Genomic DNA, 57671 nt, shown 5'->3' on the forward strand with positions numbered 1-57671 from the left:
GTCCACGGCGGCGGCGCTCATGAGACCGGGGCCGTGTCGAGGAGCAGCAGCTCGCGGGTCAGGGCGGCCACGGCGCGGGTCGCGCGGCGGCGGGAACGAGCGGGGGCGGCGGCCGGAGCGGCCTCTTCGGCGGCGGCCGGGGCGGCCTCGGTCACCGGGGTCGTCTCGGCGACGACGCCACCGGGCGGGCCCGCGGGCCGGGAGGCGGCACGGCGGCGACGGCGCGGCGGCAGGTTGTCGCTGGGGCTGCCGCTGTCGGCGCTACCAGCAGGATTGGTGTCGTTTTCGTTGTTGAGCATTGCGGGCGGTTCTCCCGTCACGCTCCCGGGCGCCGCGGCTGACTTCCGGTCCGGCACGGCTCCGCGTAATGAGTGCGGAGCCGGCCTCCGGGGCGCGTTCGCCACACGGGAGCTGTAGTCCATGGCCGCCGGTTCCGTACGTGTTGTCCGTACGGCCTGGCGGAAGTCTTCAGGTCAGTGCGCGGCCCGACCCAGGTGGCTCCCGAGTACCAGGGCTGCGCGACGACGGCGTTCCTTACGCGGCGGGACCTTCCGGCGCCTTCGCGTCGGCTGCTACGGCGGCCGTGGGTGGAGCGGCCGTGTCAGCCTCGCGGTCGGGCGCGAGCGGGTCGGTCACCGTGCCGGACTCCTCGTCGAAGAGCCCCTGCGCCAGCCTGGTCACCGCTGAGGGGACCGGCGGCGCCAGGTCGGCCACAGCTCGGAGACCGGACAGGACGTCGTCGGGTCGCACGGCAGGTGTCAGATGCCGAACAACCAGCCGCAGTATCGCACAGGCACTGTCCAGCGGCCTATCAGCCGGGGCGGGAAGCGCTTCGAGGCTCACGACCGCACCACGCGTGTCGAAGGTCCGCATTCCGTTCTTGGTCCGACGCTGCACCTCCACGTTCTCGGCGGCGAGGAAGGCCGTCACGGCCCGCTCGGCCTCCGCGAGCTCCACGCCGTCCAGGCGCAGCTCCCACACGGAGGCGGTCAGCCGGTCCGCGAGGCCCGAGGTGCGGGCCTCGACGGCGTCGATGATGTCGAGTCCGGTCGGCATCGACTCGTCGAGCAGCTCACGGAGCTTCTCGGGGTCGCGGGACTCGGCGAGGCCGATCTCCAGGTACTCGGCCTCGCTGCCGGTGCCGGTCGGTGCGGCGTTCGCGTACGAGACGCGCGGGTGCGGGGTGAAACCGGCCGAGTACGCCATCGGCACCTCGGCGCGGCGCAGGGCCCGCTCGAAGGCGCGCTGGAAGTCACGGTGACTGGTGAACCGGAGGCGGCCGCGCTTGGTGTAGCGCAGTCGGATGCGCTGCACCACCGGTGCGGGAGGCGGGCCTTCGGGCTGTCGCTTGCCCAGTGGTTCTTCTCCTTGTGCGGGGCTCCGCGGCTCGCGCGTCGCCCTGAGCGTCTGGGGGCCGGCGGGCGTCGCCCTGCCTCCGGCTCACCCCTGCCGTTCGTGGAGGGAGATCTCGGGAGCGGGCGTGTTGCCTGCGGCTGTCGTACTACCCAGAGTACGCGCCCGTGACCTCGTCGGTTCCACGGGAGGAGTACCGAACAGCGCACGGCGTACTGTGGCCCGCGCCTCGCGGACCGCGGCGCGGCCGGTCCGCCAGACCTCGCGGACGGCGTGCCCGGCGGGGGTCAGCACGTACCGGTACACCCGGGACGCGGGCCACCCGACCAGCACCCGGCCGACCCACTTGAGGCCGCGCCACAGGGCGGCGACGATCCGCCCGGCCACGTTCCAGGCCCATGCGAGGACCTGCCCGATCGGCCGCAGCACGTACCGGTACAGGGCGGTGGCCAGCCACGCGACGCCGAGCCCGACGGGCCGGAGCAGGTACCGGTACAGCGCGACCACCAGCCATACGAGGCCCAGCCCCACCGGCCGCAGCAGGTAGCGGAACACACCGGCCGCGAGCCACAGCAGGCCGTGCCCGACCGGGGTGAGCACGTACCGGTGAACCGCCGCGGCCAGCCATGCGATGCCGCGACCGACGGGCGCGAGCACGTAGCGCCACAGCGCGACCCACGGCCACACGCACAGCGTCATGGCCAGGGCCCACAGGATCCAGGTGACGCCCTTGGCGAGCGGGGCGAGCAGGTACCGCAGCCCTCCTCGGCCGATCCAGGCCAGTGCCGTGCCGAGGGGACGCAGGACGTAGGTCATCAGGATCCGCCCGGCCGGCGCGAGCAGTTGCTCGTACGCGCCGCGGCCGAGCCAGGCCAGGCCCCGGCCGACCGGGGTGATCAGGTACCGCCACAGCCCGACCCACGGCCAGACGAAGACCAGCTTGAGCAGGGTGGCCAGGAGCCATCCCAGTGCACGGAGCAGCGGCTCGACGACGTGGGCGTACAGCGGCGCGAGGGCGTGCCGGTGCGTGGCCCGGCCTCCGGCGACGAGCAGTTCCCAGACCACTCGTACGGGCAGTACGACGAGTACCGCGACGATCTTCACGGGGAGCCTGATGACGCCCACCAGGCACCCGTCGCCGCCACCGTCGCCCTCGCCGGGAGGCCGCTTGTCCGTTTCCATGCAGTGAAGGACACGGCAGAGGCCCCCACCCGTTGCGGGCGGGGGCCTCTCGTGACCCAAGGGTTACTTCACGACGGAGAGCGGGAGCAGCTTCTTGCCGGTCGGGCCGATCTGGATCTCCGTCTGCATCTGAGGACAGACGCCGCAGTCGAAGCACGGGGTCCAGCGGCAGTCGTCGACCTCGGTCTCGTCGAGGGCGTCCTGCCAGTCCTCCCAGAGCCAGTCCTTGTCGAGACCGGAGTCCAGGTGGTCCCAGGGCAGGACCTCTTCGTAGGTGCGCTCGCGGGTCGTGTACCAGGCCACGTCCACGCCGTAGGCGGGCAGGGTCTTCTCGGCCGCCTCCATCCAGCGGTCGTAGCTGAAGTGCTCGCGCCAGCCGTCGAAGCGGCCGCCCGACTCGTACACGGCGCGGATGACGTCGCCGATGCGGCGGTCGCCGCGCGAGAGCAGGCCCTCGACGATGCCCGGCTTGCCGTCGTGGTAGCGGAAGCCGATGGAGCGGCCGTACTTCTTGTCGCCGCGGATCTTGTCGCGGAGCTTGCCCAGGCGGGCGTCCGTCTCCTCGGCCGACAGCTGCGGCGCCCACTGGAACGGGGTGTGCGGCTTGGGGACGAATCCGCCGATGGACACCGTGCAGCGGATGTCGTTCTGGCCGGAGACCTCGCGGCCCTTGGCGATGACGTTGACCGCCATGTCGCCGATCTGGAGGACGTCCTCGTCGGTCTCGGTGGGCAGGCCGCACATGAAGTACAGCTTCACCTGGCGCCAGCCGTTGCCGTACGCGGTGGAGACGGTCCGGATCAGGTCCTCTTCCGAGACCATCTTGTTGATGACCTTGCGCATGCGCTCGGAGCCGCCCTCGGGGGCGAAGGTCAGGCCGGAGCGGCGACCGTTGCGGGTCAGCTCGTTGGCCAGGTCCACGTTGAACGCGTCCACGCGGGTCGACGGCAGGGACAGGCCCACCTTGTCGTCCGTGTAGCGGTCGGCGAGGCCCTTGGCGATGTCGGCGATCTCCGTGTGGTCCGCGGAGGACAGCGACAGGAGACCGACCTCCTCGAAGCCCGTGGCCTTCAGCCCGCGCTCCACCATCTCGCCGATGCCGGTGATGCTTCGCTCCCGCACGGGGCGCGTGATCATGCCGGCCTGGCAGAAACGGCAGCCGCGGGTGCAGCCGCGGAAGATCTCCACGGACATGCGCTCGTGGACGGTCTCGGCGAGCGGGACCAGGGGCTGCTTGGGGTAGGGCCACTCGTCGAGGTCCATGACCGTGTGCTTGGACACGCGCCACGGCACGCCGGAGCGGTTGGGCACGACACGGCCGATGCGGCCGTCCGGCAGGTACTCGACGTCGTAGAAGCCCGGCACGTAGACGTTGCCGGTCTTCGCCAGGCGCAGCAGTACTTCCTCGCGCCCGCCCGGCCGCCCCTCGGCCTTCCAGGTGCGGATGATCTCGGTCATGTCGAGGACGGCCTGCTCGCCGTCGCCGATGACCGCGCAGTCGATGAACTCCGCGATCGGCTCGGGGTTGAAGGCCGCGTGGCCGCCCGCGAGGACGATCGGGTGGTCGACGGTACGGTTGCGGGCCTCCAGCGGGATGCCCGCGAGGTCCAGCGCCGTGAGCATGTTGGTGTAGCCCAGCTCCGTGGAGAAGGACAGGCCGAACACGTCGAAGGCGGAGACCGGGCGGTGGCTGTCCACGGTGAACTGCGGCACCTTGTGCTCGCGCATCAGTTCTTCGAGGTCGGGCCACACGCTGTAGGTGCGCTCGGCGAGGACGCCCTCGCGTTCGTTGAGCACCTCGTAAAGGATCATGACGCCCTGGTTGGGCAGCCCGACTTCGTACGCGTCCGGGTACATGAGCGCCCAGCGGACGTCGCAGCTCTCCCACTCCTTGACCGTGGAGTTGAGTTCACCGCCGACGTACTGGATGGGCTTCTGCACATGCGGAAGCAGGGCCTCAAGCTGAGGGAAGACCGACTCGGTCATCACGCGACTTTCGTGAAGCGGGCAGGGGGCAGCTCTCAAGCGTACCCCGAGGCTCGGCCGCCCCCACCCACATGATCATTCCAATGCGGCCCGCAGCGCGGGGTCGGAGGCCTTGGCCCAGACGTCGGGAAGTTCCCGTTCGCGCCGCTCGGCCAGGGCCTCCTCGCGGGCGTAGAGCACGCCCCAGGTGAAGGCGGACTCCCCCGCGCCCGTCGCCTGGACGGCGAGGCCGCGCAGGGCCTCGCGGGCCACCACGCTGTCCTGGTGGTCGCCGAGCAGGGACTGCACCGACTTCCCGGCCTTGGCCAGCTCCTTCGCCGGTCCGCCGAGGACGGGCACGGCCGACTCGGCCGCGTACCGGAAGCGCTTGGCCGCCTTGCGGGCCTCGTGCAGGGCCAGGTCCCGCTCGTGGCCCTCGTCGAGGGAGAGCGCGCCGTCGACCCGGGCGGCGAGGCGCGCGTAGTCACGGAGGACCGCCTTGGGCAGGACCGCCTCCGGGTGCCGGGCCGCGGCCTTCAGCAGTGGGGGCGACTCCAGCAGGGCGTCGAGGGAGTCGAGCAGGGCCACGTAGCGCGCGCTGTCGAGCACGGCGACCGCCCGGCGCCGCGACGCGGAGCGCCGGGCGGTGTTCCATACGCGCAGCCGGCTGCGGACCGGGCCGATCAGCAGGGTGCGTGGCAGCTCGCCGAGGCGGTCCTGGATCCGCTCCAGCAGCACCTCCTGGTCGCGGTCGACGCCGAGTTCGCCGGCGAGCCGGCGCAGTTCCTCGCCGATCGGGTCGGTGGCCGCCCGGTCGATCACCTTGCGGTAGGTCTTGAGGGCGCTGCGCAGTCGACGGCTCGCGACCCGCATCTGGTGGACGGAGTCCGGCAGGCCGCGCCGCACCGCCGGGTCCTGGGCGACGAGCGCGTCGCGCTGTTCGCGCAGGTACGCGAGTACGTGCGCGCCCGCGGTGCCCTCGGGGCCGCCGCCCTCGGGCCGGGCCGGGGGCTCGGAGGCGGTCTCGGTGAGGGCGCGGGCGAGCTTCGAGGGGGCGTCGGAGACCCGGAGCCCGGCCTTGCGGAAGGTCTTCTCCACGGCGTCGAGCAGTTCGGGGTCGACGCCGTCGGCGAGTTCCACCTCGACCTCGGTCCAGGCGGCGGTGGCCTCGCCGCGCTCGGCCAGGACGGCGTCGGTGCTCAGTTCCGCGAGCAGCGCCCCGTCGGCGTCGAGCAGGTGGCTGACGCGGCGTGAGGAGACGAGCCGGACCTGCGGCTGGAGCCCGGCGCCGCGGACGCGGGAGCGGACCAGGGCGGCCAGGGCGGGCGGGACCGTGTCGCTGAGCGCGGCCCCGATCTCGTCGCGCACTCCCGGGGAGACGGGCAGTTTGAGGTGCCAGCCCTCGTCCGCGCCGCCCGTTCTGCGCCTGAGGGTGAGACCGTCGGCGGCGAGCCGCTGGTCAGGGGTGTCGTAGTAGACGGCGTCGAGGTCGACGGTGCCCTGGTCGGATACGGCCGCGATGGCGGCCGTGCCCGTCAGGTCCGGCACCCCGCGCCGGGCAGATTTGGCCTTGGAGAACTCGAATTTTCGCTCGATTTCGCGCTTGGTGTCCGCCATAGACCGAACTTAGTCCTGAACGGATCACGTCGGCAGGGTGAACGGAACATCAGGCCGACAATGGCCGTTGGACCTTGATCGACTGCAGTAGTCCGATCGCCACCCACACGGCGAACATCGACGATCCTCCGTACGAGACGAACGGCAGGGGGAGGCCGGCCACCGGCATGATGCCGAGGGTCATGCCGATGTTCTCGAAGGACTGGAAGGCGAACCAGGCGATGATCCCGGCACACACGATCGTCCCGTAGAGCTCGGTGGTCTCCCGGGCGATCATGCAGGACCGCCACAGGATGATGCCGAGCAGCAGCAGGATCAGCCCGGCCCCGACGAAGCCCAGCTCCTCCCCCGCCACCGTGAAGACGAAGTCGGTCTGCTGCTCGGGCACGAACTGGCCGGTGGTCTGCGAGCCCTTGAAGAGCCCGGAGCCGGTCAGCCCGCCGGAGCCGATCGCGATGCGCGCCTGGTTGGTGTTGTAGCCGACGCCCGCCGGGTCGAGCTCGGGGTTGGCGAAGGCCGCGAAGCGGTTGATCTGGTACTCGTCGAGGACGCCCAACTGCCATATCAGGATGGCACCGCTCGCGCCCGCGCCGAGCAGGCCCACCACCCAGCGGTTGGAGGCGCCGGAGGCCAGCAGCACGCCGAGCACGATCACGATCATGACCATGACGGAGCCGAGGTCGGGCATCAGCATGACGATGCCCATCGGGGCCGCCGCCAGGCACAGCGCCTTGACGACCGTGCGGTGGTCCGGGTGCGCGAGGTCGCCCGCGTCCACCCGGGTGGCCAGCAGCATCGCCATCACCAGGATGATCGTGATCTTCACGAACTCGGACGGCTGGAGGGAGAATCCGCCGCCGATGACGATCCACGCGTGGGCGCCGTTGATGGTGGCGCCGAGCGGGGTGAGCACGGCGAGGATCAGCACGAGGGAGAGCCCGTAGAGGATCGGGACGGCGCCCCGCAGGGTGCGGTGGCCGAGCCAGATCGTGCCGATCATCAGCACGAGGCCGATGCCGGTGTTCAGGGCGTGCCGGGCCAGGAAGTAGTACGGGTCCCCCTGGTTCAGCGAGGTCCTGTTGCGGGTCGCCGACCACACCAGCAGGGCGCCGATGAAGGAGAGGGCGAGCGCGGAGAGGAGGATCGGCCAGTCGAGCCGGCGCACCACGGAGTCGCGGGCGGTGAGCTTGGCCATCGCCCCGCGCTCGGGCGCGTACCGGGAGACGGAGAACTTGTTGGCGGTGGGCATGTCGTTTTCGGTCCTCAGTCCTGCCGTGTCGGGGGTGGCCCGGCGAGCGCCGGCGGCTCCAGTTCCTCAGGGGACCGCCGTACGTACGGGCGGATCTCCGGGGAGTCGATGGAACCGTCGGGATTGACCCTGGGCAGTTTGACCTCCGGGCCCGACAGCAGGGCCCCCTTCGGGTCCGGCTTCCCGTCCATGGTCAGACCGTAGATGGCGTTGTAGAGGTTGCGCACGGCGGGGCCCGCGGCTCCGGAGCCGGTGCCGCCCTGGGAGATCGTCATGACGATCGTGAAGTCCTTGGTGTAGGTCGCCAGCCAGGACGTGGTCTGCTTGCCGTAGACCTGTGCGGTACCGGTCTTGGCGTGCATCGTGATCTTGTCCATCGGCCAGCCGCCGAACCGCCAGGCGGCGGTGCCCCCGGGCTCGACGACCGAGCGCAGCCCCTTGTCGAGGTCGCCGATGGTCTTGGCGTTGATCGGCAGCCTGCCGTGCGACTGAGGCTTGATCATCTCGACGTGCTTGCCGTCGGGGCTGATCACGGCCTTGCCGACGGTGGGGTTGTAGAGGGTGCCGCCGTTGCTGATGGCGGAGTACGCGGTGGCCATCTGGATGGGGGTGACGAGGACGTCGCCCTGGCCGATGGCGAAGTTGATGCTGTCGTAGGCCTTCAGCTGGTTGCCTTCGAGGCAGCTCTCGTAGGCGATCTGCTCGACGTAGGTGCCGCCCCGCTTGCCCTGCTTGCACCAGGCGTTCTTGTTGGCCTTCCAGAAGTTCTGCTTCCACTTCCGGTCGGGGATGCGGCCGGTGACCTCGTTCGGCAGGTCGATCCCGGTCTCGGAGCCGAGTCCGAACTCCCGGGCGGTCCGGTAGAACCAGTCGTGCGCGTCCTTCTTGGGGCTGAGGCCGCCGTCGCGCTGCCACTCCTTGTGACCCAGGGCGTAGAAGACGGTGTTGCAGGAGAACTTGAGGGCGTCTCCGAGGGTGATGGGGCCGTGTCCCTTGGACTCGAAGTTCGCGAAGCTCCGGCCGCCGAGGCTGTAGGAGCTGCTGCAGTTGTACTTGTCGTCGAACTTGTAGCCGGCCCGGACGGCCGCGCTCGCGGAGACCACCTTGAAGATGGAGCCCGCGGGGGCCATGCCCTGGATGCCCCGGTTGAGCAGCGGGTAGTTCGAGCTCTTGCTGGTGAGGCCGGCGTAGTCCTTGCCGGAGATGCCGCCGACCCAGGCGTTGGGGTCGTAGTCGGGCTGGGAGGCCATCGCGACGATGCGGCCGGTCTTGGCCTCCATGACGACGACGGCGCCCGAGTCGGCCTCGTACTTGCGGCCGGTGATGTTGTCGGTCTCGTTGCGGACGACCTTCATCGCGTCCTGGAGCTCGTACTCCGCGACGGCCTGGACCCGGGCGTCGATGCTCGTGACGAGGGTGGATCCGGCCACGCCCGGGTCGGACTTGGTCTGGCCCATGACCCGGCCGAGGTTGTCGACCTCGTACGAGGTGACTTCCGCCTTGCCGCGCAACTGCCTGTCGTAGGTGCGCTCGATTCCGGAGCGGCCGACCTGGTCGGACCTCAGGTGCGGCGAGTCGGTGTCCTTGGCCTTCTGGATCTCGTCGTCGGTGACCGGCGAGAGGTAGCCGAGCACCTGCGCGGTGCGGGCCCCGCCGGGGGCCGGGTAGCGGCGGACGGCGGTGGGCTCCGCCGTGATGCCGGGGAACTCCTCCGGGCGTTCGCGCAGCTGCAGCGCTTGCTGCGTGGTGGCCTCGAGGGTGACCGGGATCGGCTGGTACGGGGAACCGTTCCAGCAGGGCGCGGGGGTCTGGGAGTCGCAGAGCCGAACCTTCTCCATGACCTCCTTGGGGGTCATGTCCAGGACGTCTGCGAGGCGGGTCATGACGCCCTTGCCCTTGTCCTTCATCTTCATCAGCGCGGTGCGGCTGGCGGAGACGACGAGGCGCGTCTCGTTGTCGGCGAGCGGGACCCCACGGGCGTCGAGGATCGAGCCGCGCACGGCGGGCTGGACGACCCGCTGGACGTGGTTGCTCTTCGCCTCGTGGTAGTACTCGTCGCCGTTGCGGATCTGGAGGTACCAGAGCCGGCCGCCGAGGGTGAGGAGCATCGAGAAGACGAGCACCTGGATCATGACGAGCCTGATCTGCACCCGGGAGGTGCGTCCGGTCTCAGGAACGTTGGTCACGACTGCTCCTCCCTCACAGCTTTTTGACGCTCTTCACACCCTTTACCGGCTTGACCCCCTTTATGCGGATGGCTTTGTTGGCCCGCGAGCGCGCGGTCTTCAGCCGCAGGCCGCCGCGCTGGCTGCCGATGCGCAGGCCCGTACCGCCGGCCAGCCAGCCGGCGGAGACGTCGGCGGCCTTGTTGGCGGGGCCGCCGCCGGCCTCGACGGCCATCGGGTCGTTCTCGGCGCGCCGGGCCAGGGCCATGATGAACGGCACGGTGAACGGCGCGAGCAGCAGGTCGTAGAGGGTCGCCGTGAACAGCAGCCCGGTCAGACCCACGTGGCGGGCGGCGGTGTCGCCGACGAGGGCGCCCACACCCGCGTAGAGCAGGGTGGAGCCGATCGCGGCGGCGACGACGGTGAGCATCGGGCCCCAGGCGGAGCGGAACCGGCCGCCGTCGGGGCGGGTCAGGCCGGCGACGTAGCCGATGACGCACAGCACGAGCGCGTACCGCCCGGCGGCGTGGTCGGCGGGCGGGGCCAGGTCGGCGAGGAGGCCGGCGGCGAAGCCGATGAGCGCGCCGCTGACGTGCCCGTAGACCAGAGCCAGCGAGACGACGGTGAGGAGCAGCAGGTCGGGCACGGCGCCGGGCAGTTGGAGCCGGCCCAGGACGGTGACCTGGATGACGAGGGCGACCACGACGAGGGTGGCCGAGAGCAGGATCCTGTTGAAACGCATGGAGGTCTGTCCCTACTCGTCGGCGGGCTTGCCGGCCACCGCGGACCCGGACGGGGTGACCGTGACGGTGACCGTCGGGGTGGGCTTGGGGGCCTCGGGCTTGGGCGGCAGGACCGCGTCGCGGGGGTCCTCGCGCGGCGGCATCACCACGACGCCGACGATGTCCAGGCGCGAGAAGCCGACGAACGGACGCACCCATACGGTGCGGGTCAGGTCGCCGCGCGAGGGGTCGACCTTGACCACCTCGCCGATCGGCACACCGGGCACGAAGGGCTTGTTGCCGCGCGAGCCGAAGGTGACGAGCCGGTCGCCGGGGCTGACCTTGGCCTTGCCGTTGAGCATCTGGACGGACAGGGCACGGTCGCCCTGGCCCGTGGCGAAGCCCAGTTCACCGGTCTTCTCCAGACGGGTGCCGACGGTGAAGTCGGGGTCGTTGGCGAGGACGACGGTGGCGGTGTCGGGGCCGACGGTGCTGACCCGGCCGACGAGGCCGTCCCCGTTGAGGACGGTCATGTCGCGTTCGATGCCGTCCTTGCTGCCGGCGTCGATGGTGACGGTCCAGGAGAAGCCCTGGGCCGCCCCTATGGCGATGACCTCGGCGCCCTTGATGCCGTACTGGCCGGCGCCGGCCCGCTTGAGCATCTCGTCGAGCTCGTGGATGCGGCTGCGGGTCTGGTCCTCGCTGCCCAGCTTGGCCTTCAGTGCCGCGTTCTCGCGCTCCAGCGTGGCGATGCGGTTGTGGCGCTCGCCGGAGTCCCTTACCGCCCCTATGGCGTTGGCGACCGGATCGACCGCGGTCGCCACACCTTCCTCGACCGGGCCGAAGACCGCTGCGGCGGCCTGTCGGGCACCGTCGACCGGCGACTCCTCGCCTGCCCTGATGTCCACCGTGATCAATGCGAACGCGATGGCGATCAGAAGCACCAGGAGCAGCCGGCTTTCTCGTGTGTCCCTCACGTGCGGCGGCCGTGCCTTCCTCGTCGGATTTGTCTTTGCCTGTATATCAACGATCCGCCGCACGGGCCCGGTAGCACCCGTACGGCGGATCCTTGTGTTCCGCATGGCCCCTCCGGCAGGGAGGGGCATCTGTCAGCGACGGGGCTGGGCGTCCAGGACCTGCTGGAGGGCCTCGAACTCCTCGACGCACTTGCCGGAGCCGAGCGCGACGGAGTCGAGGGGGTCCTCCGCGATGTGGATCGGCATGCCGGTCTCCCGGCGCAGCCGCTCGTCGAGGCCGCGCAGCAGGGCGCCGCCACCGGTCAGGACGATGCCGCGGTCCATGATGTCGCCGGAGAGCTCCGGCGGGCACTTGTCGAGCGTGGTCTTGACCGCGTCGACGATGGCGTTGACCGGCTCCTCGATGGCCTTGCGCACCTCGGCGGCCGAGATGACGACCGTCTTGGGCAGGCCGGAGACCAGGTCGCGACCGCGGATCTCGGTGTGCTCGTCCTTGTCGAGGTCGTAGGCCGACCCGATGGTGATCTTGATCTGCTCGGCCGTGCGCTCACCGAGGAGGAGGGAGTACTCCTTCTTGATGTGCTGGATGATCGCGTTGTCGAGCTCGTCGCCGGCCACCCGGATGGACTGTGCCGTGACGATTCCGCCGAGGGAGATGACGGCGACCTCGGTGGTGCCGCCGCCGATGTCCACGACCATGTTGCCGGTGGCCTCGTGGACGGGCAGGCCCGAGCCGATGGCGGCGGCCATGGGCTCTTCGATGATGTGCACCTGGCGGGCGCCGGCCTGCGTGGACGCCTCGATGACGGCGCGTCGCTCCACTCCCGTGATGCCGGAGGGAACGCAGACCACCACGCGCGGGCGAGCCAGGTAGCGGCGCTTGTGGATCTTGAGGATGAAGTACCGGAGCATGCGCTCGGTGATCTCGAAGTCGGCGATCACGCCGTCCTTGAGGGGCCGTACGGCGACGATGTTGCCGGGCGTGCGCCCGATCATCTTCTTCGCCTCCGAGCCGACCGCCAGGATGCCGCCGGTGTTCGTGTTGATGGCGACCACGGACGGCTCGTTCAGGACGATCCCCCGGCCCCTCACGTACACCAGCGTGTTGGCGGTCCCGAGGTCGATCGCCATGTCACGGCCGATGAACGACATTTTGTTCCCCTTGTTCCCCATGAGGAGCGTCTGGCCTTCCAGTTGATAGCGGCTGCTGTCAGGTCGGCGAGGTGGGTGTGTGGGTGGAGGCCCCATCGTAGTGCCGCAAGTACGAAGACCGCGCGACGGGACTCCGGCAATCCCGCCGGAATGGATACCCGCCCCCTCAGTGGTGACGACGTGTCCTGCCCAGGCGTTCCCGCTTCGGCCCGGAAATACCGGGGGGCGACCGAAATTACTTCGGTCGCCCCAGGTCATGAGCGCTATTCGGCTGATGTTGCGTCAGGAAAGAGTGCTCAGAGCGCCGGGAAGAACAGCTTCAGCTCACGTTCGGCGGACTCCTCCGAGTCCGAGGCGTGGATCAGGTTCTCACGCGTGATCGTGCCGAAGTCACCCCGGATGGAGCCCGGAGCCGCGGCGATCGGGTCAGTGGGTCCGGCCAACTGGCGGACACCCTCGATCACGCGCTCCCCTTCGACCACCAGGGCGACGATCGGACCGCTCGCCATGAAGCCCATGAGCGGCTCGTAGAACGGCTTGCCCTTGTGCTCGCCGTAGTGCGCCTCCAGGGTCTCCTGGTCCAGCGTACGCAGCTCCAGTGCGGGGATGGTCCAGCCGGCCTTCCGCTCGATGCGGCCGATGATCTCGCCGACCAGACCACGACGGACGGCGTCGGGCTTGAGCAGGACGAGGGTGCGCTGGGTCATGTTGCGGCTCCTTGCGGCAAACGGGTGCGGTAGGGCGAATCTACAGGGCCGATCCGGGGACCCGTCACGCAGCGTCAGGCGCCCCGGGTGCCCCCGGCGCCTCCTGAGCGGCCGCCCAGCGCGCCTTGATCGTGTCGATCTTGCGGCCGTAGTGGACGGAGCACCACCACAGGCCGGCGAAGACCGCGCCGAGGAAGAACATCGTCGGCACGACGAACCCGCTCAGGATCAGACCGATCTGCAGGGCCCAGCCCAGCTGGACCGCCCCGGGACGCGACAGCATCCCGCACAGCAGCACCGACAGCAGCATGGTGACCCCGCACACCGTCCAGACCGACGCCTGGGTCAGGTCGGGGTCCTTCATCGCCACCAGCCCCGCGAAGCCGATCACGAAGAACTCGCCGATCAGCGTGCTCGCACACAGCGTGCGCATCCCTCAGCCCCTCTTCAGCAGCAGGCGGGCCTCGCCCACCGTGATCACGGAACCGGTCACCAGGACCCCGGCCCCTCCGTATTCGGCCTCTTCCTCCGCCAGGGTGATCGCCGCCTCCAGGGCGTCGTCCAGCCGCGGCTCCACCTGCACCCGATCCGCGCCGAAGACCTCGACCGCGACGGCCGCCAGCTCGTCCGCGCCCATCGCCCGGTGGCTGGAGTTCTCCGTCAGCACCACCTCCGCGAAGATCGGCTCGAAGGCCTCCAGCACCCCGCGGACGTCCTTGCCCTCGCTCGCGGCGACGACCCCGATCAGCCGGCTGAAGCCGAAGGACTCGGTGACCGCCTCGGCGGTGGCCGCGGCGCCCGCCGGGTTGTGGGCGGCGTCCAGGACCACGGTCGGGCTGCGCCGCACGACCTCCATACGGCCCGGCGAGGACACCGAGGCGAAGGCCTTGCGCACGGTGTCCACGTCCAGGATCCGGGCGTGCTCGCCGCCGACGCCGAAGAACGCCTCCACGGCCGCCAGGGCGACCGCCGCGTTGTGCGCCATGTGCGCGCCGTACATCGGCAGGAAGATGCCGTCGTACTCGCCGCCCACACCGCGCAGCGTCAGCTGCTGGCCGCCGACCGCGACCTCGCGCGAGACGACGCCGAACTCCATGCCCTCGCGGGCCACCGTGGCGTCCACCTCGACGGCCTTCTTCAGCAGCACCTGCGCCGCGTCCACCGGCTGCTGGGCCAGGATCACGGTCGCGTCCTGCTTGACGATGCCGCCCTTCTCCACGGCGATCTCACCGGGCGTGGAGCCGAGCCGGTCGGTGTGGTCCAGGCTGATCGGGGTGACCACCGCGACGGACGCGTCGATCACGTTGGTCGCGTCCCAGCTGCCGCCCATGCCGACCTCGACCACGGCCACGTCCACCGGGGCGTCCGCGAAGGCCGCGTAGGCCATTCCGGTGAGCACCTCGAAGAAGGACAGCCGGTACTCCTCGGAGGCGTCGACCATCTCCACGTACGGCTTGATGTCGTGGTACGTCTCGACGAAGCGCTCGGCGGTGATCGGGGCCCCGTCGAGGCTGATCCGCTCGGTGATCGACTGCACGTGCGGGCTGGTGTAGCGCCCGGTGCGCAGCTCGAAGGCGTTCAGCAGGGACTCGATCATCCGGGCCGTGCTCGTCTTGCCGTTGGTGCCGGTGACGTGGATGGACGGGTACGCGCGCTGCGGCTCGCCCAGCACGTCCATCAGCGCCGCGATCCGCGACACCGAGGGCTCCAGCTTGGTCTCGCCCCAGCGGGTGGCGAGCTCCTGCTCCACCTCCAGCAGCGCCTTGGCGACCTCCGGGTCGACGGGCCGGGCGGGTACCGGATCGTCCTGGGGCGGTCCGGCCTGGGCGCGCAGGGTGCGGCTACCGGCCTCGATCACCGCCAGGTCGGGGTCGCGGTCGGACTCTTCCGCCACGATCTGGTCGAACTCGTCGAAGGTGCCGGCGAGGTCGTCGTTGTCGTCGCGGTCGTGGCTCTCGGGCTGCTGGTCACTCACAGGGCCAGTCTACGGACGGGGACCCCAAGGACTTTCGGCCCGGCCGTTTCGGGACCTACGGCACCCGGAGCGACCGGATCGTTATGCAAGCCTTGCGGCAGGAGATAGGGGAATAAATGCCGCAGGCCAGCAGCAACAAGACAGCATCCAGCCGCGACATAGGGATGGACCTGGGCACCGCCAACACCCTCGTCTACGCACGGGGGCACGGGATCGTCCTCGATGAGCCGTCCGTGGTCGCCGTGAAGGCGGGCACCACCACCGCCCTGGCCGTCGGCACGGACGCCAAGGAGACCATCGGCCGCACCCCCGGCTCCATCACCGCGATCCGCCCGCTACGGGGCGGTGTGATCTGCGACTACGAGGCCGCGGAGGAGATGATCCGGCACTTCGTCCGCAAGGCCGTCCCGGGCCGGCGGCCCCGCACCCGGATGGTGATCTGCGTGCCCTCCGGTGTCACCCCCGTCGAGCGGCGGGCCATCGTCCAGGCGGCCACCCGGGCCGGAGCCAGGGCCGTGCACCTCATCGAGGAGCCGATGGCCGCGGCGATCGGCGCCGGACTGCCCGTGGCCGAACCCCGCGGCTCCATGGTCGTGGACATCGGCGGCGGCACCTCCGAGGTCGCCGTCATCTCCCTGGGCGGCATCGTCACGTCCCGGTCGCTGCGCGTCGGCGGGGACCGGCTCGACACGGCGGTCATGGACCACGTACGCAAGGAACACGGGCTGCTCATCGGGGAGCGCACCGCCGAGGACGTCAAGCTGGGCCTCGGCTCCGCCTGGCCGGTCCCCGACCGGCCGGAGCTGGAGACGCGCACCTTCACCGTGCGCGGCCGCGAGCGGGTCGGCGGCATGCCCAAGACCCTCACGCTGACCGCGCGGGACGTCCGGGCCGCGCTCGACGAGCCGGTCGAGGCGATCATCACCGCCGTGCGCACCACCCTGGAGGAGTGCCCGCCGGAGCTGTCCGGTGACGTGATGGAGCACGGCATCGTGCTGACCGGCGGCGGCGCCCTGCTGCCCGGCCTGGACCTGCGGATGGCTTCCGCCACGGGCATCCCGGTCTTCGTCGCGGACAACCCGTTGGACTGCGTGGTGCTGGGCTCCGGCCGGTGCGTGGAGGACCTGGACACCCTGGGCGGCCTGTCGGCCCCGGCGAAGGTCTGAGAAGGACTCAGCCGCGCGGGAGGACGGCGACGACCTCGTACGCGTCCCGCCTGCGGGTCGCCGTCAGGGTCCCGCCGAGGCTGCGTACGCGCTCGGACATGCTCGCCGTGCCCGAGCCCGCCGAGACGGGGGCCCGGCCCGGGGTCCGGGCCGGCAGCCCGTTGCGGACCGCTATCCGCAGCCGCTGGCCGTCCGCCGTGATCGACACGTCGATGGTCTCCCCGTGGGCGTGCTTGGCGGCATTGGTCAGGCACTCCTGCACCACCCGGTAGACCGCCGCCTGCCGCAGCGGGGAGAGCTCGTGCACGTCCTCGTCCATGGCGAGCCGGACGGGCGAACCGGCCCGCCCGCTCTCCTCGGCGAGCGCCGGCAGCCCGTCCACGCCCGGGGTCGAGGCCCGCTCCCCGCGCTGCACGATGATCTCGTTGAGCACCAGATGGGCCCGGCGCGCGGTGTCGGCCAGCTCCTCGAAGTCCGGCCCGTACGCCGTCTCCCGCGCCCGCATCGACAGCACCTCGGAGCGGACCGTGAGCAGGGTCAGCTCGCGCCCGACGAAGTCATGGACGTCGCGGGCCACGGAGGTGCGCTCCTGCTGGACGGCGTGGAGCACGGCGGACTCGGCCCGCCGGGCGGTCAGCTCCCCCACCAGGTCGTGCCGGTAGGCGGCGATGCCCACCGCGGAGGCGAGCACCCCGATGGGTACGACCACGCTGAGGAACCCGCTGAGGGTCTGCCCCGCGGGCTCGGGCCAGCCCGGCAGGACGAACATGCCCAGCGCGAAGGCCACGTAGGCGAGGGTGGCGAGGACCCCGGCCCGGCGCCCGCGGTGGCGACCGACCGAGTAGAGGGCGAACTGAATCAGGGTGAGCTCGTGCAGCCATCCGATGAAGAGCAGCGCGGCCAGGTACGAGATCCAGGGCTGCCGGCGGCGCACCAGCAGGGTGGCGCAGCCCAGGGCGAGGACGACGGCGGCGGCGGGCCCGGTCAGGGAGTTGTCGGCGGCGGCAAGGCCCGGGAGGTCGAGGGCCATCAGGCCGAGGCAGCCGAGCGCGGTGAGCACGTCCACGGCCCGCGGCGACCCGGCCCAGTCCTCGGTGAGCCGGCGGCCGGAAGCCACCAGCCGGTCGAAGGCCGGGACGACGGGCTTGACGCGCATGCCCTCCATCATCCGTGGTCGGTGCTTCGGTTCGGATCGCCCCGGAATCGAAATCAGAGTGATTTAGGGCACTTCGGACAGGCGTCCGCTGTGACACGAACCCCCGCACGGGGAAGGGCTACGGCGAAGGCCCCCGCGTCGACCGACGGTGCGGGGGCCTTCACCTGTACGTACGTACCGGATGTGACGGGGACTAGGCGGCGGGCAGGCCGTCCAGCTGCGCCTGGAGCCGGGCGATGTCCGCCTCGGCCTTGGCGAGCCGGCCCTTGATCTTGTCCACGACGTTGTCCGGGGCCTTGGCGATGAACGCCTCGTTCCCGAGCTTCGCCTCGGCCTGCTGCTTCTCCTTCTCCGCGGCGCCCAGGTCCTTCGTCAGACGCTTGCGCTCGGCCGCCACGTCGATGGTGCCCGACAGGTCGAGCGCGACGGTGCCGCCGGCGACCGGGAGGGTCGCGGTGGCGCTGAAGGAGTCACCCTCCGGCTGGAGGCGCAGCAGCTGCCGGATGGCCGCCTCGTGCGCGCCCAGGGCGGTGGCGCCCAGGTCCAGACGGGCCGGAACCTTCTGGCCGTCCTGCAGGCCCTGCTCCTTGCGGAAGCGGCGGACCTCGGTGATCACCGACTGGACGGAGGCGATCTCCGCCTCGGCGGCCTCGTCGCGGAAGCCGCTGTCCTTCGGCCAGTCGGCGATGACGAGGGACTCGCCGCCGGTCAGCGTGGTCCACAGCGTCTCGGTGACGAAGGGGACGATCGGGTGCAGCAGCCGCAGCATGACGTCGACGACCTCGCCGAGGACGCGGCCGGAGACCTGCGCCTGCTCGCCGCCCGCGAAGAAGGTCGTCTTCGACAGCTCGACGTACCAGTCGAAGACCTCGTCCCACGCGAAGTGGTAGAGCGCCTCGCTGAGCTTCGAGAACTGGTAGTCCTCGTAGTACGCGTCGACCTGCGCGACCGTCTTGTTCAGCCGGGACAGGATCCAGCGGTCGGTGGCCGACAGCCGCTCGACCGGCGGCAGCTCGCCCTCGATCGTGGCGCCGTTCATCATCGCGAAACGGGTGGCGTTCCAGATCTTGTTGGCGAACTTGCTGGACGCCTGGACCCAGTCCTCGCCGATCGGGACGTCGATACCCGGGTTGGCGCCGCGGGCCAGGGTGAAGCGGACCGCGTCGGAACCGTACTTGTCCATCCAGTCCAGCGGGTTGACCACGTTGCCGAAGGACTTCGACATCTTCTTGCCGCGCTCGTCACGGACCATGCCGTGCAGGGCGATGGTGTGGAACGGCGGGGTGCCGTCCATCGCGTACAGACCGAACATCATCATCCGGGCGACCCAGAAGAAGAGGATGTCGTAGCCGGTGACCAGGACGGCGTTCGGGTAGAACTTCGCCAGGCTGTCGGTCTGCTGCGGCCAGCCGAGCGTGGAGAACGGCCACAGGCCCGAGGAGAACCAGGTGTCCAGGACGTCGGTGTCCTGGGTCCAGCCCTCGCCGGCGGGCGGCTGCTCGTCCGGTCCGACGCAGACGACCTCGCCGTTCGGGCCGTACCAGACCGGGATGCGGTGACCCCACCACAGCTGGCGCGAGATGCACCAGTCGTGGAGGTTGTCGACCCAGTCGAAGTACCGCTTCTCCATCTCCTGCGGGTGGATCTTGACCTCGCCGTTGCGGACCGCGTCACCAGCGGCCTTGGCGAGCGGGCCGACCTTGACCCACCACTGCATCGACAGACGCGGCTCGATGGTGGTCTTGCAGCGCGAGCAGTGGCCGACGGAGTGCGTGTACGGGCGCTTCTCGGCGACGATCCGGCCCTCGGCGCGCAGCGCGCCGACGATGGCGGAGCGGGCCTCCAGCCGGTCCAGGCCCTGGAAGGGGCCGTGGGCGGTGATGATCGCGTGCTCGTCCATGACCGCGAGGTTCGGCAGGTTGTGGCGCTGGCCGATCTCGAAGTCGTTCGGGTCGTGCGCCGGGGTCACCTTGACGGCGCCGGTGCCGAACTCGGGGTCGACGTGCTCGTCCGCGACGACCGGGATGCGGCGGCCGGTGAGCGGCAGCTCGATCTCGGTGCCGACGAGGTGCTTGTAGCGCTCGTCCTCGGGGTGGACGGCGACGGCCGTGTCACCCAGCATCGTCTCGGCGCGGGTGGTCGCGACGACGATGGACGCGTCGCCCTCGCCGTAGCGGATCGAGACGAGCTCGCCCTCGTCGTCCTGGTATTCGACCTCGATGTCGGAGATCGCGGTCAGGCAACGGGGGCACCAGTTGATGATGCGCTCGGCGCGGTAGATCAGCTCGTCGTCGTAGAGCTTCTTGAAGATGGTCTGAACGGCCTCGGAGAGGCCCTCGTCCATGGTGAAGCGCTCACGGGACCAGTCGACGCCGTCGCCGAGGCGGCGCATCTGGCCGGAGATCTGACCGCCGGACTCGTCCTTCCACTGCCAGACGCGCTCGACGAAGGCCTCCCGGCCGAGGTCGTGGCGGGACTTGCCCTCCTTGGCGAGCTCACGCTCGACGACGTTCTGGGTGGCGATGCCGGCGTGGTCCATGCCGGGCTGCCACAGCGTCTCGTAGCCCTGCATGCGCTTGCGGCGGGTGAGGGCGTCGATCAGCGTGTGCTCGAAGGCGTGGCCCAGGTGCAGGCTGCCGGTGACGTTGGGCGGCGGGATGACGATCGCGTACGGAGGCTTCTCGCTCTTGGCGTCCGCCTCGAAGTAACCGCGCTCTACCCAGCGCTCGTAGAGCTTCCCTTCTACCTCGGCCGGCGCGTACGTGGTCGGCAGTTCGGAGTTGGGGCTGCTGGGTGTCTGCGTGTTCTCGGTCACGGGGCACAGTTTAGAGCGGTAACAGTCCAGTCATGAAACCGGTAATCGCGGGGCCCGGCGCCCTGCCCGCGCCTGGCTTCCGTCAGGATGTGTGAAACGGATAAGCAACCTCATTGGGGGACGCGGGATGAGCTACAACCAGCCAGGGCCCTACGGACAGCAGCCTCAGCAGCCGGGACCGTACGGGCAGCAGCCCCCGCCGCCGCCGGGCCCGTACGGCCAGCCCGCCCCCCAGCCCAACCCGTACGGCCAGCCGGCCCCGCAGCCGGGCTACGGCTACCCGCAGCAGCCGGGCGTCCCCCCGCAGGGCTACCCCCAGCAGCCCCCCACGCCTGCGTACGGCTACCCGCAGCAGCAGGCCCCGTACGGCGGCCAACCCCCGAAGAAGTCCAAGGCGGGCCTGATCATCGGCGTGGTCGTCGCGGTAGCGGTGATCGCGGGCGGCGGCTGGTACCTCGTGGGCGGCGGCGGGGGGTCGGTCGCTTCCGACACCAAGGGATACAAGCTGGCCTACCCCGCTGCCGTCGACAGCTATCAGAAGGCGCCTGACGCCTCCGGCGCCCCCTCGGCGGACGCCCCGGTCACCGGTGAGGGGAAGGCGAGGGCCGAGGCGCTCGGCGTGCGGAACCCGCACAACGCGACCGCGAAGTACCAGGTCGGTACGGACGGGAAGGGTAAGCAGCTCGCGGCCAACGGCCTGTGGGGCGACGTCGCCGACCCGGAGAAGGCGGTCGACGGCTACTACGCCGGCATCGGCCAGAACAACAAGGAAACCGAGAAGCTCGGCTTCAAGTACGAGCTGGTCGGCACTCCGAAGGAGTTCACTCCGGCCGGCTTCAAGGGCGCGGTGATGAAGTGCGCCAATATCAAGATGGTCAGCACCAAGCCGGGTACGGCCAAGACGCCCAAGGACATCGAGGTGCCCTCCTGCGCCTGGGGCGACCACTCGACCCTGGTCGGCGTCAGCGCCGCCGATCCGGCCGCGGTCATGCTCGGCGGGAGCAGCGGCACGCTCGACGAGGTGGCCGCGCTGGCGGCGAAGCTCTACAACACCAGCCGCACGAAGGCCTGATCACACCGGCGGCCGACGCAAGCACTGACCTCCGTGCCCGCCGGCCGCCGCGAGTTCGGCATCACGCCGAGTTGCATGCCCCTGCCGCGTCCACTTCCCTGACACCGGCGGCGGTCAGGCCCCAGTAACACTGGATCCAGCGCCCCGGGTTGCTGTAGTTGGCACCGGTCTTACAGGCAGACTCCACCTTCGGGCCGACGATGTAGCCCCTGTCGTACAGGTAGAGCTGGCAATCGCCCTGATCGGCCGAGGCGGGTGACGCCACGACTATCGGCAGCACGACAGCCGCGAGCGCGGCGGCCATGACTCCCCCTGCGAGCTTCATCTTCTTCATACTCGATTCCCCTCCGGGTCGACGGTCCGAAGGAACAGATGATCAAGAGGGAGTACGTCGCACCAGAGCCGCATGAACAATTGTCCGATTACCGGTCGCATTCGTCCTGAACGCAGAAGGTGCGCCCCCGACCGGGGGCGCTCCTTCTGCGTACTGCTTGTCCGCCTGTCGGCTACGCCGACTTCTCGTGCGGGCCCTGGTCCTTCGGGACGATCCGGGGGACCAGCGTCGGGTTGACGTTGGAACGGACCACGTCCGCGGTGATGACCACGCGGGCCACGTCCTTGCGGGACGGGACCTCGTACATCACCGACATCAGGACCTCTTCCATGATGGCGCGCAGGCCGCGCGCGCCCGTCTGGCGGAGGATCGCCTGGTCCGCGATGGCCTCCAGCGACTCGCGCTCGAAGTCCAGCTCCACGCCGTCGAGTTCGAACAGCCGCTGATACTGCTTCACCAGCGCGTTGCGCGGCTCGATCAGGATCTGGAGCAGGGCCTCACGGTCCAGGTTGTGGACGGAGGTCAGCACGGGGAGGCGGCCGATGAACTCGGGGATCATCCCGAACTTCACCAGGTCCTCCGGCATGACCTCCTGGAACTGGTCGCTGGCCTCGATCTCGCGCTTCGAGCGGATCGTCGCCCCGAAGCCGATGCCCTTGGCGCCCGCACGCGACTCGATGATCTTCTCGAGGCCGGCGAAGGCGCCGCCCACGATGAAGAGCACGTTCGTCGTGTCGATCTGGATGAACTCCTGGTGCGGGTGCTTGCGCCCGCCCTGCGGCGGCACCGAGGCCGTCGTGCCTTCCAGGATCTTCAGGAGGGCCTGCTGCACGCCCTCGCCGCTCACGTCGCGCGTGATCGACGGGTTCTCGCTCTTGCGGGCCACCTTGTCGATCTCGTCGATGTAGATGATCCCGGTCTCGGCCTTCTTGACGTCGTAGTCGGCGGCCTGGATCAGCTTCAGCAGGATGTTCTCGACGTCCTCGCCGACGTACCCGGCCTCCGTCAGCGCCGTCGCGTCGGCGATGGCGAAGGGGACGTTCAGCATGCGGGCGAGGGTCTGCGCCAGCAGCGTCTTGCCCGAGCCCGTGGGGCCCAGGAGCAGGATGTTGGACTTGGCGAGCTCGATCGCGTCGTCCCGGCCCTGCGCGCCGCCGTTCTCGCCGGCCTGTACCCGCTTGTAGTGGTTGTAGACCGCTACCGAGAGCGCCTTCTTCGCCGGCTCCTGGCCGACGACGTAGCTCTCCAGGAACTCGTAGATCTCACGGGGCTTGGGGAGTTCCTCCCACCGGACCTCGGAGGTCTCCGCGAGTTCCTCTTCGATGATCTCGTTGCAGAGGTCGATGCACTCGTCGCAGATGTACACACCGGGTCCTGCGATGAGCTTCTTCACCTGCTTCTGGCTCTTTCCGCAGAACGAGCACTTGAGCAGGTCGCCGCCGTCACCGATGCGTGCCACGAGGTGCTTCCCCTTCGCCTGGGAGACGCCTGGTTCAGCGCTCCTGGTGCCTCATATCCGACGGTACCTTGCCGGGGGCCCCGTGCGGGGCCCCCTTGACGTGGTTCACATCTCCGAGTCCGAAGACGTGCTCACGCCAACTGGTGGCAAGGATCAGGCCTTGCTGCTCTTACGGGTGGAGACGATCTGGTCGATCAGCCCGTACGCGAGAGCGTCCTCGGCCGTGAGGATCTTGTCGCGCTCGATGTCGTCGCGGATCTTCTCGATCGGCGTCGTCGAGTGCTTGGCCAGCATGGTCTCCAGCTGGTCACGCATGCGCAGGATCTCGTTGGCCGCGATCTCCAGGTCGGAGAGCTGCTCGCGGCCGGTGCCACCGGAGGGCTGGTGGATCAGCACACGGGCGTTCGGCAGGGCCATGCGCTTGCCGGGGGTACCGGCGGCCAGCAGGACGGCGGCGGCGGAGGCCGCCTGGCCCATGCAGACCGTCTGGATGTCCGGCTTCACGAACTGCATCGTGTCGTAGATCGCCGTCAGCGCGGTGAAGGAGCCACCGGGGCTGTTGATGTAGATGGAGATGTCGCGGTCCGGGTCCATCGACTCCAGGCACAGCAGCTGCGCCATGACGTCGTTGGCGGACGCGTCGTCGATCTGCACGCCGAGGAAGATCACGCGCTCCTCGAAGAGCTTCGCGTACGGGTCGTACTCGCGCACGCCCTGCGAGGTGCGCTCGACGAAGCGCGGGATGACGTAGCGGTTGTCCACCTGCGGGCCGGTGTAGAGGCCGTTGGCGCTGGCGGAGAAGTTGTTCTGCATCTGGGTGTTCACCATCCTGGTGGCGTTCTGCGGGCTGTCGGCTGCTGCGTACTGACGGTGGGACCCTGGATCAGGCCCCGGTGCCGCCGCCGCCCGGCGCGCTGGACGCGGCCGAGATGATCTCGTCGATGAGACCGTAGTCCTTGGCCTCCTCGGCGGTGAACCAACGGTCACGGTCACCGTCGCGGATGATCGCCTCGACGGTCTGGCCCGAGTGGAACGCGGTGATCTCGGCCATCCGCTGCTTGGTGCGCAGCAGGTACTGGGCCTGGATCTTGATGTCCGACGCGGTGCCACCGATACCGGCGGAGCCCTGGTGCATCAGGATGTCGGTGTTCGGCAGCGCGAAGCGCTTGCCCTTGGCGCCACCGGTGAGCAGGAACTGCCCCATCGAGGCCGCCATGCCCATGCCGATGGTCACGACGTCGTTCGGGATGAACTGCATGGTGTCGTAGACGGCCATACCGGCCGTCACGGAGCCACCGGGGCTGTTGATGTAGAGGTAGATGTCCTTCTCCGGCTCGGCGGCCAGGAGCAGGAGCTGTGCGGTGATCTTGTTCGCGATGTCGTCGTCAACCTGCTGGCCGAGGAAGATGATGCGCTCGCCGAGCAGTCGGTTGTAGACATGGTCGCCGAGGCCGCCACCGATGGACGGCTCACCCGCGGCGTAAGGCTTCAGATTCGTCACGTATCCACCTGCTCGTCTCCGACGGCCATGTGCCGTCTCAGCGTCTCGTTCTGGGGCGCGGTCCGACCGTGCGGACGAGTCCGCCGGCGCCCGGGTACTCACGTGCCCTCGTATTCATGGACCCTAACGCGCAGGTAGGACAACGCCATCCCGCTTCCCGAACTGTTCGCTCGGAGCGCAAGCTCCGGGGGCCTTACGGGGCCTGTGCCGAAGGGCCCGGACACGACGGTGTCCGGGCCCTTCGGGGCACTGCTCAGTGGGCTTCGCCCGGGGTGTTACTTGGCCTCGTCGGCCTTGACCTCGTCGTCACCGTCGACGGCGGCCTCGACGGTCTCGACGGCCTGCTCCTCGTCCTCGTCGGACAGGTCCACGACCTCACCGTTGGTGTCGACGACCTTGGCGGCCTCGACGACGACCGCGAGGGCCTTGCCGCGGGCGACCTCGCCGACCAGCATCGGAACCTGGCCACCCTCGACCACGGCCTGGGCGAACTGGTCGGGGGACATGCCGGAGGAAGCGGCGCGGCGCATGAGGTGCTCGGTGAGCTCCTCCTGGTCGACGCCCAGCTTCTCCTTGTTGACCAGCGCGTCGAGGACGAACTGGGTCTTGATGCCCTTGATCGCCTGCTCGGAGGTCTCGGCGTCGAACTCCTCGACCGTCTTGCCCTGGAACTCCAGGTACTTCTCGATGGTCAGACCCATCTGGCCGAGCTGGTGGTGCTCCAGGTTGTGCTTGCGGGTCTGGACCTCGTCCGCGAGGAGCTTCTCGGGGATCGGGACCTCGACGAGCTCCAGCAGCTTCTCCAGGACGCGCTCCTGGGCCTGCGTGGCCTGGTCGTACTGCTTCATGTTCTCGAGGCGCTTGCGGCTGTCCGCCTTGAGGTCCTCGAGGGTGTCGAACTCGCTCGCCATCTGCGCGAACTCGTCGTCCAGCTCCGGGAGCTCCTTGGCGGAGACCTTGGTGACCTTGACGGTGACCTCGGCGTCCTTGCCCTCGGCGGAGCCGCCCTTCAGCTGCGAGGTGAAGGTGGCCTCGCCGCCGGCCTCCAGGCCGGTCACGGCCTCGTCGATGCCCTCGAGGAGCTCGCCGGAGCCGATGGTGTAGGAGACGTCGGAGGCGACGCCGTCGGGCAGCACCTCGCCGTCGACCTTGGCCTCGAGGTCGATGGTGACGACGTCACCCTCGGCGGCGGCGCGCTCGACGTCGTTGGTGGACGCGAAGCGGCCGCGCAGCTGCTCGACGGACTTCTCGACGTCCTCGTCGGAGACCTCGATGGCGTCGACCTCGACCTCGATGCCGGAGAAGTCCGGGATCTCGATCTCGGGACGGACGTCGACCTCGGCGGTGAAGGCGAGGACCTCACCGTCCTTGAGCTCGGTGATGTCCACGTCCGGCTGGCCCAGCGGGTTCAGGTCGGCCTCGTTGACGGCCTCGGTGTAGAACTTCGGGAGGGCGTCGTTGACGGCCTCCTCCAGCACCGCACCGCGGCCGAAGCGCTGGTCGATGACGCGGGCCGGGATCTTGCCCTTGCGGAAGCCCTTCACCGTGACCTGCTGGTTGATCTTCTTGTACGCCGCGTCGAGGCTGTCCTTGAGCTCCTCGAAGGGCACCTCAACAGTGAGCCGAACCCGAGTCGGGTTCAGGGTCTCCACGGCGCTCTTCACGGTTCGGTCTCCTTGTGGCTGACTGCTGGGGATTCTGCCGTCACGCTGTGATTCAGCGGTTCGGCGGACTTCGGCCCGGTACATCAGACACACGGGCACGCAGCTTGCATAGTAACCGCAAGCGGCAATCAGCCCACAACGCGATCTTGTGGAGAACACTGCTGCTGGTCGGGGTGGCCGGATTCGAACCGACGACCTTCCGCTCCCAAAGCGGACGCGCTACCAAGCTGCGCCACACCCCGTCGGTGCGACACGTAGGGTACATGCCTGGAGACACTCTGATGCGCGGGGATTCCCGAGGTATTTCGGGTGGACCTCCGCCACGGCGTCGAATGTGGTGTGCACCCACCGGGAGCGACCCGCTAGGATGCTGTCCGTGCCAAGGTCCCCGGACCTGCGGCGCGCGCGTTGCGGGTGTAGCTCAATGGTAGAGCACTAGTCTTCCAAACTAGCTACGCGGGTTCGATTCCCGTCACCCGCTCTGAAGCACAAAGGGCCAGGTCAGAGGGCGTCTCCTCAACCTGGCCCTTCGTCATTCCCGGGGCGGCGATCAGCTGCGCGTGCCCCCTGCGTGCCCATTGCGCGGTGGACCTTCCGCCGTGCGCGTGGCCCCTTTCGGCCCTTCTTCACGAACCCGCTCGGCGTGTCCGCGACCCGCCGGTCCCGATCGGCGCCGGCGTGCTGGTGGATCAGCGCGGCACGGGCGGTGCCGTGGCTCATGGGCGCCATCAACTCCCGTGCGCCGGCGCCCGTTGACGCGGCGAGCGTGTTGCCCGTGTGCCGAAGATCATGGAAATGCGGCCCCTTGATCCCGGCCTCGCGGCACGCTGTGCGCCAGAGCAGGTCGAAGTGGCTCCGGCGCGGAGTCGCGTAGGCCTTGGCTACGGTGGTGGGCCCGGTGCCGGCGGCCGGCTAGTCGGCACGCCGGCACCGTACGAGGGGCGGGGAAATCCCTGCCAGGTTGACGGCACCGAGGACCGGCTCCAAGTGGTGCCGGTCAGCTCGCGCTCCTTGATCCAGGTGGCGGCGTACAGCCCGACGGCGACCTTCCCTGCGTCAGGTCGCGCCGGTCGCCCCGGCGCATCGTGAACCGGATGGCCGCGATCGGGATCACCGTCAGCCGTGCTGGGGAGCAGCCTGAGCCGCGGCAGGCGAGCGCCGAGGTGGCATCGCCGGGATCCGCGGTCGACTCGCGCCGGGGGATGCGCAGTTGAGCCGGGTCGCGTCGCTCGTGCGGCGGATCCGGCACCGCGGGAGCCGCGGATCAGAAGAAGGGCCGACGGATCCCGTGGGCGTCGAGCGCGTTCCGCGTCGAGGGTGCGGAGCCGGGCGGCCCGCAGGGACAGCGTCCCGCGCTCGACGAGCGCGATGATCGCGCTCTCCACGACGCGCTGCTCGCCGCCGGCGAGGTAGGCGTACTCGTACACGTCGAGCACCTCCCCGCCGGTCCCCGCCCCCGTCCGCCGGTACACCTGTGCCATGCCGTCTCCCCCTTCCGGAAACCCGCCTGCATGGTCACCCGGAAGTGTCGGCTCCGGCCTTCCTTCGGCCGCACTCAGATGTTCTGTTGAGCTTCGCGGCCTCCGCCGGCGGGCGCCGCTCGGGGCCTCGTACGGCCCTGGTCGTGCCGTTGGTGCTCGGCCGACGTCGCGCACGGGCGGCTCGTGCGTGGTGGGGCGGTGCCGGGTCGGGTTCGCGGCCGGATCTGCCGGTGGGCAGCGGCGCCGCGGGTCGACCGTCCGGGGTCAGAGCTTGATGTTCGCGATCATCGTCGCGAGGGAGTTCAGGAAGCGGTTCACGTCGTCCGCGATCGAGCTGGACGCGAGGAAGAAGCCGAAGAGCGCCGCGACGATGGCGGGGCCCGTCTTGATGTGGTTGCCGCGGATCAGCACCACCAGGATGACCGCCAACAGAACCACCACTGACAGCGAAATGGCCACTACTGATCACACCTTCGGTCGTCCCCTGGTCGGCCCGGGGCGTACGGCCAGGCACACCCCCACATGGACCATCCTCCCACCAACGGGCCTCGGCTATACGCCCCGTGACGAACCGCCGTGGATCCGTTTCCGCCAACCCCCCGAGCGACAGGAATATTTCGGGCGCGGGGCACGGGTCACGGGGTGGTGAGGCCGAGGAGGGAACGGATATTCGCATACTTTACGGACAGCCGCTCGCGCGTGGGAGCGTCGAGCACGGAGAGCCGTACGGGGTCCGCGTTGTGCGCGAGGTCGGCCTCCTTGATCAGCAGGGCGCCCGGGGTGGCCAGGATGCGGGCCGCGTACCGCTCGACCGGTTCGCCCGGGCGTTTGGTGACCGCCAGGACCATGTCCTTCACCGTCTGCGGGAGGGCCGCCGCGTCCAGCCAGGTGAGGCTGAGGGCCTCGTCCTCGATGGCGTCGTGGAGCCAGGCCGCCGCCTGCTGTTCGGCGGTGCCGCCGCGCAGTCGTACGCCCTCGGCCACGGCCGCGAGGTGTTCGGCGTACGGCCGTCCGGCCTTGTCGGTCTGACCCTCGTGCGCATCGCGCGCCAGGGCCTCGACGTCGATCAGAGTCAGGGGGCTGTCCGTCATGCGATCTCCCTTGCCGCCGCGCCGAGTGCCTCCGCTGCCCGGCGTACGTCCGCCTGCGTGGTACGCCAGTTGGAGAACGCGGCGCGCAGGCCGGCGGTTCCCTCGTAGACCGTGGGAGTGACGAACACCTCGCCGGCCGCCGCCTCGCGCAGGGCGGTGAGGCGTTCCGGGGTGGGGGCCTCGGCGAGGGTGAAGCAGACGACGTTCAGGCGGACCGGGGCGAGGAGGGTGAGGGCGGGATCCTCCGCCACGGCGGCGCCCAGTGCGCGGGCGCAGGCGATGTCGCGTTCGACGATCTCCCGGTGGCCCTGGCGGCCGTACGCGCGGAGCGTGAACCAGGCGGCGAGGGCCCGCAGCCGGTGGGAGTTCTCGGGGGTGAGGTGGACGAGGTCGGGGTGCTCGCCGAGGGGGCCGAGGTAGGCGGCGGAATTCTGGAAGACACGGGCCTGCAGATCACGGCGGCGGGTGAACTGGACGGCGCTGTCGTAGGGGACGTTGAGCCATTTGTGCAGGTCGACACAGACGGAGTCGGAGGCGTCCAGGCCGTCGACGAGGTGCGCGTGCTCCGGGGAGAGCGCGGCGAAGGCGCCGAACGCGGCGTCGGTGTGCAGCCAGAAGTCGTGGCGCTCGCGCAGGGCTCGGATCGCCCGGAGGTCGTCGAAGTCGACGGTGTTGACGGTGCCGGCGTTGGCGACGACCACGGCGGGTCCGGGAGTGTCGGCCAGCGCCCGCTCCAGGGCCGCGGGGTCGACGGCCTCGCGGCCCTGCAAGGTGGGCACCCGGACCAGCGAGTTGCGGCCGAGGCCCAGGACCGAGAGGGCCTTGGCGATCGAGGAGTGCGGGGCTCCGGAGAGCACGCGGACCGGGCCGAGCGCCGCCGCGCCGTCCTCGGCGGGCGAGACGCCGAGGCGTTCGCCGAGCCATTCGCGGGCGATGGCGAGGCCGGTGGTGTTGGACATGGTGGCGCCGGAGACGAAGGTGCCGGAGTGGGCGGCGCTCAGGCCGAAGAGGTCGCGCAGCCAGCCGACGGCCTCGCGTTCGAGGTCCTGGCCGCCGCCGTCGAGGGCGGAGTTGGAGTTCTGGTCGTGGACGGCGGTGAGCCAGTCGCCGGCGAGGGCGGCCGGGGTGGCGCCTCCCGTGACGAAGCCGAGGTAGCGCGGTCCCGCGGAGGCCGACAACCGGGGCTCCCAGCGGTCGCGGAAGGCGGCGAGCGCGGCGTCCGTGCCGGTGGCGTGCTCCGGCAGGCCTTCGGGGGCGTGCGCCTCCCCGGCGGGCGGTACGGGCGGTACGACGGGACGCGCGTCCAGCGTGGCGAGCGCGTCGGCGGCTGCGGCGCGGGTGGCGTCGAGGAGTTCGGGGAGCCGGGCGAGGTCGGCGGCGAGCGTGCGGTCCATGGGGGCACGGTAGGCGCGGCCGGGCCCGAGGGGGCGGGCCAATCCACGGGGATTGGCCCGCGTGTCGTCGTAGGCTCACCGGATGATCGCGAAGCGGCGGACGAGGCGACGGATACCGGCTCTGGTCACGGCGGGGGTGCTGGCGGGCGTACTGGCGGGGGCGTCGGGGTGCTCGGCGCCGCCGGCCCCGAGGACGGCTCCCGGGCCGACCGCGGTGAGTGGGACGGTGAGGCCGGCGCCCGACCGGAGTGCGCCGACGGCGCCGACGGCCACGGCGCAGGCCTGCCCCGAGGGCGGGGTCCGGCTCGTCGAGGGGGAAGGGGACGCGGCGATGGGGCTGCGGGTGGCGGACTTCCAACTGGTCAACTGCGGTACGCAGCCGTACCTGCTGGAGGGCTACCCGCAGCTGTCGCTGCGCGACGACCGCAACGATCCGCTGGAGGTCTCGGTGGAGCACGGGTCGGCGGGGATCACCACGGGCACGCCGAACCTGGACGCGGCGCCGCAGCGGGTGACGTTGGCCCCGGGACAGGCGGCCGTCTTCGGGATCGTGTGGCGCAACCTCGTCACCGACGGCACGGTGGTGGCCACCACGGCGCGGGTCCTGGAGGTCGAGCCCCGGCCCGGCGCGCCCAGGTTGTCGCTGCGGCTCGCCTCGCCGGTGGACCTCGGGAACACCGGGAAGCTGGGGCTCGGGCCGTGGCTGCCGCTGAGCCGCTGATCCGCTGAGATGCCTCAGCCGGCGGCACCGGCGGCGGCGAAGGCCGGTGTGCGCCCGGTGGTGAGCGTGGCCATCCGGGCCGCGACGGCCGCTGCGGAGCTGCGCGGCAGCCGGTCCGCGAGCAGGCCGTCGGCGAGGAAGAGGACCTGGTCGGCGTGGGCGGCGGCGGCCGGGTCGTGGGTGACCATGACGACGGTGGCGTGCAGGGCGTCGACGGCGTCCCGGAGCAGCGCGAGGACCTCCGCCGCGGTGGTGGTGTCGAGCGCGCCGGTGGGTTCGTCGGCGAAGACCACGTCGGGCCGGGTGACGAGGGCCCGGGCGATGGCCACGCGCTGCTGCTGGCCGCCGGACAGCTCGGCGGGTCGGCGGCCGCCCTTGCCCTCCAGGCCGACGCGGGCGAGCAGCTCGGCGGCGCGGGTCCGGCCCTCGTGTGCGCAGCGGCCGCCGGCGAGCCGCATGGGGAGCAGTACGTTCTGCTCGACGGTGAGGGACGGCAACAGGTTGAAGGCCTGGAAGACGAAGCCGAGGCGGCTGCGGCGGAGTTCGGTGAGCTCGTTCTCGTTCATCGCGGTGATCTCGGTGCCGCCGAGCCGTACGGAGCCCTCGGTGGGGAGGTCGAGTCCGGCGGCGCACTGCAGGAAGGTGGACTTGCCGGAGCCGGAGGGTCCCATGACGGCGGTGAAGCTGCCGCGCGGCAGGCTGAGGTCGATCCCGCGCAGCGCGTGCACGGCGGAGCCCCCGCGTCCGTAGGCCCGCCGTACGCCGCGCAGCTCCACGGCGGCCGTGGTGTCGTACCGCTCCCGCGGCTCCTGCGAGGTCTGCCGGTGTCGCCGCTCGCTCCGTCGGAGCCCCATGGTGTGCCGCCTCTCGCCGCCGTCCTGATCGTGACGCCGACGCTACGGATCATGGTGGGGCGGCGGCCATGACGCCGCCCGGCGGACCGGTGGTGGGGCAAACCCCACCCCGCGGTCAGGCGGAGCGGCGGATGAGCAGCAGGGCGCGGTCGTCGTTGACGTCCTTGGCGACCTTCTCGATCAGGTGCCAGGCCGCGCCGTCCCAGCCGGAGGCGACGTAGCGGTCGGCCTCACCGGTGAGGCGGTCGATGCCCTCGCTGATCTCCCGGTCGGAGGTCTCGACCAGGCCGTCGGTGAAGAGCATCAGGACGTCGCCGGGGCGCAGGTTGCCGCGGGCCGGGGTGAATTCGGCGCCGTCGTAGACGCCGAGGAGGGGGCCCTCGCCGGACTTCTCCTGCCAGCGGCCGGTGCCCGCCGAGAGTTGCAGGGCGGGGAGGTGGCCGGCCGAGAGGAGTTCGTAGTCGCCGGTCTCCAGGTCCAGGACGAGGTGGATGGAGGTGGCGAAGCCCTCGTCCCAGTCCTGGCGGAGCAGGTAGCCGTTGGCGGCGGGCAGGAAGCCGTGGGCGGGCAGCGCGCCGAGCAGCCCGCCGAACGCTCCGGACAGCAGCAGGGCCCGGGAGCCGGCCTCCATTCCCTTGCCGGAGACGTCGGTCAGGACGATCTCCAGGGTCCGGCCGCCGTTGGTGCGGGCCGCGACGACGAAATCGCCGGAGAAGGACTGGCCGCCGGCGGGGCGCAGGGCCATCTCGCGGTGCCAGCCGCGCGGCAGGGCGGGCAGTTTGCTCTGTACGCGGATGCGTTCGCGCAGGTCGAAGAGCATGGTGCCGCCGCGCCGCCAGGGCACGCCGACGCGACTGCGGAACTGGGCGATGACCAGGCCGAAGAATCCGCAGGCCGCGACCACCAGCACGGTGCCGGGGGTGACGCGGGCCGGGCCTTGGGTGTACGGGCCGAGTACCAGGGCCTCGACGATCAGGGCGGTCGCGGAGGCGGCGTAGAGGGCGAGGAGGCTGGCGGGGCGCAGCAGCAGGCCACCGGCGACGATCGGCAGGACGAGCGCCGACGGCGAGAACCAGACCGGCAGCATCATCGTGCCGCAGGCGATGGCGGGGACGGTGAGCAGCAGCCCGCCGAAGGCGAGCCAGTCGGAGCCGTCGCCGCGGAAATAGTCGACGGCTGATTTACGCAGGGCTGTGCGGCTCCGGTGCGACAGCATGCGCATCCGGGCCATGAGGGATTCCACGCGTGCTCCGGCCATTGCTTCGGGACCTTATCCATCCTGGCTGTGGATGCGCAGGGGTACCCCCGGACCAGGGGTTGACGGGCGCCCGAAAACAGGTCGACTGAGGCGGAATGCCCTGCTAGGGATGGGCACATGACTCTGGAGATGCGCGTATTACGGACTGATGAGTGGGATGTCTGGTACGACCAGCTGGAACTGGCATTCGGGGGTGTCCCGGAAGCTCCCGAGGAGCGGGAGCTGTGCAAGTCGCTGACGGACACCGATCGCTCGCTCGGCGTCTGGGACGGTGACGCCTGCGTGGGCTCGGCCGGTGCCTTCACCTTCCGGCTGTCCGTGCCGGGCGGGGCGATCGTCCCGGCGGCCGGTGTCACGGCGGTGGGCGTCTCCCCCACCCATCGCCGGCGCGGGGTGCTCACCTCTTTGATGCGGCGCCAGCTCGACGACATCCGGGCGGGCGGCGAACCGCTCGCCGTGCTGACGGCCTCGGATCCGGCGATCTACGGGCGTTTCGGCTACGGCACGGCCGCCTACGCCCTGGCGGTGGAGATCGACACGACCCGCGTCCGGTTGTCCGTGCCGCCGGGGACGGACGGGATCCGGCTGCGGCTCGTGGATCCGAGCCAGGCGCTGGCCGACTGCGAGCGGGTCTACGCGGCGCTGGTCGCCACCCGGCCGGGCATGCTCGCCCGGCAGCCGGGCTGGGAAGGAGCGCCGCTGATGGACCCGCCCTCGAGGCGCGGCAACGGGTCTTCGCTGAAGTGCGTGGTCGCCGAGCGGGAGGACGGAGAGGTGGTCGGGTACGCCCGCTATCGGGTCAAGGGCGACTGGGACCAGACGGGTGCGGACGGCAAGGTCGAGGTGAGCGACCTCGACGCGCTGGACCCGGCGGCGTCCGCGGCCCTGTGGCGCTACCTGTTCTCGATCGACCTGACCTGGACGGTACGGGCGCCGCGCCGGCCGGTGGACGACCCGGTGCTGCACCTGGTGAGCGACATCCGGCGGGCGCGGCCGCGCACCCGGGACTCGTTGCACGTACGGCTGGTGGACCTGGCGGCGGCGCTGGAGGCGCGGACGTACGGGGCGCCGATGGACGTGGTCGTGGCGGTGGCGGACGCGTTCTGCCCCTGGAACGAGGGGCGGTGGCGGCTGGTCGTGGACGCCAAGGGTGTGGCCCGCTGCACCCGGACCGAGGAGCCTGCGGACCTGGAGCTGTCGGTACGGGAGCTGGGGTCGGCGTACCTGGGCGGGATCACCCTCACCTCGCTGGCCGCGGCCGGCTTGGTGCGGGAGCTGCGGCCGGGCGCGCTGACGGAGGCCTCGCGGGCCTTCGCCGGGGACGTGGCGCCCTGGCTGCCGCACGGCTTCTGATCCACCCGCGTCAGCGGGACCGGCTGCCGGTCCTGCGTCAGCGGGACTGGCAGCCGGGGCACCAGAAGAGGTTGCGGGCGGCGAGGTCGGCGGTGCGGATCTCGCCCCCGCAGATGTGGCAGGCCATGTTCGCCCGCCGGTAGACGTACACCTCGCCGCCGTGGTCATCGACGCGGGGCGGCCGGCCCATCGCCTCGGGCAGGTGCTCGTCGCGGACGGTGTCGATGCGGTTGTTGCGCACGCCCTCGCGCATCAGGGCGGCCAGGTCGGCCCACATGGCGTCCCACTCGGCGCGGGTGAGGTCCTTGCCCAGGCGGTACGGGTCGATGCCGTGCCGAAAGAGGACCTCGGCGCGGTAGACGTTGCCGACGCCCGAGACGACCTTCTGGTCCATGAGCAGGGCGGCGACGGTGGTGCGGGAGCGGGAGATACGGGCCCAGGCGCGGTCGGGGTCGTCGCCGCCTCGCAAGGGGTCCGGGCCGAGCCGGTCGCTTATCGCCCGCTTCTCCTCGTCGGTGATCCACGCGCAGGTGGTGGGGCCGCGCAGGTCGGAGAAGTGGTCGTCGTTGGCCAGGCGCAGCCGGACGGTGTCGGTGGGCGGCGGGGCGGGCGCGGGCCCGATCGCGTACTTGCCGAAGAGTCCGAGGTGGATGTGGATCCACCCGCTCTCCTCGAAGCCGAGGAAGAGGTGCTTGCCGTGGGCGTCGACGCCGTCCAGGATCCGGCCGTCGAGCAGGGCCGCGCTCTCGGCGAACCGTCCCTGGGGGCTGCTGACGGCGACCTCCCACCCGGCGAAGCGCGTCAGGTGGTCCTCGGCGAGGCGGTGGATCGTATGCCCTTCGGGCACGGCGCTGCTCCTCGGAGAAGGCTTCGGGGAATGAAAGAGCCGTGCCACCCGTCCTCGGGCGGCACGGCCTGCGGCGGGATCAGCCCTGCGGGTGGTGGGCCGGGATCGGGGGGAGCTCGCCGGTGGTCTCGTAGGCGGAGAGCATCTCGATGCGGCGGGTGTGGCGCTCCTCGTCGGAGTACGGGGTCGCCAGGAAGGCCTCGATGAAGCTGACGGCCTCGTCCTGCGTGTGCATCCGGCCGCCGACGGAGATGACGTTGGCGTTGTTGTGCTCACGGCCGAGCTGGGCGGTCTGGACGCTCCAGGCCAGGATGGCGCGGACGCCCTTGACCTTGTTCGCGGCGATCTGCTCCCCGTTGCCGGAGCCGCCGATCACGATGCCGAGGCTGCCGGCGTCGGCGGCGGTCTTCTCCGCGGCGCGGAGGCAGAACGGCGGGTAGTCGTCCACCGCGTCGTAGATGTGGGGCCCACAGTCGACGGGCTCGTGGCCGTTGTTCTTGAGCCAGTCCACCAGGTGGTTCTTGAGCTCAAAGCCGGCATGGTCGGATCCGAGGTACACGCGCATGGGACGAGTGTGGCACGAGGAGGCCCGCCGGCCCGCAGCGGGTGTCGCGTAAGTCACTTCTAAAGCTCAAGTAAACCCAAAGAACGCAGATGGGACAGGGCGGGACGGCGCCCTGGACGTTCACACCAAGGCAACGATCCGGATTGAGGTCTTCCGTCCTGCGTTCATCTCAGGTTTGAATGCCGGGGCTCGCAACCCGAGAACCTAAGGATCCGTCCATGAGCTCCACGACGACCCTTCAGAAGGAAGGCGGCCCCACCGGGAACCCCGGTGACGGCCAGCCCTCCGACGGTCTGAAGGCCGGTCTCAAGAACCGCCACCTGTCCATGATCGCCATTGGCGGCGTCATCGGCGCCGGCCTCTTCGTCGGTTCCGGTGGCGGCATCGCCAAGGCCGGCCCCGCCATCCTGATCTCCTACGCGCTCGTCGGCGCGATGGTCGTCTTCGTGATGCGCATGCTCGGCGAGATGGCCGCCGCCAGCCCGAACTCGGGCTCCTTCTCGGCCTACGCCGACCGCGCGCTCGGCCGCTGGGCGGGCTTCTCCATCGGCTGGCTCTACTGGTTCTTCTGGGTCGTCGTACTCGCGGTGGAGGCCACCGCCGGTGCGGCCATCCTGGAGAGCTGGATCCCGGCCGTCCCGCAGTGGGCCTGGGCCCTGATCGTGATGGCGGTGCTGACCGCCACCAACCTCGGCTCGGTCGCCTCCTACGGTGAGTTCGAGTTCTGGTTCGCGGGCATCAAGGTCGTCGCCATCGGCGCGTTCGTGATCGTCGGCATGCTGGCCGTCTTCGGCCTGCTGCCGGGCTCGGACAACCCGGGCGCGGGCTTCGCGCACCTCACCGACGCCGGCGGGTTCTTCCCCAACGGCTACGGCGCCGTCCTCACCGGTGTGCTGATGGTCGTCTTCTCCTTCATGGGAAGCGAGATCGTCACCCTGGCGGCCGGCGAGTCGGAGAACCCCCGCAAGGCGGTCACCCGGGCGACCAACTCCGTCATCTGGCGGATCGGCGTCTTCTACCTCGGCTCGATCTTCATCGTGCTGACCCTGCTCCCGTGGAACGACAAGTCGATCACCGAGAAGGGCTCGTACGTCGCCGCCCTGGACTCGATCGGCATCGCGCACGCCGGCACGATCATGGAGGTCATCGTCCTGACCGCCGTGCTGTCCTGCCTGAACTCGGGCCTCTACACCGCCTCCCGCATGGCCTTCTCGCTCGGTGAGCGCGGTGACGCCCCCAAGGCGTTCGCCAAGGTCAACTCCCGCGGTGTGCCGGTGGCCGCGATCCTGGGCTCCACGGTCTTCGGCTTCGTCGCCGTCTACTTCAACTACGCGTTCAAGGACACGGTCTTCAACTTCCTCCTGAACTCGTCCGGCGCCATCGCGCTCTTCGTCTGGCTGGTGATCTGCTTCACCCAGCTGCGGATGCGCGGGATCCTGGTCCGCGAGGCCCCGGAGAAGCTGACCGTGAAGATGTGGCTCTTCCCGTGGCTGACCTGGGCCACCGCCGCCCTGATCATGTTCGTGATCGGCTACATGTTCGTGGACGACGCCAACCGCGAGGTGGTCACCCTGTCCACGCTGGTCGCCGGCGTCGTCGTGCTCGTCGGCGTGGTGCTGGACCTCCGCCGCAAGAAGGCCCTGCAGGGCTGATCGCACGTGCACGTACGCCGGAGCCCGGCCCGCCTTCACAAGGCGGGCCGGGCTCCGGTGCGTATCAGGGACCGCCGCTCAGCCGCGGCGGCCGACCAGCTTCCAGGCGGCGGGCAGGGCGCCCATGGCCAGCGCGGCCTTGAGGGCGTCGCCGATCAGGAACGGGACCAGGCCCTTCGCGACGGCCACGCCGAGGGACATCCCGGTGGCGGCCATCAGGTACGGCACGCCCACCGCGTAGATCACGGCCGAGCCCAGCACCATCAGGCCGGCCGTACGCAGCACCGAGCGGTCGCCGCCGCGCCGCGCGAGGGCGCCGACGACGGTGGCGGCGAGCAGCATGCCGAGCACGTAGCCGAAGGAGGCGCCGCCCGCGCCGGAGGTCCCGCCCGCGAACCACGGCACACCGGCCATGCCGACGAGGGCGTACAGCGCCAGCGACAGGAAGCCGCGGCGGGCACCGAACGCGGTGCCGACGAGCAGCGCGGCGAAGGTCTGGCCGGTGACGGGGACCGGGGAGCCGGGAACGGGAACCGCGATCTGGGCGGCCAGCCCGGTGAGCGCGGCGCCGCCGACGACGAGGGCGATGTCGCGGACGCGGCTCGCGGGCAGCAGATCGGCGAGGACGGCGCCGGGCCGGAGGGAGACGGAGGCAGTGCTCATCGGGAGGCTCCACGGGAAGGGGGTGGCGGGACGATCACCGACGCTAGTGCGCGCTCCCCCGCCGCCCCACCGTCGCCCGGGACAAAGCCGCCCTCCCCACTTTGGTGGGGATACCACAAACCCTGCACACCACCCTCGACCCGACGTGATCCTCGTCACGAGGAAGATCGGACAACACGTCCGTTTTGCACGGACGACCGCCACTCAGCCAGACTGTAGGGTCCCGCCAATCCTGACGCGGAGCCCCCACCGCCGCTGGGCCGAACGAGAGTACGAGCACCCTTCATGCGCGAGCGCCTGGAAGAAGCACCTCCCACGACGGGCGACCTGCCCGCGGAACCCCTCAGCCACAGCCTCAAGCAGCGCCACCTGACCATGCTGGGCCTCGGCGGCGTCATCGGCGCCGGGCTCTTCGTCGGCTCCGGCGCCGGTATCGGCATCGCCGGTCCCGCGATCATCTGCTCCTATCTGCTCGCGGGTGTCCTCGCGATGCTGGTGATGCGGGCGCTGGGCGAGATGTCGGCCGCGATGCCCGCCTCGGGCTCCTTCTCCGTGTACGCGGAGCGGGCCCTCGGGCGCTGGGCCGGTTTCTCGGCGGGCTGGCTGTACTGGTTCCTGCTGGTCGTGGTGCTGGCCGTGGAGGCCACCGGCGCGGCGAAGATCGCGAACGGCTGGCTGCCCTCGGTCGACCAGTGGGTCTGGGTGCTGCTGTTCATGGTGGTCTTCACCGTGAGCAACCTGGCCGCCGTGAAGAACTTCGGCGAGTTCGAGTTCTGGTTCGCCGCGCTCAAGGTCGGCGCGATCGTGCTCTTCCTGATCCTGGGCACCCTCGCGGTCTTCGGCCTGCTCCCGGACACGGAGCCGGTCGGCATGGCCAACCTCACCGGCCAGGGCGGCTTCTTCCCCGAGGGCTTCGGCGGTGTGGTCGCCGGCATGCTCGCCGTCATCTTCGCCTTCGGCGGCCTGGAGGTCGTCACCATCGCGGCCGCCGAGTCGGACGACCCGGCGCGGTCGGTGTCCCGGGCGGTGCGCAGCGCGGTGTGGCGCATCCTCTTCTTCTACGTCGGCTCGATGGTGGTCATCGTGACCCTGCTGCCGTGGAACTCGCTGAAGCCGGGCGAGAGCCCCTACGTCGCGGTCCTCGACTCGATCGGCATCCCGGCGGCCGGGCAGATCATGAACATCGTGGTGTTCGTGGCGCTGCTGTCGGCACTCAACGCGAACCTGTACGGGTCCTCGCGGATGGTCTTCTCACTGGCCGAGCGCCGTGAGGCGCCGCAGGCACTGCTGAAGGTCTCGGGCGGCGGGGTGCCGCGCCGGGCGGTGTTCGCGTCGGTGGCCTTCGGCTTCGTGTCGGTGGTGCTCAACCTGCTGTGGCCGGAGACGATCTTCCTCTACATGCTCAACGCGGTCGGCGCGGTGCTGCTGTTCGTGTGGGCGCTGATCGCCGTCTCGCAGCTGAAGCTGCGCCGCCGGATCGAGCGGGACATGCCCGAGCGGCTGACCCTGCCGATGTGGCTGTTCCCGTACGCGACCTGGGCGGCGCTGCTCGGGATGGCGGCGGTGCTGGTCCTGATGCTGTTCGACGATGCGGCGCGGCCCCAGCTGCTCTGGTCCACGGGCGCGGCCGCGCTGGTCCTGGCCGTGGCGTGGATCCGGGAGCTCCGGGCCCGCAAGGCCTGACGCAGGACACGGAGAGGAGGACCCCGGTGCCACGGCACGGGGGTCCTCCTCTTTTCTTTCCCGGGCCGGTTTTCTTTCCCGGGCCGGCGCGGACGTGGGGCGTGTACGGGGGTGATCACGAACCGTGAGCCGAATGTCCGAATATCGGACGCATGACGTCCGGCGATCGGACACTCGGCAGACTGGCGCACCTCATCACGTCCCCTCGCACAACCGGACAGGCACACCCCCAATGAGTCAGAGCACCCTGACACCGCCCGAAGCACCGCATACCGACGCCGGATCACCCCTCGGCAACGGACTCAAGCAGCGCCACCTCTCGATGATCGCCCTCGGCGGTGTCATCGGCGCCGGACTCTTCGTAGGCTCCGGCGCGGGCATCGCGGCCGCGGGCCCCTCGATCGTGCTCGCGTACGCGGCGTCCGGGCTGCTCGTGATGTTCGTGATGCGGATGCTCGGCGAGATGTCCGCCGCCAACCCCGCCTCGGGCTCCTTCTCCGTGCACGCGGAGCGCGCGATCGGCCCCTGGGCCGGATTCACCGCCGGCTGGATGTTCTGGACCCTGCTCTGCGTGGGCGTGGCCATCGAGGGCATCGGCGCGGCGCACATCATGACCGGCTGGTTCCCGGGCACCCCCTCCTGGATGTGGGTGCTGGTCTTCATGGCGCTGTTCTGCGGCTCCAACCTCGCCGCCGTCTCGAACTTCGGCGAGTTCGAGTTCTGGTTCGCCGCCCTCAAGATCGGCGCGATCGCGCTCTTCCTGGGCCTGGGCGTCCTCGCCGTGCTCGGCCTGCTGCCCGGCACGGACTCCCCCGGCGCCGCCAACCTGCTGCACGACGGCGGCCTCCTGCCCCACGGCGTGGACGGCCTGCTCGTCGGACTGCTCGCCTCCGTCGTCGCGTACGGCGGACTGGAGACGGTGACCATCGCGGCCGCCGAGTCCGAGAACCCGGTCCAGGGCGTGGCCAAGGCCGTGCGGACCACCATGTGGCGGATCGCGATCGTCTACGTGGGCTCCATGCTGGTCATCGTCACCCTCCTGCCGTGGAACGACCCGGCGGTCACGGCGGACGGCCCGTACGCCGCGACCCTGGACCGCCTGGGCATCCCGGCCGCCGGCGAGATCATGAACGTGGTCATCCTGATCGCCCTGATGTCCGCGATGAACGCCAACATCTACGGCTCCTCGCGCATGGCCTACTCCCTCGTCTCCCGCGGCCAGGGCCCGAAGGCGCTGGGCAAGGTCAGCGGCCGGGTGCCGCGCCGGGCGGTCCTCGCCTCCTGCGGCTTCGGCTTCGTCACCGTGCTGCTGTCCTACTGGTACCCGGAGACCCTGTTCGCCTGGCTGCTGAACATGGTGGGCGGGGTCATCCTGGTCGTCTGGGGCTTCATCGCCGTCTCGCAGTTCGTGCTGCGCCGCCGGCTGGAGCGCGAGGCCCCCGAGAAGCTGGTCGTGAAGATGTGGGGCTTCCCGTATCTGACCTGGGTGGCGCTGGCCGGGGTGGCCGGGGTCCTGGTGCTGATGGCCCTGGGTGAGGACACGCGCGTCCAGGTGATCTTCACCGGCGGGCTCACCGTCGCCCTCGCGGTGACCGGTTACGTGATGCAGCGCCGGGCGGCGGGACGGGCCTGACGGCTCGTCGGAAGACGAAGGCGGGCCCCGTGCGAAGACACGGGGCCCGCCTTCGTCGTTCAGAGGTAACCCTTACATGTGGCCTGGAATAGATACTGCTAGCGTGCAGTTGCGCATTGATTGCAATAAGCAGTTGGCACGCCGAGGGGACCGGATAACACGCATGGCCATCTACACGCTTCCTGAGCTTCCGTACGACTACGCGGCACTGGAGCCGGTGATCAACCCGCAGATCATCGAGCTGCACCACGACAAGCACCACGCGGCCTACGTCACGGGCGCCAACAACACGCTGGAGCAGCTGGCGGAGGCGCGCGACAAGGAGAACTGGGGCGCCCTCAACGGCCTGGAGAAGAACCTCGCGTTCCACCTCTCCGGCCACATCCTCCACAGCATCTACTGGCACAACATGGCCAGCCCGAAGACCGGCGAGGGCGGCGGCGAGCCCACCGCGGCCGACGGCCTGGGTGACCTGGCCGACGCGATCACCGAGTCCTTCGGCTCCTTCGCGAAGTTCAAGAAGCAGCTGACCTTCGCCTCCTCCGCCACGCAGGGCTCCGGCTGGGGCGTGCTCGCGTACGAGCCCGTCAGCGGCCGTCTGGTCGTCGAGCAGGTCTACGACCACCAGGGCAACGTGGGCGTGGCCAGCACCCCGATCCTGGTCTTCGACGCCTGGGAGCACGCCTTCTACCTTCAGTACAAGAACCAGAAGGTGGACTTCATCGAGGCCATGTGGAACGTCGTCAACTGGCAGGACGTCTCCAAGCGCTACGCCGACGCCAAGGCGAACACCCCGCTGCTGATCCCCGCCAAGGGCTGATCGCAGCGCCACAAGCCCGTCCGCCTCGTGATCGTCTTCTCAACCTTCACCGGCGGGCGTGTCGAACGGAAGACCCCCGTGAGGACGTGACTCACGGGGGTCTTCCGTAGGGTGCGCCGGCCGGGCCGGCGGGTCCGCCTACTCGAAGGACGGGCCCTTGGTGCGGGTGCGCTTGATCTCGTAGAAGCCCGGGGTCGAGGCGACGAGCAGGGTGCCGTCCCAGAGCCGGGCGGCGGCGTCGCCGCGCGGGGTCGGGGTGACGACCGGACCGAAGAAGGCCACATCGCCCTCGGCACCCGGAACGGAGATCACCGGGGTGCCGACCTCCTGGCCCACCCGGTCGATCCCGTCGTTGTGCGAGGCCCGCAGCACCTCGTCGTACTCGTCCGAGTCGGCGTACGCGAGCAGCTCGGCCGGCAGGCCGACCTCGGCCAGCGCCTCGGCGATCACCTCGCGGGTCGGGCCCTTCTCGTCGTTGTGTATGCGGGTGCCGAGCGCGGTGTAGAGCTTGCCGGTGACTTCCTCACCGTGCTTCTGCTGCGCCGCGATCACCACGCGCACCGGGGCCCAACCCTTGGGGCCGAGCAGCTCGCGGTAGGTCTCGGGCAGCTCGTCGAGCTTGTTCTCGTTGAGCACCGCGAGGCTCATCACGTGCCAGCGGACCTCGACGTCGCGGACCTTCTCGACCTCGACCATCCAGCGGGACGTCATCCAGGCCCAAGGGCAGAGCGGGTCGAACCAGAAGTCGACCGGGGTCTTCTCGCGCACCTGGGTGTCGGTCATGTCTCTCCTCAGTCTCGGCATGCGTCGCAAAAGGGCATCAGTGGGCTCACGTTCCTCGTCACCAACCAGTACCGGGTGACGCTCATTCCCTCGTGCGAGGATTCGACACAAGAACGCGATCACGCACGAAGGAGTGCATGTGCCCGGAGAGAATCTGTCCCGCGACGAGGCCCGCGAGCGGGCCGAGCTGCTGTCCGTCGACGGGTACGAGGTGGTCCTCGACATCCGGTCCGCGGTGGACGAGGCCGAACCGGCCGAGGGTCCGCGGACCTTCCGCTCGGTGACGACGATCCGCTTCCGGGCGGCGGGCACCGGCGCCTCCACCTTCGCGGACCTGATCGCGCCCTCGGTGAACGCCGTGACCCTGAACGGGCGCGCGCTGGACGTGGCCGCGGTCTTCGACGGCGCCCGGATCGCCCTCGAGGGCCTGGCCGCCGAGAACGTCCTCGTGGTCGACGCGAACTGCGCGTACAGCCGGACGGGCGAGGGCCTGCACCGCTTCGTGGACCCGGAGGACGGCGAGGTCTACCTCTACACCCAGTACGAGCCGGCCGACGCGCGGCGGGTGTACGCGAACTTCGAACAGCCCGACCTGAAGGCCCCGTACCGCTTCGAGGTGACGGCTCCCGACGGCTGGCAGGTGTGGAGCAACGGCGCGGAGGAGTCCCGCGAGGCCGGTGTCCGGCGGTTCGCGGAGACCGCGCCGATCTCCACGTACATCACGTGCGTGGTCGCGGGCCCCTACCACTACGTGACGGACTCCTACACGCGCGGGGACCTGACCATCCCGCTGGGCGCGATGTGCCGCAAGGGTCTGGCGAAGCACTTCGACGCCGATGACATCTTCCTCATCACCAAGCAGGGCTTCGACCTGTTCCACGAGCTCTTCGACTACCCGTACCCCTTCGGCAAGTACGACCAGGCCTTCGTGCCGGAGTACAACCTGGGCGCGATGGAGAACCCGGGGATGGTGACCTTCCGCGAGGAGTACATCTTCCGCGGCAAGGTCACGCAGGCCTCGTACGAGGCGCGCGCGAACGTCATCCTGCACGAGATGGCGCACATGTGGTTCGGCGACCTGGTCACCATGAAGTGGTGGGACGACCTGTGGCTGAAGGAGTCCTTCGCCGACTTCATGGGCTCCTTCGGGCTGGTCGAGGCCACCCGCTTCGACCAGGCGTGGATCACCTTCGCCAACCGCCGCAAGTCATGGGCCTACCGGGCCGACCAGCTGCCGTCCACGCACCCGATCACGGCCGACATCCGTGACCTGGAGGACGCCAAGCTGAACTTCGACGGCATCACCTACGCCAAGGGCGCCTCGGTGCTCAAGCAGCTGGTCGCCTACGTGGGACGGGAGGCCTTCCTGGAGGGCGCCCGGCGCTACTTCAAGGCCAACGCCTACGGGAACACCACGCTCGACGACCTGCTGTCGGTGCTCGCGGAGGTCTCCGGTCGGGACATGGCGACATGGTCGCGGGCCTGGCTGCAGACCGCCGGTGTGAACGCGCTGACCCCGGTGCTCACCTACGACGCGGGCGGCCGGGTGACGGAGCTGGCCGTCGTGCAGGAGGGCGACGAACTGCGTCCGCACCGGGTCGCGGTGGGCCTGTACCGGCTGGAGTCCGACGGGACCCTGGCCCGCTACGCGCGGGCCGACGCGGACGTGTCGGGCGCGCGGACGGTCCTCACGGAGCTGGCGGGCACGGAGCGGCCCGACCTGGTCCTGGTCAACGACGAGGACCTCACCTACTGCAAGATCCGCTTCGACGAGGGCTCGCTGGAGACCCTGCGGGCACACCTCGGGGACCTGACGGACCCGCTCGCGCGGGCCCTGAGCTGGTCGGCGCTGTGGAACCTGACGCGCGACGGCCTGATGCCGGCGCGCGACTTCGTCTCGCTGGTCCTCGCGCACGCGGGCCGCGAGAGCGACGTCGGCGTCCTGCAGATGCTGCACACGCAGGCCCTGACCTCGGTCACCCACTACGCCGCCCCGGACCGGCGCGAGCAGGGCGGCCGGGAGTTGGCGGCGGGCGCGCTGCACGAGCTGCGGATCGCGGCGCCGGGGTCCGAGCACCAGCTGACGTGGGCCCGCTTCTTCGCGGCGAGCGCGGCGACGGAGGGCGACTTCCAGCTGCTGCTGGGGCTGCTGGAGGGCTCGGCCCGGATCGACGGGCTGGAGGTGGACCAGGAGCTGCGCTGGGACTTCCTGCTGCCGCTGGCCGCGCACGGGGTGGTGGACGAGGGCGTGCTGGCCGCCGAACTGGCGCGCGACGACACGGCCTCGGGCAAGCGGCACCAGGTGCGGTGCCTGGCGGCGCGGCCCTCGCAGGCGGTGAAGGACCAGGCGTGGGCGGCGGTGGTCGAGTCGGACGCGCTGTCGAACGCGCTGGTGGAGGCGACGATCGCGGGCATGCAGCAGTCCTCGCAGCGGGGCCTGCTCGCGGAATTCGCGGGGCCCTACTTCGAGGTGATCGAACGGGTGTGGGCGGACCGGTCGATCCAGATCGCGATGGACGTGGTGAAGGGGCTGTACCCGTCGCTGCAGGGTGACTCCGCCACGCTGGAGGCCACCGACGCCTGGCTGTCGGCCCACTCGGAAGCGGCTCCGGCCCTGCGCCGGCTGGTCCTGGAGTCGCGCGACGACCTGGCCCGGGCCCTTGCCGCCCAGCGGTGCGACGCGGCGGCGGGCAACTGACCTGCGGCGCCGCTGCGGGGGCACCGCCCCCGAACCCCCGGTCCTCAAACGCCGGACGGGCTGAAGGATTCAGCCTCGCCGGCGTTTGAGGCGCGGGGTCCGGCGCGGAGCCCCGGGAAACGGCGCCGGGCCGGTCCGCCACACGGGCGCACCCCATCGGCAGTCGAACGCCCGTACTTTAGCCCCAGCTTGTCCGGATTTGTCGACGAGCGTGTAACAGGGGTTAGCAGGGCCATGGCCTGAGGGAATCACCGCGTCATGAACCACAACGCACCCCTCCCCCTCGCCCACCTCACCGGCAGCCGCCCCCGCGTGCTGACCCTCGCGCAGCTGCGCGAGCACGGCGTGACCGCCTCCGACGCGGCCGAGCGACCCTGGCAACAGATCCTGCCCGGGGTGTTCCTGCTCCACCCCGGTCCCGCGACCAGTGAGGAGCGGCTGCACGCGGCGTTGCTGTACGCGGAGCGGCGCGGCGGTGGCGAGGCCATGATCACCGGGCTGGCGGCGCTCGCCCTGTACCGGTTCAACTCCGCGCCCCCGCTGCTCGCCCTCTCGCACATCGACGTCCTCGTGCCCGGCACCCGGCGACTGCGCTCCACCGGGGACGTGCGGATCGTACGGACGCACACCCCGCCGCGGTCCCAGGAGGTGACCGGGCTGCCGGTGGCTCCCGTCGCGCGGGCCGTCGCCGACGCCGTCACCCAGCTCTCCGACGCCGGCACCGTGCGCCGCCTGCTGAGCGAGGCCGTCCGCGGCGGCCACTGCGAACCGGCCGCCGTCGTCCGGGAGCTGACCGTGGCCCGACTGCTGAACCGGCCGCACGTGGTCGACGCCGTCGAGTCGCTGCTCGCGGAGGGGCGGGCCATCGCCGAGGACCGGCTGTACCACGTCGTACGCGGCTACGAGCTCCCCGACCCGGTCTGGCACGTCGACCTGCGCCTGCCCGGCGGCCCGCACCTCGGCGGCGTGGACGCGTACTGGCCCGAGCACTCCGTCGCCGTGGAGATCGACACCCGCGCCCCGCGCCAGGGCGAGGACGAGCAGTGGTCCGAGTCCGTGCGCAAGCGCGAGACGCTGGAGCGGCTCGGGGTGACCGTCATCCACATCACCCCGCGCAAGCTCCGTGACTGGCCCGAGCAGCAGGCCGCGGTCATCCGGACCGCCCTGACCGCCGCCGACGACCGGGAACCCGCCGCCTACCTGGTCGTACTGCCCAGGTGAGGCGAGTACTCCGGGGTGCTCCAGAGCAGCCGCCCCGGGTGCACGCTCTCCACCACCGACTCCACCCGGAAGCGGGTGCGGCGGCTCCCGTCGGCCCCGAACTCCGTCCGGGCCCGGCCGCTGAGCTGAAGGACCGCCCCGCTCTCCCAGTCCGGGAAGAGCAGCCCGGCCCGTGGATCGGCCGTCAGGTTCCCCAGCGTCAGGAACATGGCGTTGCCCGCGTAGTCCGGCCAGGCCAGTTCGACCGGCGAGAGCACCTCCACGAAGCCCGGCAGCCCGCCCCGGTGACTGGCGTCGACCCCGTCCGCCTCCGCCGTGGTGGCGATGAAGAAGGTGTCGGCGTCCCGTACGGTCCGCCGCTGGTCGGGGGTCAGCGCCTCCCCGCGCCGGACCACACCCGCCCCCTGCCGGGCGAGCTCCAGCGGCTGCCGCCGCTGGATGTACTTGGGGCAGTTGCCGAAGACCTGCTCGACCTCGACGGCGAAGCCTCCGCGCGTCACCTCCAGGGTTCCGTTCAGACGGATCCGGCGCCGGGTGCGCGGGTCGAGCGCGACGGTCCCGACCGGGGTGCCGGCCGTGGCCAGCGCCTCGGCGAGCGGGTCGCCCGTCGGCGGTCCGCCGGCGACCGCGATCCGGTCCGGCCCGGTGGCCCGTACGAACCCTGGCGCACCCGTCAGCAGGGAGGCCCACACCCGCCCCGCGCCGTCGGTGGCACCGACGACCAGGTGCGGCTGGAGCCCGATGAAGGCCGCGGCGACGTCCCGGATCCCCGTGCCGATCGAGCGGCCGACGTGCTCGGCGAGGTCACGTACGCCGACCCGCTCCTGCACGGCCAGCGCGCCCCAGTGGTACGCCCCGGAGGTCATGACGGCTCCTTCCCTGGAGATTCCCGTATCCCCGCATCCCTCTTCACCTAACCTTCTATACTTACATTAAAGGTTAGACAGAGGTGAGTCAACCGCTCACGTACCCTTAAGAGGTTAGCCACCTGACGAGAGGGACGATACGGACATGACGGCGGCGGATCCACGACCCCTGACCGGGGAGCCGGTCGCCCTCGACCTGCTCAACACGCGCTGGGTCGTCGACGGCGAACCGTTGGACCTCTTCGCCGGCGCGGCCGGGCTCACCCGGGTGCAAGGGCTCGCGGTCTGGCTGGAGAGCACCGGCCTGGCCGGCCGCTTCCGCGCCGACGCGGCCACCCTCGTCCACCTGCTGACCGCCCGCGAGGCCCTGGCCCGCGCGGTCGCGGACCCGACCGACGAGAGCGCCCGCACCCTGGTCGACGCCGTGCTGGAGCACGGCCGCATCCGCGCCACCCTGACCGCCGAAGGCCCGGGCGAGCGCGCCGAGTTCGCCGACCCGACCTGGGGACCCGCCTGGACGGCGGCGCGCGACTACCTCGACCTGCTGGGTTCCGCGCCCGACCGGATCCGCCGGTGCGCGTCCGAGACCTGCGTCCTGCACTTCTTCGACGTGTCGCGCAACGGCACGCGGCGCTGGTGCTCGATGGCAGCCTGCGGAAACCGGGCGAAAGCCTCGCGTCATTACGCGCGCACGCGCGAGCGCTGAGCGCGCCAAATCTGTCACACCCGCACCGGGGCGCGATCGCGTCCCGGTGCGGGCGTATGGCCGTCAAGTCGATAAATCGACCGATCAGCCCCTACGGTTCGCACCGCTGTGCCCCGGTTGGGTCGCGCCGGCGCATTCTCAGCGCCGGCGGGAGTCCGCCATGACAGGTCTCGGTCAATGACAACTCTCCCCAAAGAGCTGTCGCTTAGGCCAAGCTGACCGGTCATCCGGCACCGAAATCCGGACCGTATCTTTCACTTACCAGGGATGCTGATGACCCTCGAATCCCCCAGCTCCATATCCGGGGCCAGACGCGTCGCACGCGTCGCGGCCGCGGCCGGTCTGGTCGCCGCTCTCGCGGCAACCGGCGCCGGGCCCGTCTTCGCGGCGACCGGCGCGGACACCCCGGGCACCTCGCCCGCGGTCAAGTCCGCCGACCAGAAGCTCGGTTCGGCCGACGCCGAGCTGCTTCAGCAGGCCAAGGCCAAGGGTGACGCCAACGTCACCGTCATGGTCGCGACCGCCCCCGGCCAGACCAAGCAGGTGGCGGACCAGCTCGGTTCGGTCCAGGGTGCCTCGGTCGGCCAGACGTACGACAACCTCGGTTACGTGCGCGCCACCCTGCCCACCGGCAAGGCCGAGGCCGCGCTGAAGGCGGCCACCAAGCTGGACTCGGTGCACGGCATCGACCTGCGGCACGAGATCCAGCTGCCGGACCCTCGCCCCGACGCCGACCGCGAGACCGGCACGGTGAAGAAGACCGCCGCCGAGACCTACGCGGCGCCGGACAAGAACACCCCCGCGAAGAACCCGTACAACCCGTCCTTCGAGACCGGTGCGGTCGACTTCGTGAAGGACAACCCGCAGGCCGACGGCCGCGGCGTGACCATCGGCATCATGGACTCGGGCATCGACCTCGGTCACCCGGCCCTGCAGAAGACCACCACCGGCGAGCGCAAGATCGTCGACTGGGTGACGGCCACCGACCCGATCACCGACAATGACGCCACCTGGCGCGCGCAGATCACCCCGGTCACCTCCAGCGGCGGCAGCTTCACCGCGGGCGGCCAGAGCTGGAAGGCCCCGGAGGGCAGCTTCCAGTGGAGCCGCTTCACCGAGTCGATCACCGCCACCGGTGACATGGCGGGCGACGTCAACCGCGACGGTGACACCACCGACCGGTTCGGCCTGCTCTACGACGCCGCCGCCGGCACCGTCCGCGTCGACACCGACCAGGACGGCGACTTCACGAACAACGAGCCGATGAAGCCGTACAAGGACGGCTACCAGATCGGCTACTTCGGCACGGACAACCCGGCGACCGACGTCGCCGAGCGCATCCCGTTCGTGATCGAGATCCGCAAGGACGTCCCGATGGACCCGCTGGGCGGTGACTGGGTCGGCAAGAAGGCCGACTTCGTCAACGTCGGCATCATCGAGTCCGAGCACGGCACGCACGTCGCCGGCATCACCGCCGCCAACAGCCTCTTCGGCGGCAAGATGAACGGTGAGGCGCCCGGCGCCAAGCTCGTCTCCTCGCGCGCCTGCTCCTGGTCCGGCGGCTGCACCAACATCGCGCTGACCGAGGGCATGATCGACCTCGTCGTCAACCGCGGCGTGGACATCGTCAACATGTCGATCGGCAGCCTGCCGGCGCTGAACGACGGCAACAACGCGCGCTCCGAGCTCTACAAGAACCTCATCGACACCTACGGCGTCCAGCTGGTCATCTCGGCCGGCAACTCGGGCCCGGGCGTCAACACCATCGGCGACCCCGCCCTCGCGGACAAGGTCATCTCCGTGGGCGCGTCGGTCTCCAAGGAGACCTGGGCCGCCAACTACGGCTCCGGTGTGAGCGCGAAGTACAACATGTTCCCCTTCTCCTCCCGCGGTCCGCGTGAGGACGGCGGCTTCACGCCGACCATCAGCGCCCCCGGCGCGGCCATCAACACCATCCAGACCTGGCTGCCCGGCGCCCCGGTGAAGGAGGCCGGCTACACCCTGCCGGCCGGTTACGGCATGCTCCAGGGCACCTCGATGGCCTCGCCGCAGGCGGCGGGCGCGAGCGCCCTGCTGATCTCGGCCGCCAAGCAGCACAACATCAAGCTGACGCCGGCCTCCCTGCGGGTCGCGCTCACCACGGCCGCCAAGAAGATCGACAACGTCCCCGCGCACGCGCAGGGTTCGGGTCTGATCGACATCCCCGGTGCGTGGGAGTCCATCCAGCGCGACGCGAAGGCCGACGAGTTCACCGTCAAGGCGCCGGTCGACACCGCGATCGACCAGTTCCTGAAGACCCCGGGCTTCGGCACCGGCCTGTACGACCGCGAGGGCGGCCTCAAGGTCGGCCAGAAGAAGGTCTACAACGTCGTCGTCACCCGCACCACGGGCGTCAAGTACGGCACCCGGCACGACCTGAGCTGGCGCAACAACGACGGCACCTTCAAGGTCATCGGCGGTTACGACTACGTCACCCTGCCGCTGAACAAGCCCGTCACCATCAAGGTCGAGGCCAACGCCAAGACGGCCGGCGTCCACAGCGGCATCCTGCAGCTGGACGACGAGACCACCGAGGGCATCGACAAGCAGATCCTGACGACCGTCGTGGCTTCCGCCCCCCTGGCCACGCCGGCGTTCTCCCTGTCGCAGTCCTCCACCGTGCAGCGCAACGCGCACAAGTCGTACTTCGTGACCGTGCCGCCGGGCGCCAAGAGCCTGGAGGTCGCGCTCGGCGGTCTCGCGGCGGGTGCCCAGACGCGCTTCATCGCGATCCACCCGTACGGCGTGCCGGTCGACCCGACGGCCACGACCAACTGCTACCCGAACTACGACAACCCGGCCAACACCTGCCGCCCCGACGTGCGCTCGTACCCCGAGCCGACGCCGGGTGTCTGGGAGATCGAGGTCGAGGCCCGTCGTACGTCGCCGGTGCTCGACAACCCGTTCAAGCTGGACGTCTCCGTGCTCGGCGCGGCCTTCGACCCCGCGGTCAAGGTCCTGCCCGAGGTGAAGCAGGGCACCCCCGCCCCGGTCCAGTGGAGCGTCAAGAACGCCGGCGCGGCCATCTCCGGCGGCAAGCTCGTCGGCGGTCCGCTCGGTTCCGCGAAGGTCGCCAAGCCGACCATCGCGCCCGGTGAGACCCACTCCACCGAGATCGCGGTCCCCGCGGGCACCTCGCGCCTCGACGTCGCGATCGGCAAGGTGTCCGACACCGCCGCCGACCTCGACCTCGAGGTCTACAAGGACGGCGTCAAGGTCGGCTCGGCCGCCGACGGCGACTCCGAGGAGGCCGTGAGCCTGGTGAACCCGGCCGCGGGCACCTACACCGTCAAGGTGATCGGCTACGCGATCCCGTCCGGCTCCACCACGTACGACTACCGCGACGTGTTCTTCTCGGCCGCCCTGGGCTCCGTCCAGGTCGACGAGGCCGCCGCGGTGAACCTCGCCACCGGCGCCACCGCGCAGGTCTCGGCGAACGTCCTGGTCACCAGCGCGGCCCCCGAGGGCCGTCAGTTCTTCGGCCAGGTCCAGCTGCTCAACGCCCGCGGCACCGCCGCCGGCACCGGCAGCGTGCAGATCGAGAAGGTCCTCCCGTAGGACCCGGCAGTACGGAAAACCCGAGGGGGCGGCGCTCTGACGAGCACCGCCCCCTCGGGCCGTTCCCCCGGGCCGTTCCCCCGGGCCGTTCCCCCGGGTCGCCCTTCGGCCGCTACCGCTTGCCGAGCGAGCGCAGCGACTCGGCGTACGTGCCGACCGCGTGCGCGATCACGTCCAGGTTGGTGTCGAAGACCCCCAGGTCCAGGTTCTTCAGGTCGTCCCCCGCCCCGTGGTAGTTCGGGTCGTACGGGGCTCCGGCCGTGCCGCCGTGGCGCTTCGCCTGCTCGGCGGTCTTGATGCCCTCGGCGCCGGTGAAGGTGCCGCCCGCCGGGATGCCGTTCGCGATGAACGGGCCGTAGTCGGAACGGCCGTCGAAGTCACTGCCCTCGTGCGGCTTGCCCTTCTTGTCGAGGAAGCCGTTGATCAGCGCCTCGATCTCGGCCGAGCCCGCCGGCCCCGCGCCCGCGCCGGTCTTGTCGGAGTCGTCCCCGTCGTAGACGAACTGCACCGGGTTCGGCGAGGCGATCATGTCGAAGTTGAGGTAGAGCGCGATGTCCTTCTTCTGCTTCTCGGACAGCTGCGCGACGTAGTGCTCCGAGCCCAGCAGGCCCAGCTCCTCCGCCGACCACCAGCCGAAGCGGACCTTGTTCGCGGGCCCCTTCCCCTTCTTGTCGGCGCCCTCGTCCGCGAGCTTCAGGGCCACCTCAAGCAGGCCGGCCGAGCCGGAGCCGTTGTCGTTGATGCCCGGGCCCTCCGGTACCGAGTCCAGGTGGGCGCCCACGGTCACCACGCGGTCGGAGCGGCCGCCGCGGGTCTCGGCGATCACATTGCGGGTGGTCTTCTTCACGTGCTCCTGGTCCAGCTCCAGACGCACGCTCACCTCGCCCTTCGCGGCGGCCGCGGTCAACGCCTCGCCGTCGGCCAGCGTGATGCCGGCGCTCGGGATGATCCCCTCGGCGGGCGAGCCGAAGCCGCCGCGCACCGGGGTGGTGCCGCTGTGGTTGTAGACGATCACGCCGAGCGCGCCGGCCTCGGCGGCGGCCCGCTGCTTCTCCACGAAGGTGCAGGCGCCCCGCTTGACCAGGGCGATCTTCCCGGCGAAGGCACCGGCCGGGTAGTCGTCGGCCGTGCAGCCGGGGGTCTCGTCCACCCGGGCGAGCGCCAGCGGCGCGGCCAGGCCGCCGGCCGGGGTGGACCTGGTGAAGGTGAAGGCCGCGGTGGCCAGCTCGCGGGAGTCAGCCCCGAGGACGGTGGTCCGCTCCGTCTTCGTGTGCGCCTCGTAGATGTCGAAGTCCTGGTACGACACCTGGTAGCCGGCCTTCTTCAGCGTGTCGTACACGTACGCGGCGGAGGCCGCGTGGCCCGGCGTACCGGCGGCGCGGTTGCCGCCGTTGGCGTCGGCGATCTGCTGGAACTTCTTCAGGTGGCGGTAGGCGCCCTTGGCGGTGACCTCCTCCACCAGCTCCTTGGCCGGCCGGCCCTCGCGCGGGTGGGCGGCCGCCGGTGTGGCGGTCAGCAGGACGGGTGCGGCGACGGCGGCGGCCGCGAGGGCGGCGAGCGCCGGTATGGACCGGCGGCGGTGGCGGATGGCGCGCACGGTGGATCTCCCCGAATCGGTGGTTCGTTCTGCGGTCGGTCATGTCCGGATATCGGTCACGACAGTCCGGACGCTAACCGGCTCCGACCAGGCAGAACGGGAGTTCAGGGGCCCCGCAACACGCCCGCCACGAACTCGCCACAGGGGTTCACATTCAGGACACCGTCCGTACCTCGGACAATGGATTGGACAAGGCTCGTGGGGTCGAACGCATGATGGCTCCACGCGCGCCCGCGTCGTACGTACCAAAAGGAGTCACCGTGAGGGTCGGAATCGTCGGAGCCACCGGACAGGTCGGCGGAGTCATGCGCGGCATCCTCGCCGAGCGGAAGTTCCCGGTGGACGAGCTGCGGCTGTTCGCCTCGGCCCGTTCCGCGGGCTCCACCCTCGAATGGGAGGGCCAGGAGATCACCATCGAGGACGCCTCCACGGCCGACTACACGGGCCTGGACATCGTGCTCTTCTCCGCGGGCGGCGCCACCTCCCGGGTCCTGGCCGAGAAGGTCGCCTCCCAGGGCGCCGTCGTGATCGACAACTCCTCCGCCTGGCGCAGCCACCCGGAGGTCCCCCTCGTGGTCTCCGAGGTCAACCCGCACGCGATCAAGAACCGCCCCAAGGGCATCATCGCGAACCCGAACTGCACCACCATGGCCGCGATGCCGGTGCTGCGCCCGCTGCACGACGAGGCCGGCCTGACCGCGCTGATCGCCACCACCTACCAGGCCGTCTCCGGCTCGGGCCTGGCCGGTGTCGCCGAGCTCAAGGGCCAGGCCTGCGCGGTCTCCGAGGCCGCCGACCAGCTGACCTTCGACGGCGACGCGGTGGACTTCCCCGAGCCGGCCGTCTACAAGCGCCCGATCGCCTACAACGTGGTCCCGCTCGCGGGCAACCTGGTCGACGACGGGTCCTTCGAGACCGACGAGGAGCAGAAGCTCCGCAACGAGTCCCGCAAGATCCTGGAGATCCCCGAGCTCAAGGTCTCCGGCACCTGCGTGCGCGTCCCGGTCTTCTCCGGCCACTCCCTGCAGGTCAACGCCCGCTTCGCGAACCCGATCAGCGTCGAGCGCGCCTACGAGCTGCTGAAGGACGCCCCCGGCGTCGAGCTCTCGGAGATCCCGACCCCCCTGCAGGCGGCGGGCAAGGACGCCTCGTACGTGGGCCGCATCCGCGCCGACGAGACGGTGGAGAACGGCCTCGCGCTGTTCCTCTCGAGCGACAACCTCCGCAAGGGCGCGGCCCTGAACGCGGTGCAGATCGCCGAGCTCGTGGCCGAGGAGCTGCGGGGCTGATCCCGCCCGACCGACCCGGGGGCGCCGCCGCCACGGCGGGGCCCCCGCGCGCGTTTTTTCGCCCGTGGATTACTCCGAGGCGGTGGCGGTGTCCGGATGGCAGGATGGCCGGGCAACGTCACCATCGAAGGAGATGAACGCGTGCCTGGCACGAATCTCACCCGTGAAGAGGCTCAGCAGCGGGCCAAGCTGCTGACCGTCGACTCCTACGAGATCGAACTCGATCTCAGCGGCGCGCAGGAGGGTGGCACCTACCCGTCCGTGACCACCGTGCGCTTCCAGTCGACCGAGGCCGGGGGTGAGACTTTCATCGACCTGGTCGCTCCGGCCGTGCGCGAGGTCGTCCTCAACGGCAAGGCGCTGGACGCCGCGGCCGTCTTCCAGGACTCCCGGATCGCGCTGCACGACCTGGCGGCCGGGGCCAACGAGCTCCGGGTCGTCGCGGACTGCGCCTACACGAACACCGGTGAGGGCCTCCACCGCTTCGTCGACCCGGTCGACCAGCAGGCTTATCTGTACACCCAGTTCGAGGTACCGGACGCGCGGCGGGTCTTCGCCAGCTTCGAGCAGCCCGACCTGAAGGCCACGTTCCAGTTCACCGTGACCGCCCCCGAGGGCTGGACGGTCATCTCGAACTCCCCGACGCCCGAGGCCGCGGACGTCAAGGACAACGTCTGGCGCTTCGAGCCGACCCCGCGCATCTCCTCGTACATCACCGCGCTGATCGTCGGTCCGTACCACTCGGTGCACAGCTCCTACGAGGGCCCGGACGGCCAGTCCGTCCCGCTCGGCATCTACTGCCGCCCCTCGCTCGCCGAGTTCCTCGACGCGGACGCGATCTTCGACGTCACCCGGCAGGGCTTCGACTGGTTCCAGGAGAAGTTCGCCTACGACTACCCCTTCGCCAAGTACGACCAGCTCTTCGTCCCGGAGTTCAACGCGGGCGCCATGGAGAACGCGGGCGCGGTCACCATCCGCGACCAGTACGTCTTCCGCTCGAAGGTGACGGACGCGTCGTACGAGGTGCGCGCGGAGACGATCCTCCACGAGCTGGCGCACATGTGGTTCGGCGACCTGGTCACCATGGAGTGGTGGAACGACCTGTGGCTGAACGAGTCCTTCGCGACGTACACGTCGATCGCCTGCCAGGCCTACGCCGAGGGTTCGAAGTGGCCGCACGCGTGGACCACCTTCGCCAACTCCATGAAGACCTGGGCGTACCGGCAGGACCAGCTGCCCTCCACGCACCCGATCATGGCCGACATCCGTGACCTCGACGACGTCATGGTCAACTTCGACGGCATCACGTACGCCAAGGGCGCCTCGGTCCTCAAGCAGCTCGTCGCCTACGTCGGCACGGACGCCTTCTTCAAGGGCGTGCAGGCGTACTTCAAGGCGCACGCGTTCGGGAACACGCGCCTGTCCGACCTGCTGGGCGCCCTGGAGGAGACCTCGGGCCGCGACCTGGCCGCCTGGTCGAAGGCGTGGCTGGAGACGGCCGGCATCAACATCCTGCGCCCGGAGGTCACCACCGACGCGAACGGTGTGATCACCGCCTTCGGTATCCGCCAGGAGGCGCCCGCGCTGCCCGCCGGCGCCAAGGGCGAGTCCACCCTGCGCCCGCACCGCATCGCGGTCGGCCTGTACGAGCTCCAGGACGGCGCCCTCGTGCGCACCGACCGGATCGAGCTGGACATCGACGGCGCGCTCACCACGGTGCCGGAGCTGGTCGGTCGCACCCGTCCGGCGGTCTTCCTGCTGAACGACGACGACCTGTCCTACGCGAAGGTCCGCCTGGACGAGGAGTCCCTGGCCACCGTCACCGCGCACATCGGCGACTTCACCGAGTCCCTGCCGCGCGCCCTGTGCTGGGCCTCGGCGTGGGACATGACGCGTGACGGCGAGCTCGCCGCCCGCGACTACCTCGCGCTGGTCCTCTCGGGCATCGGCAAGGAGTCCGACATCGGTGTCGTGCAGTCGCTGCACCGCCAGGTGAAGCTGGCCATCGACCTGTACGCCGCCCCGGCGTGGCGGGAGCAGGGCCTCGCGGCCTGGACCGAGGCCACCCTGGAGCACCTGCGCGGCGCCGAGCCGGCGGGCGACCACCAGTTGGCGTGGGCGCGGGCGTTCGCGGCCACCGCCCGCACCGAGGGTCAGCTGACCTACCTGTCGGCGCTGCTGGACGGCGCGGCCGAGATCGAGGGCCTGGCCGTCGACACCGAGCTGCGCTGGGCCTTCCTGGAGCGGCTCGTCGCGACGGGTGTCGCCGGGGAGCCGGCCATCGCGGCGGAGCTGGAGCGGGACGCCACGGCGGCCGGCGAGCGCCACGCGGCGACCGCCCGGGCGGCGCGCCCGACGGCGGAGGCCAAGGCCGAGGCGTGGGCCTCGGTGGTGGAGTCCGGCGACCTGCCGAACGCGGTCCAGGAGGCGGTGATCGGCGGCTTCGTCCAGACCGACCAGCGCGAGCTGCTGGCCCCGTACACCGAGAAGTTCTTCGCGGCGGTCAAGGACGTCTGGGAGAACCGCAGCCACGAGATCGCCCAGCAGATCGCGGTGGGGCTCTACCCGGCGCTGCAGGTCTCGCAGCAGACGCTGGACGCGACGGACGCGTGGCTGGCCTCGGCCGAGCCGAGCGCGGCCCTGCGCCGGCTGATCTCGGAGTCCCGCG

Annotated in this window: 46 protein-coding genes, 2 tRNA genes and 1 pseudogene (1 of these 49 running past the window's edge); 16 read left to right on the plus strand and 33 right to left on the minus strand. The window is 70.6% G+C overall.

Annotation, left to right across the window (positions count from 1 at the left end):
• Positions 1-17 precede the first annotated feature (17 nt).
• The 13 genes from AB8A24_RS21000 to AB8A24_RS21060 form a co-directional block, all read right to left on the minus strand.
• Positions 18-299: a hypothetical protein gene (locus AB8A24_RS21000; RefSeq protein ID WP_369477095.1), complete on the minus strand. Its 282-nt coding sequence runs from the start codon at positions 297-299 to the stop codon at positions 18-20.
• 235 nt (positions 300-534) lie between these two features.
• Positions 535-1314, minus strand: coding sequence for a TIGR03936 family radical SAM-associated protein (locus AB8A24_RS21005; RefSeq protein WP_328963385.1), 780 nt, complete (start codon positions 1312-1314; stop codon positions 535-537).
• Between the two features lie 126 nt (positions 1315-1440).
• On the minus strand, positions 1441-2535 hold the full coding sequence (locus AB8A24_RS21010; protein WP_369477097.1) for a hypothetical protein: 1095 nt from the start codon (positions 2533-2535) through the stop codon (positions 1441-1443).
• A 63-nt stretch (positions 2536-2598) separates the two neighbouring features.
• Entirely contained in the window at positions 2599-4524 is a 1926-nt protein-coding gene (locus tag AB8A24_RS21015; RefSeq protein WP_208869402.1) for a TIGR03960 family B12-binding radical SAM protein, read from the minus strand.
• Positions 4525-4596: 72 nt separating this feature from the next.
• Positions 4597-6117, minus strand: a complete 1521-nt coding sequence (locus tag AB8A24_RS21020; RefSeq protein ID WP_369477098.1) for a CHAD domain-containing protein — start codon at positions 6115-6117, stop codon at positions 4597-4599.
• Positions 6118-6166: 49 nt separating this feature from the next.
• Complete coding sequence (rodA, locus tag AB8A24_RS21025; protein WP_328963381.1) at positions 6167-7366, minus strand: rod shape-determining protein RodA; 1200 nt, start codon at positions 7364-7366, stop codon at positions 6167-6169.
• Positions 7367-7380: 14 nt separating this feature from the next.
• On the minus strand, positions 7381-9552 hold the full coding sequence (gene mrdA / locus AB8A24_RS21030) for a penicillin-binding protein 2 (RefSeq protein ID WP_328963380.1): 2172 nt from the start codon (positions 9550-9552) through the stop codon (positions 7381-7383).
• Between the two features lie 13 nt (positions 9553-9565).
• Positions 9566-10273 carry a rod shape-determining protein MreD gene (gene mreD / locus AB8A24_RS21035; RefSeq protein ID WP_328963379.1) on the minus strand — a complete coding sequence of 236 codons (708 nt, stop codon included), beginning with the start codon at positions 10271-10273 and terminating at the stop codon, positions 9566-9568.
• Between the two features lie 12 nt (positions 10274-10285).
• The gene (gene mreC / locus AB8A24_RS21040) at positions 10286-11230 is read right to left on the minus strand and encodes a rod shape-determining protein MreC (RefSeq protein WP_030715772.1); all 945 of its coding nucleotides are present in this window, start codon (positions 11228-11230) and stop codon (positions 10286-10288) included.
• A gap of 132 nt (positions 11231-11362) precedes the next feature.
• A complete protein-coding gene (locus AB8A24_RS21045; protein ID WP_008738981.1) occupies positions 11363-12382 on the minus strand; it encodes a rod shape-determining protein in 1020 nt (339 codons plus the stop codon).
• Positions 12383-12678: 296 nt separating this feature from the next.
• A complete protein-coding gene (gene ndk, locus AB8A24_RS21050) occupies positions 12679-13089 on the minus strand; it encodes a nucleoside-diphosphate kinase (RefSeq protein WP_030008577.1) in 411 nt (136 codons plus the stop codon).
• 64 nt (positions 13090-13153) lie between these two features.
• A complete protein-coding gene (locus tag AB8A24_RS21055) occupies positions 13154-13522 on the minus strand; it encodes a DUF4233 domain-containing protein (RefSeq protein WP_328963378.1) in 369 nt (122 codons plus the stop codon).
• Positions 13523-13525: 3 nt separating this feature from the next.
• Positions 13526-14983, minus strand: a complete 1458-nt coding sequence (locus tag AB8A24_RS21060; RefSeq protein ID WP_328965981.1) for a folylpolyglutamate synthase/dihydrofolate synthase family protein — start codon at positions 14981-14983, stop codon at positions 13526-13528.
• 197 nt (positions 14984-15180) lie between these two features.
• On the opposite strand from AB8A24_RS21060, the gene AB8A24_RS21065 reads away from it, so the two are divergent.
• Entirely contained in the window at positions 15181-16230 is a 1050-nt protein-coding gene (locus AB8A24_RS21065; protein ID WP_266391354.1) for a rod shape-determining protein, read from the plus strand.
• Positions 16231-16237: 7 nt separating this feature from the next.
• Here AB8A24_RS21065 and AB8A24_RS21070 read toward each other — a convergent pair whose 3' ends face one another.
• Both AB8A24_RS21070 and AB8A24_RS21075 read right to left on the minus strand, forming a co-directional pair.
• Positions 16238-17386 carry an ATP-binding protein gene (locus AB8A24_RS21070; RefSeq protein WP_328963377.1) on the minus strand — a complete coding sequence of 383 codons (1149 nt, stop codon included), beginning with the start codon at positions 17384-17386 and terminating at the stop codon, positions 16238-16240.
• A 193-nt stretch (positions 17387-17579) separates the two neighbouring features.
• On the minus strand, positions 17580-20201 hold the full coding sequence (locus tag AB8A24_RS21075) for a valine--tRNA ligase (RefSeq protein ID WP_328963376.1): 2622 nt from the start codon (positions 20199-20201) through the stop codon (positions 17580-17582).
• A 127-nt stretch (positions 20202-20328) separates the two neighbouring features.
• On the opposite strand from AB8A24_RS21075, the gene AB8A24_RS21080 reads away from it, so the two are divergent.
• Positions 20329-21273 carry a hypothetical protein gene (locus AB8A24_RS21080; RefSeq protein WP_328963375.1) on the plus strand — a complete coding sequence of 315 codons (945 nt, stop codon included), beginning with the start codon at positions 20329-20331 and terminating at the stop codon, positions 21271-21273.
• Between the two features lie 61 nt (positions 21274-21334).
• Here AB8A24_RS21080 and AB8A24_RS21085 read toward each other — a convergent pair whose 3' ends face one another.
• The 6 genes from AB8A24_RS21085 to AB8A24_RS21110 form a co-directional block, all read right to left on the minus strand.
• Positions 21335-21607: a hypothetical protein gene (locus AB8A24_RS21085; protein WP_328963374.1), complete on the minus strand. Its 273-nt coding sequence runs from the start codon at positions 21605-21607 to the stop codon at positions 21335-21337.
• 172 nt (positions 21608-21779) lie between these two features.
• A complete protein-coding gene (clpX, locus tag AB8A24_RS21090) occupies positions 21780-23066 on the minus strand; it encodes an ATP-dependent Clp protease ATP-binding subunit ClpX (RefSeq protein WP_266391366.1) in 1287 nt (428 codons plus the stop codon).
• Between the two features lie 153 nt (positions 23067-23219).
• The gene (locus tag AB8A24_RS21095; RefSeq protein ID WP_281064147.1) at positions 23220-23894 is read right to left on the minus strand and encodes an ATP-dependent Clp protease proteolytic subunit; all 675 of its coding nucleotides are present in this window, start codon (positions 23892-23894) and stop codon (positions 23220-23222) included.
• Positions 23895-23949: 55 nt separating this feature from the next.
• Positions 23950-24567, minus strand: a complete 618-nt coding sequence (locus AB8A24_RS21100; protein ID WP_266391368.1) for an ATP-dependent Clp protease proteolytic subunit — start codon at positions 24565-24567, stop codon at positions 23950-23952.
• 275 nt (positions 24568-24842) lie between these two features.
• Positions 24843-26231 carry a trigger factor gene (gene tig, locus AB8A24_RS21105; RefSeq protein ID WP_328963373.1) on the minus strand — a complete coding sequence of 463 codons (1389 nt, stop codon included), beginning with the start codon at positions 26229-26231 and terminating at the stop codon, positions 24843-24845.
• A 165-nt stretch (positions 26232-26396) separates the two neighbouring features.
• Positions 26397-26473 (minus strand) — tRNA-Pro (locus AB8A24_RS21110).
• A gap of 168 nt (positions 26474-26641) precedes the next feature.
• Here AB8A24_RS21110 and AB8A24_RS21115 point away from each other — a divergent pair.
• Both AB8A24_RS21115 and AB8A24_RS21120 read left to right on the plus strand, forming a co-directional pair.
• Positions 26642-26712 (plus strand) — tRNA-Gly (locus AB8A24_RS21115).
• Positions 26713-27313: 601 nt separating this feature from the next.
• A pseudogene (locus AB8A24_RS21120) lies at positions 27314-27403 on the plus strand (GntR family transcriptional regulator); the annotation flags it as partial.
• Positions 27404-27976: 573 nt separating this feature from the next.
• Here AB8A24_RS21120 and AB8A24_RS21125 read toward each other — a convergent pair.
• The 4 genes from AB8A24_RS21125 to AB8A24_RS21140 all read right to left on the minus strand — a co-directional run bounded on the left by AB8A24_RS21125 (position 27977) and on the right by AB8A24_RS21140 (position 30470).
• A complete protein-coding gene (locus AB8A24_RS21125) occupies positions 27977-28171 on the minus strand; it encodes a membrane protein (RefSeq protein ID WP_030008564.1) in 195 nt (64 codons plus the stop codon).
• Between the two features lie 176 nt (positions 28172-28347).
• Positions 28348-28803: an HD domain-containing protein gene (locus AB8A24_RS21130; protein WP_328963371.1), complete on the minus strand. Its 456-nt coding sequence runs from the start codon at positions 28801-28803 to the stop codon at positions 28348-28350.
• On the minus strand, positions 28800-30197 hold the full coding sequence (locus AB8A24_RS21135; RefSeq protein WP_369477107.1) for an aspartate aminotransferase family protein: 1398 nt from the start codon (positions 30195-30197) through the stop codon (positions 28800-28802). Before AB8A24_RS21135 ends, AB8A24_RS21130 begins: the two co-directional genes overlap by 4 nt.
• A 75-nt stretch (positions 30198-30272) precedes the next feature.
• Entirely contained in the window at positions 30273-30470 is a 198-nt protein-coding gene (locus AB8A24_RS21140) for a hypothetical protein (RefSeq protein WP_369477147.1), read from the minus strand.
• Here AB8A24_RS21140 and AB8A24_RS21145 point away from each other — a divergent pair.
• Positions 30424-30918: a DUF4232 domain-containing protein gene (locus AB8A24_RS21145; RefSeq protein WP_369477142.1), complete on the plus strand. Its 495-nt coding sequence runs from the start codon at positions 30424-30426 to the stop codon at positions 30916-30918. The two genes, AB8A24_RS21140 and AB8A24_RS21145, sit on opposite strands and share 47 nt — an antisense overlap.
• A 14-nt stretch (positions 30919-30932) precedes the next feature.
• Here AB8A24_RS21145 and AB8A24_RS21150 read toward each other — a convergent pair whose 3' ends face one another.
• Both AB8A24_RS21150 and AB8A24_RS21155 read right to left on the minus strand, forming a co-directional pair.
• On the minus strand, positions 30933-31772 hold the full coding sequence (locus tag AB8A24_RS21150; protein WP_369477109.1) for an ABC transporter ATP-binding protein: 840 nt from the start codon (positions 31770-31772) through the stop codon (positions 30933-30935).
• A gap of 115 nt (positions 31773-31887) precedes the next feature.
• A complete protein-coding gene (locus tag AB8A24_RS21155) occupies positions 31888-33030 on the minus strand; it encodes a PP2C family protein-serine/threonine phosphatase (RefSeq protein WP_328963367.1) in 1143 nt (380 codons plus the stop codon).
• A 117-nt stretch (positions 33031-33147) separates the two neighbouring features.
• On the opposite strand from AB8A24_RS21155, the gene AB8A24_RS21160 reads away from it, so the two are divergent.
• Positions 33148-34383: a GNAT family N-acetyltransferase gene (locus AB8A24_RS21160; protein ID WP_328963366.1), complete on the plus strand. Its 1236-nt coding sequence runs from the start codon at positions 33148-33150 to the stop codon at positions 34381-34383.
• Positions 34384-34420: 37 nt separating this feature from the next.
• Here AB8A24_RS21160 and AB8A24_RS21165 read toward each other — a convergent pair whose 3' ends face one another.
• Both AB8A24_RS21165 and AB8A24_RS21170 read right to left on the minus strand, forming a co-directional pair.
• Positions 34421-35230 carry a DNA-formamidopyrimidine glycosylase family protein gene (locus AB8A24_RS21165; protein ID WP_328963365.1) on the minus strand — a complete coding sequence of 270 codons (810 nt, stop codon included), beginning with the start codon at positions 35228-35230 and terminating at the stop codon, positions 34421-34423.
• 79 nt (positions 35231-35309) lie between these two features.
• The gene (locus tag AB8A24_RS21170; RefSeq protein WP_030384703.1) at positions 35310-35795 is read right to left on the minus strand and encodes a ribose-5-phosphate isomerase; all 486 of its coding nucleotides are present in this window, start codon (positions 35793-35795) and stop codon (positions 35310-35312) included.
• Between the two features lie 218 nt (positions 35796-36013).
• Between AB8A24_RS21170 and AB8A24_RS21175 the strand changes: the two genes are divergently transcribed.
• Positions 36014-37447 (plus strand): amino acid permease, encoded by a 1434-nt coding sequence (locus tag AB8A24_RS21175; protein ID WP_266391386.1) that lies wholly within the window; start codon positions 36014-36016, stop codon positions 37445-37447.
• A gap of 78 nt (positions 37448-37525) precedes the next feature.
• On the opposite strand, the gene AB8A24_RS21180 is transcribed toward AB8A24_RS21175, so the two are convergent.
• Positions 37526-38110 (minus strand): biotin transporter BioY, encoded by a 585-nt coding sequence (locus AB8A24_RS21180; protein ID WP_266391388.1) that lies wholly within the window; start codon positions 38108-38110, stop codon positions 37526-37528.
• Between the two features lie 285 nt (positions 38111-38395).
• Here AB8A24_RS21180 and AB8A24_RS21185 point away from each other — a divergent pair, with 285 nt between their 5' ends.
• From AB8A24_RS21185 to AB8A24_RS21195, 3 genes are all read left to right on the plus strand, one after another.
• A complete protein-coding gene (locus AB8A24_RS21185; protein WP_328963363.1) occupies positions 38396-39793 on the plus strand; it encodes an amino acid permease in 1398 nt (465 codons plus the stop codon).
• A 232-nt stretch (positions 39794-40025) separates the two neighbouring features.
• Entirely contained in the window at positions 40026-41426 is a 1401-nt protein-coding gene (locus AB8A24_RS21190; protein ID WP_369477113.1) for an amino acid permease, read from the plus strand.
• Between the two features lie 163 nt (positions 41427-41589).
• Positions 41590-42246: a superoxide dismutase gene (locus AB8A24_RS21195; RefSeq protein ID WP_030016698.1), complete on the plus strand. Its 657-nt coding sequence runs from the start codon at positions 41590-41592 to the stop codon at positions 42244-42246.
• 138 nt (positions 42247-42384) lie between these two features.
• Here AB8A24_RS21195 and AB8A24_RS21200 read toward each other — a convergent pair whose 3' ends face one another.
• Positions 42385-43029: a DsbA family protein gene (locus AB8A24_RS21200; protein WP_266391394.1), complete on the minus strand. Its 645-nt coding sequence runs from the start codon at positions 43027-43029 to the stop codon at positions 42385-42387.
• A 139-nt stretch (positions 43030-43168) separates the two neighbouring features.
• On the opposite strand from AB8A24_RS21200, the gene pepN (AB8A24_RS21205) reads away from it, so the two are divergent.
• Positions 43169-45727 (plus strand): aminopeptidase N, encoded by a 2559-nt coding sequence (gene pepN / locus AB8A24_RS21205; protein ID WP_369477116.1) that lies wholly within the window; start codon positions 43169-43171, stop codon positions 45725-45727.
• 258 nt (positions 45728-45985) lie between these two features.
• The gene (locus AB8A24_RS21210) at positions 45986-46948 is read left to right on the plus strand and encodes a hypothetical protein (protein WP_369477118.1); all 963 of its coding nucleotides are present in this window, start codon (positions 45986-45988) and stop codon (positions 46946-46948) included.
• Here the strand turns inward: AB8A24_RS21210 and AB8A24_RS21215 are convergent.
• Entirely contained in the window at positions 46924-47814 is an 891-nt protein-coding gene (locus AB8A24_RS21215) for a pyridoxamine 5'-phosphate oxidase family protein (protein WP_369477120.1), read from the minus strand. The two genes, AB8A24_RS21210 and AB8A24_RS21215, sit on opposite strands and share 25 nt — an antisense overlap.
• A gap of 145 nt (positions 47815-47959) precedes the next feature.
• On the opposite strand from AB8A24_RS21215, the gene AB8A24_RS21220 reads away from it, so the two are divergent.
• The gene (locus AB8A24_RS21220; RefSeq protein ID WP_328963357.1) at positions 47960-48520 is read left to right on the plus strand and encodes a CGNR zinc finger domain-containing protein; all 561 of its coding nucleotides are present in this window, start codon (positions 47960-47962) and stop codon (positions 48518-48520) included.
• Positions 48521-48793: 273 nt separating this feature from the next.
• Positions 48794-52117: a S8 family serine peptidase gene (locus tag AB8A24_RS21225; protein ID WP_328963356.1), complete on the plus strand. Its 3324-nt coding sequence runs from the start codon at positions 48794-48796 to the stop codon at positions 52115-52117.
• Positions 52118-52229: 112 nt separating this feature from the next.
• Here AB8A24_RS21225 and AB8A24_RS21230 read toward each other — a convergent pair whose 3' ends face one another.
• Complete coding sequence (locus AB8A24_RS21230) at positions 52230-53714, minus strand: M28 family metallopeptidase (RefSeq protein WP_328963355.1); 1485 nt, start codon at positions 53712-53714, stop codon at positions 52230-52232.
• 260 nt (positions 53715-53974) lie between these two features.
• Here AB8A24_RS21230 and AB8A24_RS21235 point away from each other — a divergent pair, with 260 nt between their 5' ends.
• Together AB8A24_RS21235 and pepN (AB8A24_RS21240) are read left to right on the plus strand one after the other, a co-directional pair.
• The gene (locus AB8A24_RS21235; protein ID WP_369477122.1) at positions 53975-55003 is read left to right on the plus strand and encodes an aspartate-semialdehyde dehydrogenase; all 1029 of its coding nucleotides are present in this window, start codon (positions 53975-53977) and stop codon (positions 55001-55003) included.
• Between the two features lie 141 nt (positions 55004-55144).
• A protein-coding gene (pepN, locus tag AB8A24_RS21240) for an aminopeptidase N (protein ID WP_369477124.1) crosses the window boundary here: on the plus strand, positions 55145-57671 show its 5' portion. 68 nt of this gene lie beyond the right edge of the window; the window shows 2527 of its 2595 coding nt (coding positions 1-2527); its start codon is at positions 55145-55147; its stop codon lies off the right edge, out of view.

This window comes from Streptomyces sp. BF23-19, assembly GCF_041106355.1.
Lineage (GTDB): Bacteria > Actinomycetota > Actinomycetes > Streptomycetales > Streptomycetaceae > Streptomyces > Streptomyces virginiae_A.

Coding starts and splice junctions, on each gene's coding strand:
- AB8A24_RS21055 (WP_328963378.1), bottom strand. CDS start 13,522: ATGCGCACGCTGTGTGCGAGCACGCTGATCGGCGAGTTCTTCGTGATC.
- AB8A24_RS21010 (WP_369477097.1), bottom strand. CDS start 2,535: ATGGAAACGGACAAGCGGCCTCCCGGCGAGGGCGACGGTGGCGGCGAC.
- AB8A24_RS21080 (WP_328963375.1), top strand. CDS start 20,329: ATGAGCTACAACCAGCCAGGGCCCTACGGACAGCAGCCTCAGCAGCCG.
- AB8A24_RS21155 (WP_328963367.1), bottom strand. CDS start 33,030: ATGGCCGGAGCACGCGTGGAATCCCTCATGGCCCGGATGCGCATGCTG.
- AB8A24_RS21160 (WP_328963366.1), top strand. CDS start 33,148: ATGACTCTGGAGATGCGCGTATTACGGACTGATGAGTGGGATGTCTGG.
- AB8A24_RS21200 (WP_266391394.1), bottom strand. CDS start 43,029: ATGACCGACACCCAGGTGCGCGAGAAGACCCCGGTCGACTTCTGGTTC.
- AB8A24_RS21065 (WP_266391354.1), top strand. CDS start 15,181: ATGCCGCAGGCCAGCAGCAACAAGACAGCATCCAGCCGCGACATAGGG.
- AB8A24_RS21220 (WP_328963357.1), top strand. CDS start 47,960: ATGACGGCGGCGGATCCACGACCCCTGACCGGGGAGCCGGTCGCCCTC.
- AB8A24_RS21175 (WP_266391386.1), top strand. CDS start 36,014: ATGAGCTCCACGACGACCCTTCAGAAGGAAGGCGGCCCCACCGGGAAC.
- AB8A24_RS21130 (WP_328963371.1), bottom strand. CDS start 28,803: ATGACGGACAGCCCCCTGACTCTGATCGACGTCGAGGCCCTGGCGCGC.
- AB8A24_RS21190 (WP_369477113.1), top strand. CDS start 40,026: ATGAGTCAGAGCACCCTGACACCGCCCGAAGCACCGCATACCGACGCC.
- AB8A24_RS21225 (WP_328963356.1), top strand. CDS start 48,794: ATGACCCTCGAATCCCCCAGCTCCATATCCGGGGCCAGACGCGTCGCA.
- AB8A24_RS21070 (WP_328963377.1), bottom strand. CDS start 17,386: ATGCGCGTCAAGCCCGTCGTCCCGGCCTTCGACCGGCTGGTGGCTTCC.
- AB8A24_RS21185 (WP_328963363.1), top strand. CDS start 38,396: ATGCGCGAGCGCCTGGAAGAAGCACCTCCCACGACGGGCGACCTGCCC.
- AB8A24_RS21150 (WP_369477109.1), bottom strand. CDS start 31,772: ATGGGGCTCCGACGGAGCGAGCGGCGACACCGGCAGACCTCGCAGGAG.
- AB8A24_RS21085 (WP_328963374.1), bottom strand. CDS start 21,607: ATGAAGAAGATGAAGCTCGCAGGGGGAGTCATGGCCGCCGCGCTCGCG.
- ndk (WP_030008577.1), bottom strand. CDS start 13,089: ATGACCCAGCGCACCCTCGTCCTGCTCAAGCCCGACGCCGTCCGTCGT.
- AB8A24_RS21210 (WP_369477118.1), top strand. CDS start 45,986: ATGAACCACAACGCACCCCTCCCCCTCGCCCACCTCACCGGCAGCCGC.
- AB8A24_RS21135 (WP_369477107.1), bottom strand. CDS start 30,197: ATGGACCGCACGCTCGCCGCCGACCTCGCCCGGCTCCCCGAACTCCTC.
- AB8A24_RS21195 (WP_030016698.1), top strand. CDS start 41,590: ATGGCCATCTACACGCTTCCTGAGCTTCCGTACGACTACGCGGCACTG.
- AB8A24_RS21020 (WP_369477098.1), bottom strand. CDS start 6,117: ATGGCGGACACCAAGCGCGAAATCGAGCGAAAATTCGAGTTCTCCAAG.
- AB8A24_RS21095 (WP_281064147.1), bottom strand. CDS start 23,894: ATGGTGAACACCCAGATGCAGAACAACTTCTCCGCCAGCGCCAACGGC.
- AB8A24_RS21180 (WP_266391388.1), bottom strand. CDS start 38,110: ATGAGCACTGCCTCCGTCTCCCTCCGGCCCGGCGCCGTCCTCGCCGAT.
- AB8A24_RS21045 (WP_008738981.1), bottom strand. CDS start 12,382: ATGTCGTTCATCGGCCGTGACATGGCGATCGACCTCGGGACCGCCAAC.
- rodA (WP_328963381.1), bottom strand. CDS start 7,366: ATGCCCACCGCCAACAAGTTCTCCGTCTCCCGGTACGCGCCCGAGCGC.
- AB8A24_RS21000 (WP_369477095.1), bottom strand. CDS start 299: ATGCTCAACAACGAAAACGACACCAATCCTGCTGGTAGCGCCGACAGC.
- mreD (WP_328963379.1), bottom strand. CDS start 10,273: ATGCGTTTCAACAGGATCCTGCTCTCGGCCACCCTCGTCGTGGTCGCC.
- AB8A24_RS21215 (WP_369477120.1), bottom strand. CDS start 47,814: ATGACCTCCGGGGCGTACCACTGGGGCGCGCTGGCCGTGCAGGAGCGG.
- AB8A24_RS21170 (WP_030384703.1), bottom strand. CDS start 35,795: ATGCGCGTGTACCTCGGATCCGACCATGCCGGCTTTGAGCTCAAGAAC.